A 45,101-nucleotide genomic window follows, 5' to 3' on the forward strand; every position below is an offset into this window, starting at 1 on the left:
GATGGATCGTCGACGGCAATGCGTGGCAAGGATGGCGAGGTGGGTGGCTGGACGCATGCAGGGCAACCGACACAGGACACCCGCATTCCCGACTCGGTGATTCGCGTGATGCGCCACAAGGGCAAGATCGGTCAGGACATCGACCACCCGGCTGTGTTTCCGGTGGCGCTGCCGCAGTTCGTGATCGAGGCCTACACGGACGCGGGCGACATCGTGTTCGACCCCTTCGGTGGCAGCGGCACGACGATGCTCGCTGCTGAGCGCACGGGCCGCATCTGCCGTAGCGTAGAAATCGCGCCGGAGTACGTGGACGTTGCCATCAAGCGCTTCCAGCAGAACTACCCCGGTGTGCCGGTCACCTTGGTCGCCACCGGTCAGTCTTTCGAGCAGGTTGCTGCCGAGCGTGCCATCGCAATTGTTGCCGAGGAGGCAGCATGAGCTGGTTGGCCGATAAGATCGAGCAGTGGCCGACCGCCAAGTTGCTGCCCTATGCCCGCAACGCGCGCACCCACTCTGAGGAGCAGGTGGCGCAGATCGCCGCCAGCATCGCCGAGTTCGGATTCACCAATCCGATCCTGGCGGGCAGCGACGGCATCATCGTCGCTGGCCACGGTCGGCTGGCCGCCGCCCAGAAACTCGGGCTGGAGATCGTGCCGGTGGTTGTTCTCGACCACTTGAGCCAGACGCAGCGCCGGGCCCTGGTCATTGCGGACAACCGCATCGCAGAGAACGCGGGCTGGGACGATGCGATGCTGCGCATTGAGCTTGAAGCCTTGAAGCTGGAAGGCTTCGAGCTGGAACTTACGGGCTTTGATGTCGACGATCTGATCGAACTGGCTTCCGGAGACGAACCCGACAAAGAAGGCTTGACCGATGAGGATGCAGTGCCCGAGGTCAGCGAGACACCAGTCTCACGCCCGGGTGATATCTGGATCATGGGACAGCACCGGCTGCTGTGCGGTGATTCGACCGTGGCCGAGAGCTACGAGAAGCTGATGCAAAGCGAGGTGGCGGACATTGTGTTTACCGACCCGCCGTACAACGTGAACTACGCCAACAGCGCCAAGGACAAGATGCGCGGCAAGGATCGCGCGATCCTGAACGACAACCTGGGAGAAGGCTTCTACGACTTCCTGCTGGCGGCCTTGAAGCCGATGGTGGAGCACTGCAAAGGTGGCATCTACGTGGCGATGTCGTCGAGTGAGTTGGATGTGCTGCAGTCAGCCTTTCGCGCTGCCGGTGGCAAATGGTCGACCTTCATCATCTGGGCCAAGAACACCTTCACGCTGGGTCGCGCCGATTACCAGCGCCAGTACGAGCCGATCCTCTACGGATGGCCCGAGGGGGCGACACGCCACTGGTGTGGCGACCGCGACCAGGGCGACGTGTGGCAGATCAAGAAGCCGCAGAAGAACGACCTGCACCCGACGATGAAGCCGGTGGAGTTGGTCGAGCGCGCGATCCGCAATTCGAGCCGCCCTGGCAACGTGGTGCTTGACCCCTTCGGAGGCTCCGGCACGACGTTGATCGCAGCGGAGAAGTCAGGCCGCGTTGCGCGGCTGATTGAACTAGACCCGAAGTATGTGGATGTGATCGTGCGCCGGTGGGAGGATTTCACCGGCAAGCAGGCAACCCGCGAGGCGTATGACGCGGCGTTCGATCACGCGGCAAGCAACTCGTCGTTGATCTCGCAATGAATCACAAAGCCCGTCAGGTAGGGCAGGCCGCGCGGGATGCCGTACTGCTTGCTGGTCTGGCGGTCAATCGTCCAGCCCATCCAGCGTTGGGTGGCGGCGTTGATCGCATCCGCCAGGGCTTTGCCCTCGTAAAGCCCGTTCTGGACGTCGTCGGCAAAGTGGCGTCCGTGGCGGCTGTCGAGGAAGACCCGTACCGATTCGAGGGGCTGGCTGGTGGCGTCCGAGATGGCGGCCATCGCCAGGGGCCATCCGGCGCTGGCGTGCTCGTTCATCGTGCCCCAAAAGCCCCAGGCTTCGTTCTGGGTGGCGGGGATCGGGTTGCTGGTCATGGTGCTTTCTCCTTCGAGTTGATCGTTGCGACACCCGTAGTAACGCGCTGTTCGATTGAGAAGCCAAGCGCCAATTGACCTCTTTCTCGATCCTTCTGATCAGGCGATGCGGTAGACCCGCTCGCCGCACTGCGGTTTGTCCGAAACGATGGTCAGACCCAGCTTTTTCTTGAAGGCTCCGGCAAATGTGCCGCGCACCGTGTGCGCCTGCCAACCGGTGGCGGTGCAGATCTGGCCGATGGTTGCGCCCTCGGGCCGTTGCAGCATCCGGATCACTTCGGCCTGCTTGCTGTTGGCTCGGGTGCGTGGTGCTTTGGCTGGTGTTTCGAAGGATGCCTCCGCTTGCGCAGCCTCGGCGTTGGCAATGATCGCGTCGAGTTTGGCTTCGAACGTCGTGGACGGCTCAGTGTTGACCTGCGGGCGTGGCATGCCAAGGGCGTCGTAGCCCTCGGCGGCGACAAACCAGTTGGTGCCGTCGGTGGTGATCAGGGCGCGGTTGAACAGTCCGTCGAGCACTTTCTTGCGCGCGCCGCCTTTGATGTGGTGGGGGAACCAGTCGATCTTGCCTGCGCTGGTGTTGATGGCCTTGGCCAGGATGGCGTGCTGGGCCGGGGTGAGTTGGGTGGTGGTCATGGGTTGCTCCTTCGGCGTTGGTTGATGACGATGTCATGAACGCGCTGTTCGCAGGAGAAGCCAAGCTCCATGTGCCCGCCAGTTGCAGGAAGTCAATCCAGTGCCACGTTCTGCTCCCATGCCTTGTCGCCACCCCGGGTGCGCTGCCATCGTTGCTGACGGCAGTGGCTACTGCCCCAAGCATCGTAGCGACGCACGGCAGTGGGACAACACGCAGCGGGCGCAGGAACGTCAGAGGCGACGTGCATTGCCCACCAGCAGTGCAGCGTGGCGTGCCCTGCGCCGCGAGGTGCTGCGAGAGCAACCCTTGTGCGTGCACTGCCTGCGCGCAGGACGGGTGCGAGCCGCGACGGTCGTCGATCACCTGGACGGCAACGCGATGAACAACGAGCGCGGAAACCTGCAACCCCTGTGCTTGTCCTGCCACGCCATCAAGACCGCCCGAGAGGACGGTGGATTCGGTAACCCCCGATGTCGATAAAGGAGACCAGGGGGGGATCAAACTTCAGGACCGGATCGCGCAAATCCGCGCGGTCCGTCATTTTTTTGTGCCCGCGAAATTGGCATAGGGGGGTTATACCAGTCGCGGCGATGAAATGGATGAATCTGGATGCGAGGTCGCAAGCCGAAACCCACAGCGTTGAAAGTGATCGCCGGCAATCCGGGCAAACGGGCGCTCAATGCTCACGAGCCGCAGCCGCGCGCCGATTTGGCAGAGCCACCTGCGTGGCTCACGGAGCGACAGAAGGTGACCTGGCGCGAGGTAATTGAACTGTCGCCGCCGGGGCTGCTGAAGGATGTGGATGCTTCCGTGTTCGCCGTGTGGGTGGTGGCGTTTGATCTGTACCAGGAGGCCAGCGAGAAACTGGCCCGCACCGGAATGCTGATCAAGGCGCCGAACACCGGTGTGCCGATGCAGTCCCCGTTCCTAGCCATCGTCAACCGCCAGGCGCAGATCATGCTCAAGGCAGCGTCTGAGATGGGATTTACTCCGGCCTCACGCTCTCGAGTGGTGGTCAAGGCAGACAAGGCGATCCAGGATGATCCCTGGTCTGCCATCGCAGGAGGTGGTTGATGGCACAACACCGTTATGCCGCTGTGGCCCAACGCTATGCCGAAGCCGTTGTCGAAAGGGAAATCGCTGCCTGCCAGTGGGTGCGCAAGGCCTGTCAGCGGCAACTGGATGATCTGGCACGATTCAAGGGACGCACCTCACCGTATCGTTTCAACCCGCTGCTCACCGATGCGTCCGGACGCAAGTACCGGCCAGCCGACAATCTCTGCGCCTTTGTGGAGTTGCTGCCCCATATCAAGGGGCCGCTGGCGGGCAGTCCGATCACATTGGAGCCATGGCAGGTGTTCGTGCTGACCACTATCTTTGGCTGGGTGAGGCGCGATGGTGGTCGGAGGTTTCGGCGCAGCTACATCGAAGTGCCGCGAGGCAATGCCAAGTCCACGCTGTCCTCCGCTGTGGGCCTGTACATGCTCACGGCCGATGGAGAAGGTGGGGCGGAATGCTACTCGCTGGCGACCACCCGCGACCAGGCACGCATCGTCTTTGGCGATGCGCAGCAGATGGCGCGCAAGTCGGCGGGGTTTCGAGCCCGTTACGGCGTCACGGTCGGCGCGCACAACATGCATGTGCTCTCGACCGCGTCCAAGTTTGAAGCACTCTCGGCCGAAGGCTCGACGCTCGATGGTCTGAACATCCACTTCGGCTGCATCGATGAATTGCATGCGCACAAGACACGCACGGTCTATGACGTGGTGGAGACCGGCACCGGCAAGCGCGACAACTCGCTCTTGTGGGTGATCACCACCGCTGGTTCGGACCGGGCTGGAATTTGCTACGAGGTGCGCAACTTCGTGACTCGGGTGCTCAATGGCCAGATCGAGGACGACAGCCAGTTCGGGATCATCTATGGCCTGGATGATGAGGATGACTGGGGGAGTGAAGACGCACTGATCAAGGCCAATCCCAACTGGGGCATCTCGGTGCGCCCCGAGGTCATCCTGCCGCTGCAGGCCAAGGCCCTGCAGTTGCCGTCGGCCACGAATAACTTTCGCACCAAGCACTGCAATGACTGGGTGAGCACGGACACGACCTGGATGGACATCCGGGCCTGGGAGCGCTGCGCTGACACTGGCTTGTGCTTGGAGGACTTCGAGGGACAGCCTTGCTGGGTCGGCATTGACTTGGCCAGCAAGGTCGATATCGCATCAATGGCGCTGTTGTTCGAGCGTGAGGGCAAGGTCGTGGGCTTTGTGCGCCACTTCCTGCCCGAAGACACCGTCTTCACCGCCAGCAACAGCCAGTATCAGGGCTGGATGCAGGCAGGGCATTTGCAAGTGACACCGGGGAATGTGACCGACTTCGGCCAGATCGAGGCAGAACTGCTGGATGCGGCGTCCCGATACGAGATCAAGGCGGTGGCCTTCGACCCGTTCCAGGCGACGCAATTCTCGACCCGGATGCTGGCTGAAGGTCTGCCGATGCTGGAAGTGCGACCCACGGTACTGAACTTCTCCGAGCCGATGAAGCAGTTGGAAGCCTTGGTCTTGCAGGGAAAGTGGGCGTTTGACGGTGACCCGGTGCTCACCTGGATGGTGAGCAATGTGGTGTGCCACCGGGACGCCAAGGACAACATCTATCCACGCAAGGAGCGACCGGAGAACAAGATCGACGGTGTGGTCGCGGTGCTGATGGCACTGAACCGGTTGCTGCTGGAGAACGGTGACACCGGTTTTGTGGAACAGGGGTTTGTGGCGCTATGAATCTTCGCAGTCTGATCAAGCGCATCCTGGGTGGTCAGCAGGACGCTCCGGAAATCAACAACTCGGGAACACTCGGTCAGGCCGAACTGTACGAGTTGCTGGCCGGCATGCCAGCAGCCTCGGGCGTGACAGTGAACGAAGTGTCTGCCATGCGCGTGACCGCCGTCTATGCCTGCGTGCGCCTGATTGCGGGGGCGATTGCCAGCCTGCCGTTGACGGTCTACCGGCGCGCAGACCAGGGTCGCGAGCGTGTGCGCAATGACCTGTGGTGGCTCTTGAACGAGCAGCCGTGCCCGGCAGTGTCGGCAGCGGTGTTCTGGGAGTACCTGCTGGCGCAGATGCTGCTGTCGGGGGACGCACTTGCAGAAATCGAGCGGGGCAGGGGAGGCGCCATCCGCGCTTTGATCCCGCTGGACAGCCGTGCGGTGGGCATTCGTTCTATCGACGGACGTCTACGCTACGAGTTCTACCGCGATGGCCAGTGGCTTGGGCGTGACCAGGACGACATCCTGCACATTCCGGGTTTTGGCTTCGATGGCGCGCGCGGCATGAGTGTGATCCGCCACGCGGCGCGTGAGGCCATTGGTTTGGCACTGGCAGCTGAAGGCTTCAGTTCACGCTTCTTCGCCAGCGGCGCGCATCCCGATGTGGCGCTCAAGGTGCCCGGCAAGATGACGCAGGAGCAGATCGACAACCTGCGGCGCATCTGGGCCAGCAAGTATGGCGGCGCGCACAACGCCAGCCTGCCCATCGTGCTGACCGAGGGCACGGACTTGAAGGAGGTCACGCTCTCGGCGCAGGACTCACAGCTGATCGAGGCGCGGCGCTTCCAGGTGGCCGACATCGCGCGCGCCTTCGGCGTGCCGCCGCACATGGTGGGCGAGACGGACAAATCCACATCCTGGGGTTCGGGCATCGAACAGCAAGGCATCGGCTTTGTGCAGTACACGCTGGCGCCTCACCTCAATCGCATCGAGCAGGAGATCAACCGCAAGTGTTTCCGCACCGAGCGGCTGTTTGTCGAGTTCAACGTCGAGGGCCTGCTGCGCGGGGACTCCAAGGCCCGGGCCGAGTACTACACGCGGGCGCTGGGCGGCACCCAGAACCCCGCCTGGATGACCCCCAACGAAATCCGCCGACTGGAAAACCTCGCGCCACTGGCCGGTGGTGACCACCTGGCCCAACCCAAGGACTTTAGCGATGCTGCCTCTCACAACAATGCCTCACAACCGCATCCAGCAACTGCTGCGTGACAACGCCCACACGCCCCGGCGCTACGCCTGCCAGGTCGCAGCCGATGCGCCAGAGGGCGCCGCCACAGTCTGGCTGTACGACGTGATCGGCGCCGATGCCTGGGGCGGGGTCGATGCAGCCCGCTTCGCGCAGGACGTGGCAGCCATCCAGGCGCCGGTGATCCATCTGCGCATCAACTCTCCGGGTGGTGACGTGTTCCAGGCCCGGGCGATGGCCACTGCCTTGCAAGAACACCCTGCGCGGATCGTGGCGCATATCGATGGTCTGGCTGCTTCGGCTGCGAGCTATGTGGCGCTGGCCGCTGATGAAGTCGAGATCAGCGAGGGTGCGTTCCTGATGGTGCACAACGCCTGGGGCGTGGTGCTAGGTAATCGACACGATTTGATGGAGATGGCGGTCACGCTCGAGAAGATCGACGCCAGCATCGCCCTGGATTACCAGACAAAAACTGGTCAAGACCTGGCAACCGTCCAAGGCTGGATGGATGCCGAGACTTGGTTTACCGCTCAGGAGGCGTTGGATGCTGGCCTTGTAGATCGCATCGCCAATTCCGACGCACCTGATTTGGTGGTCATGCCGCAGCAGCGCTGGAACCTGTCGGCCTACTCCGATGCGCCAGTGGTCCCGCCATCAGCCGTCTCGGCGGATGCGCAGCGTGAACGCTTGCGACGTGTCGCCGTGATCGAACGCTGCACCTGAAACAGCGACCTGTTCCTTCCCCGCCGCCCGAGTTCGCTCTGGCGGTTTTTTTACGCCCGCTCTACCGGAGAAAAACCATGAGTATTCAATCGCTGCGTGAAGAACGCGCCCAACATGCCAAGACACTGCGCAATCTGGTTGACCAGTACCCTGGTGACCAATGGCAGGAGGCCCAGCAACACCAGTACGACCAGTTGGTCGCCTCGATCGATCGCCTCGACGAGCAGATTGTGCGCCAGCAAAAGGCGTTCGATTTGGAAGCGCAGAACCACGCCGCCGTGGAGAAGCGCAGCCAACAGCAGGGCGTTTCTGTTGTAGAAGCAGCGAACCAGCTGCAGCAGGAGAAGGCCATCTTCGTGGCGTGGCTGCGCGGTGGCATCAATGCGCTAACTTACGAGCAGCAGCAGATGGTGGCGCGCAAGGCCGCCAGCATCCAGGCGAGCATGGGCACTACGGTGCCTGCTGAAGGCGGTTATCTGGTGCCCACCGATGTCGCGCGCCAGCTAATCGAAGCGATGGCAGCGTTCGGTGGGATGCGCGAGGTGGCGACCGTCCTGCCGACCGCCAGCGGCAACCCCATCAACTATCCCACGACCAATGCCACCGCGGAAGAAGGCGAGATCGTCGGCGAAAACCAGCCTGTCGGTGTTCAGGACTTTGGCTTTGGCGTGAAGTCGATCGGCGCGTTCAAGTACAGCTCCAAGTCGGTCGCGGTGCCGTTCGAGTTGCTGCAGGATGCGGTGATCGATCTGGAAGCGCACATCAACCAGCGTCTGGCGCAGCGCATCGCGCGTATCACCAACCACCACTTCACGGTGGGCACTGGAGTGGGCCAGCCGACTGGCATTGTGACGGCGGCATCTGTGGGTGCGAACTCGGCAGCAGCCACGGCCATCACCTTCGATGATCTGATTGATCTGGAGCACAGCGTGGACCCGGCCTATCGCCAATCCGGGCGTTGCCGCTTCATGTTCCACGACAGCACGCTCAAAGAGATCAAGAAGCTCAAGGACGACCAGAAGCGTCCGCTGTGGCTGCCGGGCGTGGCGGTGCGCGAGCCCGATACGGTGCTGGGCTATGCCTACACCATCAACCAGCATATGCCGGCGCTGGCCTCTAGCGCCAAAGCGGTGCTGTTTGGCGACTTCAGCATGTACCTGATCCGCGATGTGATGGCGGTCTCCCTGTTCCGACTGACGGATTCCAAGTACACGGAGAAGGGCCAGGTGGGCTTTCTGGCGTTCTCGCGCCACGACGGAAATTTGATCGACGTGGGTGGAGCTGTCAAGGCGCTGGAACAGGCCGCTTGACGGAGGTAGTGATGAAGCTGACGCGAACCGTTGCTCCTATGGGTGAGCCATTGTCCGTTGAAGAGGTCAAGCTGCACTTGCGCCTGGACACGGACGAGGACGATGCCCTGATTGCAGCGCTTACCTCTGTAGCACGTGAGCAGGCAGAACATCAGACGGGCCTGTTGCTGATGGCGCAGACGTGGGTGCTGGAAGTGACCGCAGGAGAGCAGGTGAGCTTGGCCAAGATGCTGCCGGTACAGGACTTGCAGACCACGGTGCCTTATCTGCTCGATGGAAATTGGCCACCTACGCTCACGGCAGAGCAGGATGCGCAGATCACGGTTCGGTGTGGCTTTGGTACGGCCGAGGATGTCCCGCCGTCGATCAAGCAGTGGATGCTGCTGCAGATCGGTGGTTGGTATGAGCATCGGGAAGCGATCGTGGCGGGCAACCCCGTAGCCCTGCCGCGCACGGCCGTGGATGCCTTGCTGGATGCCTGGACGGTGCCGCGATGCTGAGCATCCCGATTGGACGCATGCGCCACCGCATCACGCTGCAGCGGTTCGAAGAAGGTGAAGACGAGTACGGCGCCACGGTGTCCATGTGGGTGAGCTTGGGCACGTTCTGGGCATCGGTGGAGCCGCTGCGGGGGCAGGAGTTCTTTGCTGCGCAATCCTTACAGTCCCAGACCACGGTGCGCATTCGGATGCGCTACCGGCCTGGGGTGGATGCGTCGATGAAGGTGCTCTTTGATGGCAAGACCTATTCCATCGAATCCGTCATTGAACCCCTGATGCGACACGGCGAGTTGCAGCTGATGTGCAAGACCTTGCTTGGCCAATGAGGCCAAAACAAACAGAGGAGGGAATTTGAATGTACCCACACGATGATGTGTTGGGGGCAGGCGAGGGCGCGTCCCATCCTGCCCCGCTGACTCCTGTTGCGTCGGTTCCGCTGGAGAGCACGCTCCTGCTGCGACGCGAGGACTTCGATGAACTGCTGGACTGTGCTGCCGAACGTGGTGCCGAGCGTGTGCTCACGCACCTTGGCTTGGAGAATGGGCGTGCAGCCAAAGACATCCGTGAACTGCGTGATCTGTTGGAGGCCTGGCGCGATGCCCGGCGCACAGCATGGCAGACCACGGTGAAGGTTGTAACCACGGGCATCCTGGCTGTGCTACTGGTAGGTATGGCCTTCAAGTTGAAGCTCTTGGGAGGAGCGCAATGAGCATTAAGTCAAAGCTCTCGCTCCTGGTCGACTGGCGAAATGTGTTGCGCCGAGCATGGAGCATCCGCTTCTCGCTGCTGGCTGCCGGCTTCTCCGCTGCGGAAGTGGTGGTGCCGCTGTTCGGGGAAGTTCTGCCGCGCGGTGCCTTCGTGCTATTGGCCTTTGTTGCCAGCATTGGTGCGACCTTAGCGCGTATCGTGGCTCAGCCGGAGATGCACCGATGAGCCGGCCACTATCACCTATGGGACGAAGGGCCGTGACGGGCTTGATGCTGTCTGCAGCAGGCTTGGTTGGCATTGTGCTGCACGAGGGCTACACGGATCGTGCGGTAGTGCCGGTCAAGGGCGATGTTCCAACCATTGGCTTTGGCAGCACCACCCGTCCCGATGGTTCGCCCGTGAAAATCGGCGATAAGACGACACCGCCTGCAGCACTGCAGCGTGCCCTGCGGGATGTGCAGAAGTTCGAAGGAGCACTCAAGCAGTGTGTGAAAGTGCCTCTACATCAGCACGAGTACGACGCCTTCGTGAGCTTCTCCTACAACGTCGGCAGCCGGGCGTTCTGCCAGTCCACGCTGGTCAGGAAACTCAACGCCGAGGACTACGCCGGAGCCTGTGCCGAGCTGCTGCGCTGGCGCTTCTTTCAGGGCAAGGACTGTGCGCTGCCTGCCAATGCGCGGCTGTGCGGCGGGCTGGTGACGCGTCGGCAGGCCGAGTACCGGCAGTGCCTCGGGGAAACGCCATGAACCTGATTCCGTGGCCTTACCGCTGGCTGGCCATCGCTGCTCTGGCTGTTGCGCTGATTGGCTTCGGCTGGATCAAGGGCGCGGGCCACGTGCAAGCGCAGTGGGACGCCTCCGCCCAGCAGCAAACCCTGCAGGTCGCCGCCATCCGCGAGCGGCAGGCGCAAGCCACCGTCAAGGTCGTGACCCAGTACGTCGACCGCGTCCGCGTCGTTCGCGAGAAGGGCGAAACCATCATCAAGGAGGTTCCCGTCTATGTGCCCGTTCAAGCCGATGCTGCTTGCACTATCAACCGTGGCTTTGTGCGCCTGCACGACGCTGCCGCCGCCGGTGAGCTGCCCGAGCCCGCCCGAGATGCTGATGCGGCCTCCGCAGACATTGCGCTCTCTGCCGTCGCCGGAACCGTTGCCGCCAACTACCAGACCTGCCACGAAAACGCCGAGCAACTGAGGGCGTTACAGGCGTGGGTCATGACAATGACCGCGAACATCAAATAAGAAGGAGCGATTGCTTTCCACTGGCCTTACTGAGGACAAAAACTGCTGACGACTTCGCATTCAACCTCGGCGTGAGGCTGATCTGGACCAGACACCGACTTGGTTGATCAATCTCAACTAACCCGTCGCAGAGACAGAACTGCCACGCGGGGTCAGTGACGGCCGGGGACAAACCGCTGTGACCTTCAGCGAGACCCGTAGCTCATGAATTTTTCCGCCCCGATAGTGCCTACCACTATTCGCGTCGAACATCAACTGATATGCTGGTGGCTTCTGCTTGTATTCGGTTTGTACGTGAGTGGCACCTGGTGGGTCTGCCTGCATCTAAGAACCGTTTTGGCGTTAATCAATCGAATTTTCAGACAAAACTCAATGAGCTACGGAACGGGACGTATTGGCGAAGTCATCGCTTATTTGAAGAAGAAGCATGGCGCAGATATAAAACAGATTTCAGCAGCCAATAAGCTGCATGCGCTCTGCGAATCACTTCAAATGAAACAAAATACATTTGATCGGATGATCAGTGAAAATTCACCCGTCTTTCGCACTGTTAAGGGTCATGCCTTTGAGAGTTTTTTCGATTCTCTACTTGATGCTAATGGAATAAAGGTAACCGAGGTTGGTGGGGACGATGCGGTCGACCGTATTGTCAATTCGAAATCACTACAGCTCAAAACCTGTACAGAGGCTGGGACCAAAGGCACAATCGTTCAGTATAAGACGCACAAGACTCACGGGGCAAAATCTGAGCAGGAGTCAATGGACTACTACCATAGGGCCGATCACTTCGCAGAGTATTTGATCGGACTGGTTTCATATGACCCCCTCAACGTAGTCGTTATTGAAAACAGAGAACTCCCTAGGCACCCTCTATCCAAGGAGCATATACTTTCGCCGTTCTCCATTGATTGGAGTCGTCACCCAAGCTTGAATGCATTTTCACGCATTGGGGTGACCTTGAAAAATGTTGGTGCAACAAAGCCGGTTCCTGGTCAAGAAGTGTTGCCTCTTACTTCAAAGAAGCTAGGCATTTCTTCTGATGTCATCCTCAACACCATTCTGAATGATGCCAATTTTCGGATTTGGGATATGTCAATTAGAGGATTTTCTCGTGAAGTAGTATTTCAAGAGATGGTTGCGGCAAATGGAATCAAAATGTATAAACCCTCGGATTTGCGTTCGAGTCGCGCAGACAAGGCTGATCACGCCGTAAAAATAGCCGGATCCAATAAGTTCATTCAGATGAAAGGAATTTCAACCAATAACTGTGAGCTTAACAAAAGAGATCCAGTAATTGCGACGGAAACCCAGCTAACAAGGGGGCGCGTCAACGACCACCCAACACAAAGCCGTCTCTACCTGAGGTCTGACTTTGACTATTTGGTTCTCGGCATGGATCCTCCCGTCGTAGATATGTGCCGTAAAGCATCAGGAACTGGGGCGGGGCTTGAGTGGGAGTTTTATCTAATTCCTACGCAAAATCTTGAGGGGCATCACGAAATGCCCCACAGGCTAAAGTCTCTCCAGAAGTTTTCATACTCTTCTATTCAAAAATACAAAATTACGGACTGGACGAGGTCGCTAACCTGATGAGCTAGAGCAAGTCAAGCTGTTCTAAGTGCTCAACGCGGTAGTTTGTAATGAATAGCTCTTTCCCCACCTTTCTGGGGCCAGAGCTATTTGCCGTGTTGTAGAACCAAGTTTGCTCATAAATGTGTGCCCACGAATAGAGCTCTCTAATCTGAGGGCAATCATCATAAGACAGCAAAAATGCGTGATCCAAAGAGCGCAGCATTTCTTCAAGACGCAAATGATCTTGAAGTTTGAAGGACTTAGTGTAGGCGCGTTTTTGATCCGCCAAAAAATAAGGCGGATCCAGGTACATCAGAACCCGTTTACCTTGAGCTGGTGCGGTTAGCACTTCGGAAAAGTCTAAATTCGATAGATGTACTTCGCTAAGTTTTTTGTTCGCGCCACGAATGAATCTATGCCAGTTCTCCGGTGGGGAACTTGCTCCCAACGCATATCCCCACGCGGGCTTGTGAATTATTCCGGAGTAAGAGGTTCTATTTAAATAGTACGTCTTGAAGGCGACGTCATCCTCATTTAATGGTGAGTATGTTTTGATCTCAGCATGCCTTTCTTTGCTCGCTATTTCACCTGACACTCGAGTTATCAGCAGTTCGCTTCTTTCTTTCGACTGCATTGCCCTGTAGGTTTCGATCACATCACCTTCAAGATCGTTAAGCCAGTTAAAGCGAGCTTTGGGCTTGCCAAAAAATACGCTCCCACCGCCAACAAATGGCTCTCGGTACTCATCGTGCGGGTAGGCGTTCAAAAAAGGGATGATGTACTTTAGGGCGTAGAATTTTCCGCCCGGATATCTGAATGGAGACTGCGTATGGTCTGCACCTTTTTGGTATACGCTGCTGGCTTTGTATACCCCATCAAAAATTCTAGGTTTAGATGTGCTCAAGACCTGGCACCTCATAATTTGTGATCACTAGTTCAAATCCCTGTTTTCTTGCGCCATTTTGAGTGGCCGAATTTTCAACTCGATAGAAGAATTTCAAGGGGTATATATATGCCCAGTCATATATTCTCCTAATCTCCTCGGCGTCATCGTATGTTAAGAAGAATTTGTGCTTCGTGGATCTCAATGCGCTTGCAAGACGGACATGGTCCTCATGATCCAGTCCATGCCGATAGTGTTTTCTTTTTGGGGGAAGAAAATATGGGGGATCCACATACATCAGCACTTGGGCTTTCGACCCCTCTTCAATAACCTCCTGAAAATCCAGAGAGGAGAGATTAACTCCCTCCAATTTTTCGCCGCATGGAATGATTCGCTCATGCCATCGCTCCGGCGGCAGGCTGCGTTTTGGCCTATACCCCCATGCCGGAGATATTAATTTTCCACTGAATGAGGTTCTATTTAGATAGAAGTACTTGAACGCAATATCTAAATCGGACTGCGGAGCAAACTCCAAAACCTCTCGCCATCGATCCGGGTTGGCCACTTCATTCTCAAATCTTTGAATAAGTGCGGCTCGATCATGAGCATTGGCTACGCACCTATAAGTGGTGATCAACTCAGAGTCAATGTCATTCAGCCAAGTGTATTGAGCTGGAGATTTGTTAAAGAAAACTGTGGCCCCTCCGGCAAAAGGCTCTCTGTATTCTGAGTGCGGAACTGCTTCCCAAAAGGGCTGCAAAATATCCATTGCGTAATGCTTCCCGCCCGGGTATCGAAACAAAAGGGGGGCTCGCTTTGCTGCCATTTTTATTCCTTGTTGCTGATGCTTTTGTTTTCGTCTGTAGAGTCATCTATTGGCAGTGGCATTTGCCCGGCATGTGCGATGAAGCCCTCGGCTTGGGAGACAAACCATTCTTTCAAGGTCAACCCTTTTGCCGTCAAATTCGAGTACAAGCCGCGCTTAAGATCTGGATCAATCTCAATCACAATTCGCCCGCTGGAACCTATGCTCATGCCCGCCACCTCGTGACAATGTGATGTAATGTATGTAATATAACATCCTTCTCCCTCAGCAGCCAAGCCCGGATCGCGGGTCGGGAGACGTTTCTGGCAAGGATTAATCATGGCCCGCTATTCAGAGCAAGACACGAGCAAGATCTACCAGGCTGCTGATGCCTTCCGGGTCGACTGCCTCCTACGTGACGGATCACTGCTGTTCGCCGACGCGTCTGTCTGGCGTCCTGATTTACTGGATCGCATTCACAAAGCCTTCGTCGCCACCCCGGACGAAGGCGACCGGACGTTCATCGACAAGTTCAAAGACCAAGTCGGAAAGGCCGGACAGGACGTATCACGTCTTGCGGCAGAGATCTTGAGCGTGTACTTCCTGTTCCCATCCAGTGTCGGTGGCGTGCGCAAGCGGCAGGTCGTGAACGAGGTTCTCAGCTGGGGCGGCGACACCCTGCCGGAGTCCCACCTTGTATCCGCCGCTTTCTCTAACGGGATCGGCAGTGGCGGTCAGGGCTACAACACCCGCCGCCCTTTCGAGATCGCCTTTCTGATCGAACTCGCCATCGCATGGAAGAAGTTGCCAAACGATCGGCAGGTAGAGGTGGCGGCCGATCCGTGGCTCTTTCAAGAGGTCGTGGACAGCATTGAGGATGCAGAGTCGAAGCAGCTCCGGCACATGCTTCTTCATCTCCTGTTCCCCGAGCACTTCGAGCGCATAGCAAGTGGCAATCACAAGCGCAGAGTCATCAAGGCTTTCTCGGGACTGGTCACTGCCGAATCAGAGGATGATGACCGGGCGATCTTGGCCATTCGCCAGGAGCTAGAAAAGCTGCTTCCCAACCAGGAGCTGGACTTTTACTGGTCGCCGCTTGTCGAGGCTTGGTACGACGACAGCGAGGGCGCATCTGAAGGCGCGCCGCTGGAGATCATCCAGCACAAGAAGCAGATCGTCCTCTATGGACCGCCGGGTACTGGAAAGACTTTCCGCGCCAAGAAGCTGGCTGAGCGTGTCATCCGATCTGCGGCACTGAGCCAAATGGGCCCGGCTCGCTACTTCCAGTCGCAATCTGCTATCGAATCCGCGATCCGCGACAACGTGCATCGACTGCAGCTGCACCCGGCCTACAGCTACGAGGACTTCATTCGCGCACTCCACATTTCGAATGGCGGTGGCACGGAATATCGATCTGGCTACCTTCCAAAGCTGATTGAGGACATCGAGCAGAAGCCACGCGCTGAACGTCTGCCGCACATCCTGATCCTGGATGAAATGAATCGGACGGACCTGAGTCGGATGCTCGGCGAGTGCTTTTCCTTGCTTGAGGATCGCAATCAGACGATTGAGCTTCCGGCACGCAATGGAGACGGGGCGGCAATGAAGCTGCGCATCCCCGACGATCTGTACGTGATCGGCACCATGAACCTGATCGACCAGTCCATCGAGCAGATCGACTTCGCGCTGCGCCGACGTTTCTTGTGGCTACTTTGCCCGTTTGACGCCGAGGCTCTAGTGGGGGCCGCGGAATCCAAGTGGCAGGATCTGAAATCGGGCCTGGAGTGGGGTCGCATCGAACCGGATTTCCGCAAATTGGCTGCAGCAGCGGCGGCGTTGAACAGGCAGATCCACGACAGCCCGCTGCTTGGCTCACAGTACGAGATCGGGCACACCTACCTGCTAGATGTGGTCGTGTTTCTGCGCAATTTCCTCGGTGCTCGACCTACACGCAAGCAGAACTACCTTTGGAACAAGAGGGGTGAAGCGCTGGAGCCCGTCGTGCAGGTGTGGAATCTGTCCCTTCGCCCGTTGCTCGAGCAGTATCTCGCTGGACTGGACGCGACCGCGCGCAACACTGAGCTCGACCGGCTATCCAAGGTTCTGCTCAAGCCGTCGGTGGCCGAGTGAAACTAGTCGCGCGTGACTGCTCACCGCTCGTCCCGCAACCGACAGCGGCAGAGGTTAACTGGCTCCGGAAGCTCGTAACAAATGTCCGAGCATCGGATTTTGTAGTTCCCATCTCGGGCGAGAGGGACGAGGACGAGCCCATCGTCTACTGTGCATGGGACGGCACTTGGTGGGCTGGCCGGTACGTCGGCTCGATTTCCTTCGAGGGGCACAGCCTGACCATTGAGCCACGTTTTGGCCTGAACGCGCTTCGGAATTGGCTTTTTGAAGCAACGTCGGTCGTGCTGACCGACGCGCCCGGAAAACTCCGGGAGGACGAATCGTTCATTGCCCAACTTCTTGCGTCCGTCTGGGCCCATGGCTTCGTCGAGGCGGCTCGGCATGGGCTGCCTGCGCTTCGCCGAGAAGTGGCGACGAAAGGCGCGACGGTTAGGGGGCGGCTTGATGTCCCCGCATCACTGCGCTTGATCGCATCAGGTGGGGGACAGGTAGTGTCTATCCGTTCGGAGCGGTCGTTGGATCACGCAGCATCCGATGCCATCGTCGCCGCCTACGAGGTTCTGCGACGGTGGCTTGGGGTGCCGGACGAAAAATGGCTGCCCACACGTGCGAAGGAACTACTCCCCCATTTGATGGCTGTTACCGGCGCGAGACCACGTGTCCCAACGAAGGCCGAACTGGACCGCATTCGCTACACGCCGATCACAGCAGGGTTTGCGCCTATCGCTGAGTTGTCTAGGCAGATTGCAAACCGAAGGGGGTTGGCTGCTGATATTGATGCCAGTGGCGAAACAAAGGGTGTGCTGCTCGACGTTGCGGAGCTGTGGGAGATGTACGTCCTCAGCATTTTGCGCAAGGCTGCAGCACCACTGACCGTGACTCACGGTACCCGAGATAAGGCTGCGACCAAGAAGATGCTCCACAGCGATGTCACCGGGCAAGGTTTGGGTACGCTTATTCCTGATGCAATTTTGTCTTCAAGCGCAGAGGTCCTGGGCGTTGCAGATGCGAAGTACAAATCGCTGCACCCATCTGCCAGTGCGCCGAACGGACCCCAGCGTGAGGATCTTTATCAAATGGCCGCTTACCTTGGTCGATTCCGCCACTCGACCAGAGACGATGTCTGTGGCTTCTTGGTGTACCCGCACGATCCAAGTAAGCCGACCGAGACAACGGCAGAGTCATCCAGTCCTTGGAGTCTGGATGGGCACAAGAAGATCGTTTTCACTACTTTGCCTCATGAGGCATCCGACGCGGTGATCAAGCTACGCACTACCCTCAGCATGATGGTTTCTGACCGGGGTGCCTGGCTTGTTCGTGCGTAATCGGGAGTAGATGACTTATGCCCAACCTTTTTAATCTTCACCTGAAAGCGGACGTCCTGGAACGGTACCAGCTCCCCGATATTGCTTATCCGATCAGAAAGAGTGACTTGGCGGTCTGTCTAGAGGGATCGGGGTCTTTACCAGTAGCTACGCTGCTTCATGGTTTGCAGCAGCGTAGCCGGGACGGCGCAGCCGAATGGCAGCAGGCCGAACCCGCAATGGATCGGCTTGCCGAGCTATTGGCACCCGACGATGCCCGCGACGTCATCTCCGCTGCCGGCGACCACTGGTGGCTCGAGGTCGGGCCCGTGGACCTTGCTGGCAAACTGGTCACCATCCAACGTGGTGATTTTCTGATCGCTGCCATCACCGCCCGGGACGATGGACGCTTGCGGGTGGCTGTGTTTCGCCCATTGGACGCCAAGAGCGCGGAGTACCTGATCGGGCTGGGGCAAGTGCCTCACCCTGAGCACGGCGTCTGTATGCGCGAGAACAACTGGGAGTACGCGCTCGACTGCTCTGCCGGAAACGGCAACTACTACGTGAACCGCCCCGGGTTTGGAGGAGGCCCCAACTCTTGAGAAGATGGAGCCATGAACAAGTCCAACAAGTTTTCCCCGGAAGTGCGCGAGCGCGCTGTGCGCATGGTGCAGGAGCATCGAGCCGAGTACCCTTCGTTGTGGGCAGCTATCGAATCGATTGCGCCGAAGATTGGCTGTGTGCCGCAAACCCTGCACGATTGGGTCAAGAGAGCCGAGATCGACGCTGGCCTGCGTGCGGGTACCACGACCTCGGATGCGCGACGCATCAAGGAACTGAAGCGCGAAGTCAAGGAGCTGCGCCGTGCCAATGAGATCCTCAAAACTGCCAGTGCGTTTTTCGCGCAGGCGGAGCTCGACCGCCAGCTCAGGAAGTGAAGGCCTATATCGACCGCCACCGCGATGACTACGGGGTCGAGCCCATCTGCCGGGTGCTGCAGATGGCCCCGTCGTGTTACTGGCGCCATGCGGCCCGGCAACGCAACCCGCAACTGCGCAGCGCACGTGCCCAGCATGACGACCATTTGAAAGCCGACATCCAGCGCGTGTGGCATGCCAACTGGCAGGTCTATGGCGCCGACAAGGTCTGGCTGCAGATGAACCGCGAGGGCATCCGGGTGGCGCGGTGCACAGTCGAGCGGCTGATGCGTACCATGGGCTTGCAAGGGGCACGCAGAGGCAAGACGATGCGCACCACCACGCCGGACACATCAGTGCCGTGCCCGCTGGACCATGTCAACCGGCTGTTTAAGGCCAGCCGGCCCAACGAGCTGTGGGTGTCGGACTTCACGTACGTCAGCACCTGGCAGGGCTGGCTGTACGTGGCCTTCGTGGTGGATGTGTACGCCCGGCGCATCGTGGGCTGGCGTGTCAGCCGCAGCATGCACACGGACTTTGTGCTCGATGCGCTGGAACAGGCCCTGTATGAGCGCCAGCCAGCAGCGCATGCCTTGACGCACCACAGCGACAGGGGCAGCCAGTACGTCAGCATCCGTTACACCGAGCGGCTGGGCCTGGCAGGTATCCAGCCATCAGTGGGAAGCAAAGGCGACAGCTACGACAACGCGCTGGCCGAGACCATCAACGGGCTATACAAGGCCGAACTGATTCATCGCCGGGGCCCCTGGAAGACCAGGGAAGCCGTGGAACTGGCGACCCTGCAATGGGTGCACTGGTTCAACCACGTCCGACTGCTCACGCCGATCGGGGGTATCCCGCCGGCAGAAGCTGAGGCAAACTACTGGAGGCAACTTGCCGACAGCAACACCTTGGCAGAGGTGTCCACTTAAACCAACCAGCCTCCTCGAAACCCGGGGCGGTTCATGGAGCTCGTTGCAGCGCTCTATCTGAACTACTGGACCCTCCAGCTGGATGTAGCGTCAGTAGCCCATGTCGAGTTTTTGCGCCTGCGCGGCCAACTCGTCCAATGCCTTGCGGCGCTCGCCCAAGATGGCCTGCCGATTGGCCTCATCCTGAATGACACGGCACTGCTCGATGATGTCGGCAAAGCTTGGCTGATTGAGCGCCAGCAAGCCATCTTCCAGCATCGCGGCGTAATCCTTTTCGAGCGCCGCCAACGATTCTCCCGTGGGGATGAGTTGTAGCTGGCCTCTGACGGCGACGAAGTAATCGATCTTTGCACCGACAGCATCTTTCTCGACGAAGAACACCGATTTGTGTTCTGCAACTGCCCGAGCCAGCGCCTGGTCGGCGCAGGCCGCAGAAAAGTGCGGCGTTTTTGCGATGGCGGCCAAGTCATACCAATGACGCGAATAACGCTCGCCGCGCAGCCGTCCTTGCAAGCAATACACATGCGCTGCGGTGGCTTTTTCCCAGAAGGTGCGCTCTGCCGCCATCACCAAGGGCTGGGCGACGGGAAAAGTGACGCCTTCAATTTCTGGTGCAATGTCGCAGGCCACGGGTTGAACATGATGCGGCTCGCCCGTGGCGCGGGCACCAAACTCCAGCTGGATCGTGGGCGCTGAATAGCCGGTTCCCGTTTTGACCGCCGGATACGACAAGATCAGCTTGTCCTGATCTTTGCCCGCCAGCGTCAAGCTTGCGTCCAACCCATCTTTCGCCAGCGCCGCAGCAATGACCGGCCTGACCGTCGCCTCGATCCAGTCGGGCAGTCGGTGACGTACCGCGCTGCTGATCTTTTTCTCTTGGCTGGCGGAATCGGGAATGGGGTTGCCTTGCTTCAACAGGTCGGCAGCCAGTTCGCGGATGTCATAGGTGAGATCCACGTCCTCGGAAAACCGATCGATGATGCGATAGACCTTGGACAGTGAGGTGCCGCCCTTGAAGGTGAGTTTGCTGGCCAAGTCGGATTCGTAGATGGCGGACAGCACCCAGACCACCCAGATGTCTTTTTCGAGCAAATGCGCAGGCCGCCCGGTACGAGCCGCAGCAAATTCCAAGGCTTCAACCTGATCTTCCCTGCTGAGCGAAAACCAGGACTCAGCCATGCGCCATTGCCTCGCTGACCACTTTGGCCATCCAGCTCGGCAGTGCGGCCCGCGCGCCACGCACGGCTTCCCATTCGGACTCGGGCAGTTTGGCGCGCAGTTGCTTCAGAGCCGCCGGTGCGCTTTCCGGCCCCAGCCATGACAGCGCACGGATCACCTTGCCTGCGGGGCGCTTGCCCAGCAGCAGTTGCCAGCGGTTGCCGTGCTTGAGCTCTACGCACCGGCTGCCAAGATGCAGGGTGCGGGATGCGCCGGAGGTGAGAAAAACCTCGCGGGTCGGCACCTGCGTGGTCAGCCCCAGCGCATTGGCTTCGGCCGCGCCGTTGGCCACCACCGTTTCACCGCAGCTGGCCTCGATGGCCTGCACCACGGACTCGGTGGACGGCGGGCGGGAGCCAAACCGACCCTCATGGGGTGCGACATAGGCACCGCGACTCACGCGCAGCAGCTTCCCTTCCTGAGCGAGCCGGGACAAGGCTTTGTCGATGGCCGCCCGCGAACCCAGATGCAAGAACTCCTTGGGCGACAGCAAGCCACCCTCGGGCATGGCCCGGGCGGCAGACAAGATGTTCTCGGCAAGATGGCTCATGGTCACGGCTCCTTTGTCAGAAGTATAAATCAGTATCTGACAAACCGCAATTTGCAGCACACGAGGCCAACCAATGGCCACATAGAAGCCTCCATGGCCTCGGCAGCCCGGATCACGCACATGAAAGGGTAAGTCGCCGAAAGCCAACACGGTTTCGGCCAATTCGTCGAATCCACGCCCTCAAGGCCAAGGCGTTACCATCTGGCTCGGATTGCGGACGCGGGTTCGGTTCCGTGTTCCGCCACCATTTCACTGATCAACGCCATCTGTCATTGTTTGACGGGTGGCGTTTTTCTTTGTGGATCAACAGGTTCAATTTCAAATTGGACAGATTCCCCTGACGGTCAGTGCAAGGCAGCGTGGGGCAGTTTGTGGGGCAGTAAGTCTGCGGCGTTGGGCAGAAATCGCAATTGCCCCACTAATGTGTTGCAATGATGATCTGCGACCTATGCATTCATCCTGCCTGCCCGCACCGCCAGCGGCCAGGTAATCCCACGCTTCACGTCCGCATGCCCCCATGCCTGCTCCAGCCGCTGCCCAAACTCCAGCATGGCCGAGGACCCCAACACCCGCTCAGCCGCCTTCACCGCCGACCACGTCCCCACATACCCCAACAGTTCCTGCAGATCCCAGCGGCGCCGTATCGCCATGGCAGGCACTTCTAATTCCCGAAACGGAAAATACAGCTCCCGATACCCATTCTCCACATGCCGCCGTTCCGCCGGCCAGTAGGGGCCAATGACGCGTGTATAGAAACCCTGCACGATGCGATCGATCTCCGGGTCGTCCACATGCAGCACACCATAGGTGATCAGCGCCACTACCGCGCCGGGGCGGGCGACGCGCTGCACTTCGGCGCAGAATGCCGGCATGTCAAACCAGTGCGCCGCCTGCGCTGCCGTGATCAGGTCAACCGATTGGTCTGGCAGGGGGAGCTGTTCGGCCGGGGCGCAGAGGTAGCGGATGTTGGCACGTGACTCGGCGTGATCGATCTGGTCCTGGCTGGGATCGATACCGATGACCTGATCCACATGCTGCGCCAGTTGTACCGTCAGCTGGCCGTTGCCGCAGCCTACATCCAGAGCTACGCGCGGCTGTGCCACCAACTGAGCCAGGGTGGCTGCCAGCTCCGGCGGATAGTCTGGGCGGTGTCGTGCGTAGGCCTGGCCACCTTGTGTGAACCAGTTGGTGCTCATGTCGCCTCCTTACCTGGCGTGTTCTTAGCCTTGAGTGGCATCCTGCAACACCACCCGATCCCGCAGTATCACGGCCCTGAAGGCATCGCTGGTGACGGCCCAATCGACAAGATCTACTTTCCAGGGTAGATCGGAAACAGAAAAGTCATCAGCCAGAGCGGCATGTAAGGATAGGGGAAGCGGGGTGTCGGTGATGATGGCCAGATCCAGATCGGAATAGGGCTTGGCTGTTCCCTTGACGCGTGAGCCAAAGGCCCAGACGGCGTGCCCAGGTACATGCTTGTGCAGAATATGCTGCACGATTTGCCACTGTTCAGGCTGGAGATCCACATCTGGCATGCGTATCTGGTTCACGCCTGCGCCTCTTGCAATTGCAGGAGCAGATGCCTGGCTTCATTCAGAAAAGCAGGGATGCCACCCACCACCAGCAGGGCGACTTCTTCGTCGTAGGTATGGCTGGTTCTGGCTCGCATATCGCGGTAGGTTCGCCATTGTGACCAGTCACCCAACAGCAGTTGGCGCTCATTGCCGCTGCGAACCAGATCCTGGAAGTTCATGGCGTCGAATTCGGCGGGGTTGGCCGAAGTGGCTTCCAGAAAGCGCTTCAGCATCTTGTGGCTGATTTCGTAGGTGAATTCGAAACGCTGGATCAGCCCGTCACGAATTTGCGTGTCGCTGATGTCCTGCTGATAGCGTATCCAGCCTTCATCCAAGCGCTGGATAGCGCGTTCAAGCGGACCAAGATCCAGCCGAGATGCATGCGCCATGGGAATTCCCGAGTAGAAGAAACAGGGTCCTATTGTTGCACCGAAGTACAGATTGGGCGCATCGTAGTTGACCATACGATGCGCCTTGGTAGCTCAATTACACCCGACATTAACCAAGCTGTGCATATTGTTACTCCGGGTGTAAACCCTGAAGTCATGGCATCATCGCCGGTTTTTTCCGTTGTAGATCATGGACATGCTTGGCCGCAACCGGGCATGCCAAGAACAAGAAAGGACTTCCCATGACGAACCCGACGACACAGCCGGGGCAGGATGTGATCGAGCATCCGACCGATGAAATGAACCATACCGGCATCAGCCTGGTCCGCTCCTGGATCATCGTGGCGGTTGCCGTGGCCGCCAGTGTAGGCCTGTATTTCTTGCTGACCGGCTCGGCCGGCATTGAGCCGGTGCCGAGCAAGGGCTTGGCACTGCTGCTGTTCATCGCCATCCTGTGGCTGACCGAAGCGATCCACGTGACCATTACCGCACTGCTGGTGCCAGTGGGCGCGCTGATCCTCGGCTTTCCGGAATTCAACACCAGCAAGGCGCTGTCCACGTTTGCCGATCCGATCATCTTCCTGTTCTTCGGCGGCTTTGCGCTGGCTACCGCACTGCACGTGCAGAACCTGGATCGCAAGATCGCCTTCTGGCTGATGTCGCTGGCAGGCTCCCACCTGGGCGTTGCCGCGCTGCTGCTGTTTGCAGTAACCGCGGCACTGTCGATGTGGATCAGCAACACGGCGACTGCCGCCATGATGCTGCCGCTGGCACTGGGCATCATGAGCCACCTGGACAAGAAGCAGGAGCGCAATACCTTCATCTTTATCCTGCTGGGCATTGCCTATTCCGCATCCATTGGCGGCCTGGGTACGCTGGTCGGTTCGCCGCCCAATGCGATTGCCGCCCGTGCGCTGAACTTGGACTTTGCCGGCTGGATGAAGGTCGGCCTGCCGCTGATGCTGATCCTGATGCCGCTGATGGTGCTGACGCTGTGGCTGGTGTTCCGTCCCAACCTGAATCGCCGTATCCAGATCCCCCATGAAGAGATCCCGTGGACCAGCAAGCGCGTCATGACCATGGTGGTGTTTGCCGTTACCGCCCTGGCCTGGATTTTTGGTGGCGATGTCGCCAAGGCACTGCAAGTGACTGCGCCTGATACCTTTATCGCGCTGACTGCGGCCGTGGTCATTGCCATTCTGGGCCTGGCCACCTGGCGCCAGATTTCCGACAACACCGACTGGGGCGTGCTGTTCCTGTTCGGCGGTGGTCTGACCCTGTCCGGCCTGCTGCGCAGCTCCGGCGCTTCTGCCGTGCTGGGCGACCAGGTCGCGGCTTTCCTGACCGGTGCTGACCCGCTGCTGATCATCTTTGGCGTGACGACCTTCATCATCGTGCTGACCGAGTTCACCAGCAACACGGCATCTGCTGCGCTGCTCGTGCCGGTGTTTGCAGCCATTGCCGAGCGCATGGGCATGCCGCCCACTGTGCTGGTGCTGATGATCGGTATCGGTGCCTCCTGTGCCTTCATGCTGCCGGTGGCCACGCCGCCCAACGCCATCGTGTTCGGTACCGGCCATATCCGCCAGTCCGAGATGGTGCGCGCCGGCGCCGTACTCAACGTGTTCTGCGTGATCGTGCTGACGCTGTGGGGCTACTTCGTGCTGCGTTGATGCAGACCTGAGCCCAGCCGACAACCGGTGCCTTGCGGGGCACCGGTTTTTTTGTTTGACGATGACTCCAGCCCGGTACTTCGCTGGACTACGCCGAAGCTCGATACAGCAGGTTTATCAATAGCTTACCCGGACGAGCGAATTGTCGTATCACTGATACGACAATTGAGCTGGTGGCGCGCGACAGCGGCTGGCTGACCGTGCTGCCCGAGGTGGTGGTGCAGGACGAACTGCGCGCGGGCACCCTGGTGACGGTGGGCCAATCGACGCTGCTGCAGGAAAACTTCTACGCCATCACCACGCCGCGCCGGCACCGCATCGACGCGCTAGAGCAATTGCTGGCGCCGCCAGCAGATTGAACGAGCCGGGACAGGGTTTATTGAAAGCCCAGCAACCCGCCGCTTCGTAGTCCGGCATCATCAGCCACCCTTCGACGCCAAATCAGGCGGGTGTGCTTTGTTCGCTCCGAGCGCCACCGTCAGCGATCCGAGCGCGTCACCGCCACGCCCGCCGCGTACACCACGATGGGTGCGCCCCCCGTGGCGTGGGGCACATCCTTGCGCGGGTTCCACTGCGGGTGGTAGATGCCGATCTTGAAGTAAGGCGGGTTTTTCTGGTCGTAGTTGTTCGCGCCCTCGTAGCTGACCCAGTTCTCGCCATCGTGCGTCAACGCCACCAGGCCGCCCTGGCCGCTGCGCGACCAATGGATGCGGACATCAAAGCGGTGCCACACCCCGGTCTGCAGCGGCGGCAGAGAAAACTCTTTTTTCTCCACCTGATCCGGTGACGCCAGCCGGTTGACCATCAACCGCCAGTGATCGCCCTCGATCGCCAGCGAAATGGGCGGATTGGTGTCCCTGCCACTGTCGAGCTTGTAGCCGTGCCACTGCGGCACAATGGTCGCCTGCGGGTTGGGCCGCCAGTCCTGCGGCACAAAGACCGCAAATTGGTAGCGGTAATGGCCCCAGGGCATGGCGGCAGCGGCCAATTCGGCCCTGTAGGACACGCCATCGTCCGGCACCACGAAGCGGTAAGACGGGCCTCCATCGAGCGTGGGCTGATCCACCTGCGCAATGCTGCCATTGCCATCGATGGAGCGGCGTGCCCACTGAAGAGCGCCGTCGGCACTGACGCCGGGCGCGTTGCGCCGCCCCGCAAAAGACGGCGCCGCGAGGGCCGCGCACAGCCCCAGCAGTACCAGGGCCTTGTAAGGTCTTGCACAAGACATCATTGCATTCATGGATGGCTCCTCAATGAAAAAGGGCGGATCAACACAAAGCCGCCAGGGCCTGCGCCACCCAGCTCCGGCACTGCCTTGGCATCGCGTTGCGGGTGCTGGCGCAGCAGCAGGCCGCGCCGTCAGGGGAATGTCGGCGCAAGCACCGCCCACAACCAACGCTGTCAAAGCATTTCCCGCTTCATATGGAAGATCGTCAACACATTCAACGTCAGTTGCTCAGGTGGGGTGCGCTGCGGTCGCGTCGTTCGCTTTTTATGCCCACACCAATGTATCGCCGGCCATCCAAGCGATGCGCGCAGCCTGAACGCCCGGGTCGCCCGCATGTCCCAACGAGGCAAGCGCGTTTGCATGACAATGAAGCGGTCATAGTTCCCATGGGTACTGCATATGTCTGCTCGTGCATTGGCTCTCTTGCTGGCTCTGGTGCCACCAATGGTGTTGGCCGCATCCCCCACCCCTGCGCCTGCGCAGGTGGCCGCTGTGGCACGTGAACCGGCGGCGTCGGCTTGCCCGGCGCTCTTGAACTACACGTTTCCCAAGCTGCAGGATGAAAGCCCGCAGTCCTTGTGCCAATACAAAGGCAAGGTGGTTTTGGCCGTGAACACGGCCAGCTATTGCGGCTTCACCTACCAATACCAAGGGTTGGAAGCGCTGTTCCAAAAGTACAAGGGCCGCGGCCTGGTGGTGCTGGGCTTTCCGTCCAACGACTTTTTGCAGGAAAAAAGCGACAACAAAGAGATTGCCGAGTTTTGCTACAACACCTATGGCGTGATCTTTCCGATGTTTGCGCGCTCTGCCGTGCGTGGCTCGGATGCCAACCCGTTCTACAAGCAACTGGCGCAAATTACGGGCAAGGTTCCGTCCTGGAACTTCAACAAATACCTGATTGACCGCTCTGGGCGTTCGGTGACCCACTACGCCAGCACGGTCGAGCCTGACAACAAGGCATTTGTGGAGCAGCTGGAAAAGCTGCTTGCCACGCCCTGACGAAGGGCAAGCTGCGGCGCTGGGCGTGCGGTGCCGCTTGAAGTGTGACGTTCTTTCGCTATTTTTTTTGCAGCAGCTGCGCCAGCGCCCCCGATAGCTCGGGGTAGCGCCAGACAAAGCCCGCTGCCTGGGCGCGCTGTGGCACCAGGCGCTGGCCGCCCAGCAGCAGCACCGACATCTCGCCCAGCGCCAGGCGCAGCGCCCAGGCGGGCGCGGGCAGCAGCGCGGGGCGATGCAGGGTGCGCGCCAGGGTGCGGGTGAAGTCGGCATTGCGCACCGCTTCGGGTGCGCAGGCGTTGAAGGGGCCGCTGGCGTCCTGGTGCTGCAGCAGGTAGTCGATCAGCGCCACCTGGTCGTCCAGGTGAATCCAGGGCATCCATTGCTGGCCGCTGCCCAGCCGGCCGCCCAGGCCCAGGCGAAACGGTGGCAGCAACCGCGCCAGCATGCCGCCCTGCGCGGCCAGCACCGGCGCGGTGCGCAGCAGCGCGACGCGCACACCCCATTGGCGCGCCCGCTCGGCCTCTTGTTCCCAGGCCACGCACAGACGGCTGCCAAAGTCGGTGTTGCCGGGGGCGCTGTCTTCGGACAGCCATTGCTCGCCGCCGTCGCCATACCAGCCCACGGCCGAGCCCGAAAGCAGCACGCGCGGCGGCACGGGCTGCCGGCCTATCCAGTCCACCAGGCTGCGCGTCAAGTCCACGCGGCTGCGCCACAGCAGGGCCTGGCGCGCCTGGGTCCAGGGGCGATCGGCTATGGGGGCGCCGGCCAGGTTGACCACAGCGTCCATTGGTGGGCCGGCGTCCAGTTCTTGCAACTGCGCAATGCCACGCGCGCCGCTGCACAGCGCGGGCACCTGCTGGGGGCTGCGGCTCCAGACGCAGAGGGCGTGCCCCTGCCGGCTCCAGTGCTGGCACAGCGCGCGGCCAATCAGGCCCGTGCCGCCGGTAAGTAGGATGCGCATGGTGGGTTCTCCTCTCGTCAGTGTGTTGATGGCGCCGTCACCAGGGTAGGCGCTGGCCGTCGTAGGCCCAGAAGCCGCCGCTGTCCTCAGGCGTCAGGTGGTCGAGCACTGCCAGCAGGTCGCGCGCCGCGTCCTGCGCGGGCCGCCCGATCTGCGCGCCGCGAAACGGGGCCGACAGGGCCGAATCCACCGTGCCTGGGTGCAGCGCCGCCAGCACGCACTGCGGGTGGGTGCGGGCCAACTCGATGGCGGCGGTCTTCACCACCATGTTCAGCGCGGACTTGGACGCGCGGTAGCTGACCCAGCCGCCCAGGCGGTTGTCGCCAATGCTGCCCACCTTGGCCGATAGCACGGCGAAAAGGCTGCGCTCGTCGCGCGCCAGTTGCGGGGCGAAGTGCGCCAGCGCTAGCGCCGGGCCGATGGTGTTGATGGCGAAGCTGGCGGCCATGTGGTCGGCCTGGAGTTCGGCAAGTCGTTTCTCAGGGTTGCCGGTGGGGCCCTGCAGCATGCCGGTGGCCACCAGCACCAGATGCCAGGGCCCTTCGGCGTGCAGGGCCTGGGCTGCGGCAGCGATGCTGCCGGGCGCACCAAAGTCCAGCGCAGGTGTGCTGCCGCGCGCCAGCGTGCGCACCGCGGCGCAGCGCGGGTCGGTGCGCAATTGCGCGGCCATTGCGCCGCCAATGGCGCCGGTGGCGCCCAGCACCAGGGCGCGGTAACCGTCGGGCAGGGATTGCATGGCGGTAGGGCCTTTCGTCAAAGGGTTTCCAGCCGCTGGCGCAGCTGCGTGGCCTGCGCGCGCAGGGCGGTTTGCTGGGGCTCGTCCATCTTCTGCCACTGGCGGTACACCAGGGCCAGGCGCGGGTTGCCTTGCAGCGCCGGGGCGTGGCGCGCAAAAAAGTCCCAGTATAGGGCGTTGAAGGGGCAGGCGCGCGCGCCGGTCTTTTGCTTGGGGTCGTAGGCGCAGCCCCGGCAATAGTCGCCCATGCGCTGCAGGTAGGCGGCGCTGCTCACGTAGGGCTTGGTGGCGATCACGCCGCCATCGGCGCGCTGGCTCATGCCCAGGGTGTTGGGCAGTTCCACCCACTCAAAGGCGTCGATGTAAATGCCCAGGTACCAGCGGTGCAGCGCCTGCGGCTCCAGCCCGGCGAGCAGCGCGAAATTGCCAATCACCATCAGCCGCTGGATATGGTGCGCGTGCGCTGTCTGCAGCGACTGGGTGATGGCCAGGTGCAGGCAGCGCATGCGTGTGTCGTCGCTCCAGAACCAGTGCGGCAGCGGCTGGTGGTGGCCCAGCGCGTTGTGCGCGTCGTAACCCGGTATGTGCGCCCAGTAGATGCCGCGCACGTATTCGCGCCAGCCCAAAATTTGACGGACGAAGCCCTCTACCGCGGCCAACGGGGCCCGGCCCGCGCGCCAGGCGCTCTCGGCGCGCTGCACTACCTCCAGCGGGTGCAGCATCTTCACGTTCAGCGCAAACGACAGCAGCGAGTGGAACAGGCGCGGCGCCTGGGCTGCCAGCGCGTCTTCGTAGTCGCCAAAGTGCGGCAGCGCGGTGGTGATGAAGGCGTCCAGGCAGGCCAGGGCCTCGCCCCGGTTAAGCGGCCAGCGCAGCGCGTCGGCCTGGGGCGCGCCAAAGCTGGCTACGCCCGCGCGCTTGATCATGGCCCACAGGCCGCTGTGGTCGTGCTGCGGCCGCCAGTCGGCGGGCTCGGGCGGGGTGCCGGACCAGGGCTTGCGGTTGTCGTGGTCAAAGTTCCACTGCCCGCCTTCGGGCTGGCCGTGGGCGTCCAGCAGCACCTGGTGGCGGCGGCGCATGTGGCGGTAGAAGTGCTCCATCAGCCACTGGCGGCGCCCGTGCATCAGGGCGGCCAGGTCGCCCCGGGCGGTCAGAAAGTGCTCGCTGTCCACCGCCTTGCAGGCCAGGGGCTGGAGGGCGGTAGCGGCACAGTCCTGCAACTGGGCATCGAGCCGCCATTCGTCGGGCTGCTGCCATTGCACGGCCTGGGCACGATAGTGCGCGGCCAGGGCGGCCAGGTTGTCCGGGATGGACTGGCGGTTGCTGGCGTCGTCCAGCGCCACGTAGCGCACGCGGTGGCCGGCCTCGCGCAGCTGGCGCGCAAAGTCGCGCATGGTGGCAAAGATGGCCAGGATTTTCTGCGCGTGGTGCAGCACGTAGTCGGTCTCCTGGCGCACCTCCATCAATACATAGACCACCTGCGGGTCTACTTGGGCAAACCAGCTGTGGCCGGGGTTGAGCTGGTCGCCCAGCACCAGGCGCAGGGTGTGGCAGGCGCGGGTCATGGGCGGCTCCACAGGTCTTGGTAGGCACCATGAGGGTCGTAGGTCTGGGCCTGCTGCACGGGGTCGAAGCGGCGGCCGCCGCGCGGGTCGGTGCCCCGGCCCGCGATGTACAGCCAGTTGCCCTGGTTGCTGTAGACGTCGTAGTCCAGCAGGTGGTGCTCGAACCAGGCCGCGCCCGCGCGCCAGTCGCACTGCAGGTCGTGGATCAGGTAGCTGGCCGTCACCTGGCGCAGGTGGTTGCTGAGGTAGCCGGTGGCGGCCAGCTCGCGCATGCCGGCGTCCACCAGTGGCTGGCCGGTCTGGCCCGCGCACCAGGCGGCAAAGCGGCCCGCGTCGTGCGGCGTGGCGCGTGCGGGGCCCAGCCCCTGGGCGCGGTAGAGCGCGCGGCCATGCTGCAGGTGCAAAAAGCGAAAGTAGTCGCGCCACAGCAGCTCGAACCACAGCCAGTAGCTGCCGTCGCTCGCGCCCTGGGCGGCTTCGTAAGCGCGCAGCTGCGCCAGCGTCTGCCGCGCCGAGAGCGCGCCGGTGGCCAGCCAGGGCGACCATTTGCTGGAATAGTCCAGCCCCACCAGGCCGTTGCGCGTGCGCTTGTAGCTGTGCGGCAGCCCGCGCGCCAGGTACTGCGCCAGGTGGGCCAGGGCTGCCGTCTCTCCGCCGTGCAGTGGCCCGCGTTGGTAGGGGAAGGCGCTGCGCGCATCGGCCGCAGGGGGCGTGCCGACAAAGGCCGTGAGGGCATCGTCCTGGCTGTACAAGTAGGCAGCGGGCACGCCCTTCGGCCAGGGGGGCAAGCTGGTGGGCGGCGGCAGCGGGGTGGGTGGCTGCAGGCTGGCCTGCTCCACCGCTTGGCGAAAAGGGGTGAACACGGGTGGCAGCTGCTGCACAGGAAAGGGCAGCTGCGCGGGTTCGAGCAGACTGCTTTGCCAGACCGTATGCACCGCCAGGCCGGCCGCGCGCAGCTCGTTCACCTCGGCCTGCTCGTAGGGGGCGGCAATGGCTTCGCACAGAACATCGCTGGCACCCACGGCGCCGGCCAGGGCGGGGAGCACGCTGGCCGCAGGCCCAGGGCAAATCAGCAGCGGGCAGCCGCGCTGCAGCAGCGCCAGGCGCAGGCCATCGATGGCGGACGCCAGCCAGGCACGGCGGTGCGGCCCTATGCGGGCAAATCCCCAGCGGCTGGGAGCCTCGGCGTCCGGCAAGCACAGCACGGGCAGCAGCTGGCGCGCGCCTTGGGCCAGGGCTGCGTGGAGGGCGGGCTGGTCGTGAAGGCGCAGGTCATTGCGAAACCAAAGGATCACTGGGCTCATGAACTTCCCTGCGCATCACCGGGCTTGCCTGCGGAACGCCGGCAGCGTTCGGAGCAATACTTGGCCGCGTCCCAATCGCGCACCCACTTTTTGCGCCATGCAAAAGGCCGGCCGCAGACCAGGCAGGGCTTTTGCGGCAGGTGCGGCTTGCGGTGCATGGCTCAAAACTCCAGGCTTTGTTGTGGGTCGGGCGCGCTGGCGGGGCGGCCCTTGTTGCCTCGGCGCGCCAGGCGCGAGCCGTGTTTTTCCACGATGGCGGCCTTGGCTTCGCGCACAGGCGCCTGGGCGCGCAGTGCATGCACCCTGGCCTTGGCGGCGCGGGTCGCGGAGGCCAGGTCCACCAGTGGTTCGGGCAGGTCGCGGCCCAGCAGCACGCCGCAGCGCGCTTGCACGTCGGCGGGCATGCGCCAGGGCTCCAGCAGCCAGGCGTCCGGCACGTGGCGCAGGTGGGGCTGCCAGCGGCGCACAAAAACGCCTTCGGGGTCGTGGTCCTGGGCTTGCTTGATGGGGTTGTAGACGCGCGTGGTGTTGATGCCCGTGGTGCCGGCTTGCATTTGCATCTGGCTCCAGTGGATGCCGGGCTCGTAGTCCAGAAACTGGCGTGCCAGCCACAGCCCCACGGGGCGCCAGTGCAGCCACAGCGGGTAGGCGGCCACCGACACCAGCATGGCGCGCATGCGAAAGTTGAGCCAGCCGGTGGCGCGCAGCATGGCCACGCAGGCATCGACCATGGGCCAGCCGGTGCGGCCGGTTTGCAGGGCCTCGAAATGGGCGGGGTTCCAGTCGTCTTCGCGCAGGCCGTCGTAGCCGCGGTGCAGGTTGCGCCATTCCAGTTCGGGCTCGGATTCGAGCTTTTGGATGAAGTGGCAGTGCCAGTGCATGCGGCTCATGAAGGCCGCCAGGCCCTGGCGCTGGCGCGGGGCGAGCGGGTCGTCGTCGGCCTTGAGCTGGATTTGCCGCTGCTGCGTGGCCTGCACCACCTCGCGCATGCCCAGGCAGCCCAGGGCCAGGTAGGGCGACAGGCGCGAGCAGGCTGTGGGCGCGGTCAAGGGAGAAGAGATGCCGCCCCGGTACCCGGCGCTGCGTTGCTGCAAAAATTCGTGCAGCACCGCCTGGCCTAGGGTGCGCCCGCCACGCTGGCGCAGGGGTGGGTCGTGCAAATCCAGCAGGCCCACGGTCTCGGGCGCGGGCCAGGCATCGCGCCAGGGCAGGGCCAGGGCCTGCAGGCTGGCGGGCGGCGGGGGCGCCAGGCAGGGGGCCTGCATGAAGGCCTGCCAGCGCGCGTGCCAGCGGTCACGCGAGGGCAGGCGCCGCACCACGCCGTGCTGCGGCCACTCTTGCCAGCCCACGCATTGCTGGCGGCACCAGCGCGCCACGGCCAGGTCGCGGGCGTAGGTGTGGGCGTTGCCGGTTTCTTCGTGCGAGGCCAGGCGCGCAAAGGGCTGCAGCGCATGCAGGTGCGCCAGCACCTCGGGCACCTCGCCCACGGCCAGCTGCAGCGTGGCGCCACAGGTGCGCAATTGCAGGGCCAGGTCGCGCAGGCTTTCGCGCAGAAAACCGTAGTGCTGCAGCGCGCAGTCGGGCTGCGCCCACAGGCTGGGCTCCAGCACGTACAGGCACAGCACCGGGCCCTGGCGCGCGGCGTGGATCAGCGGCGCGTGGTCATGCACGCGCAGGTCGCGTTTGAACCAGACGACGGTGTAGGCCATGGTGCGCTTGCCTGGGGTGGGGGCGATGCATGGGGCGTTCAGTGCGCCGGGTCCTGGCGCTCGTGCGTGACCCAGATGAGCGCGGCGGTATCGACCCCCAGCGCGCGCGCCTGGGCGACGATGGCGTTTTGCTGTGCCGGGGCGATGTGCTTGTCGCGCGCCAGAATCCAGGCGTAACCCGTGTCGGGCCCCACCACCAGGGCCCAGCGGTAGTCCGGGTCCAGCGCGGCGACGTGGTAGCCGCCGTAGAACGGCCCGAAGAACGACACCTTGAGCGAGCCGGTGGTGGGCGCGCCGGTGAACAGGGCTTTGCCCACGGCTTCGCGCCACTGGCCGCTGGCCGGGGCATAGCCGCGGTTGACCACGCGCACGCTGCCGTCGGCCTGCGCGGTATAGGTGGCGGACACATCGGTCATGCCGCGCTCAAAGGCGTGATCCAGGCGCGCCAGCTCATACCAGCGGCCCTGGTAGCGCTGCATGTCAAACGGCGTCACGGCGGTCACGCCCGGCGGCGGGCGGGTGCTGGCGCAGCCCGCCAGCAGCAGGGCTGATCCGGCCAGCAGCAGGGCCAGCAGTGCCAGGCGATGGCGCTGCAGTGGCGAAGGGCGGGTGCTGCTCAGGGTGCGGGCGGCGGTGTGCATACAAAGTCCTCCAGGGGTTCATGGGCCGCGGCGCCACTGCGCCACCAGCGGTTGCAAGGCAGGCAGCTGCGCCACGGCGCTAACGCCTGCCAGCGGCCGCTGGTACAGCGCGGTGCAGGCGCCACCCACCCACAGCGCGGTGGCGGGGGGCAGTTGCGCGCGCAGCTCGCGCAGGCTGGCCTGCACCAGGGCGGGTTTGTGCACGTTGCTGAAGCTCAGGGCCACCACGTCGGCGCGGTGGGCCCGCGCGGCCTGCGCAATGTCGGTCAGCGGCGTTTGCGTGCCCAGCGACACGCAGGTGCAGCCCTCCAGCGCCAACAGGGCTTCCACCATCAGCAGGCCCAGGCTGTGCTGCTCTTGCGGCAGCGTGGTCAGCAGCACCTTGGGGCCCAGCGGCACGGGCTGCGGCGCCAGCGTGGAAATGGCATGGCGCAGCACGCCGGTGATGACCTCGGTGTACAGGTGCTCCTCGTAAATCTCGAAGCGGCCCTGCGCCCAGGCGTCGCCCACCGCAGTCGTCAAAGGCGCGACCAGATCGGTGACAAAAGCCCCCAGGCCCATGCGCAGCTGGGCGTGGCTCAGGCCGTGCCGCAGCGCGCGCGGATCGTGCGTGCCGATGGCGTGGAGCAGTTCCTCCAGCAGGTGCGAGTGGAGAGAGTCTTGTTTGTGTGTCTTGGACAAAAAGGCTGTGGTGGCCGGTTCCTGGCTTTCCAGCAATTGCCCCAACTGGGCGTCATCCAGGCCCACCACCTTGCCTGGCCGCAGGCCGCCATCGAGCAGCCGGCGGATTTGCTTGAGCCGCTGCACCTGGGCTGCGCTGTACAGCCTGTCACCCGCCGAATCCCGCGTGGGCGCAGGGAATCCATAGCGCTTTTCCCACACGCGCAAGGTGTCTTTGCCCAGGCCTGTTTCGCGCTCCACGGCGGCAATCGGCAGGCCTGCATCGCCCGTGGGGGGTGCAGTAAAAGACGGTGCGGGAGTTGGGATGCTCATGGACAAAGGAGGATGGGTTGCGCTAATTGTCTAAGACAAAAATAATTTTGTCTAGTACAATACGCATTATGTGCAGCAGCCAGGGCTGCACTCCACAGTACCGCAGATTGGAATCAGGCTCATGAAAGTCGCAGTCATCGGATCAGGCATCTCGGGTTTGGCGGCCGCGCACCGCCTGCGGCGGCACGCGCAGGTGGTGCTGTTCGAGGCGGGCAGCTACTTTGGCGGCCACACCCACACGGTGGATGTCACGCTGCCCGATGCCCAGGGCCAGCGCGTCACGCACGGCGTGGACACGGGTTTTCTGGTGCTCAACGAGCGCACCTATCCCGGTTTGATTGGCTTGCTGGAAGAACTGGGCGTACCCACGGCGGCGTCGGACATGTCGTTCTCGGTCCAGGTGCCGGGTGCTGGCGCGCTGGGGGCAGGGGCGCTGGAGTGGAGCGGCTCCAGCCTGGCGACGGTATTTGCCCAGCGGCGCAACCTGCTGCGACCGCGCTTTCTGGCCATGTTGGCCGAGCTGCTGCGCTTTAACCGCCTGTGCACCGCCCTGGCCGAGCGCGGTGAAGACCGGGCGCTGGCCCAGCCTTTGGGCGAGTTTCTTGACCAGCACGGCTTTGGCGCTGCGTTTCGTGATTGGTACTTTTTGCCCATGCTGGGCTGCATTTGGAGCTGCCCGACGGACCAGATGCTGCGCTTTCCCGTGGCCACCATGGTGCGCTTTTGCCACAACCATGGCCTGATCCAGGTGCAGAACCGGCCCCAGTGGTACACGGTGGCGGGCGGCGCGCGCCAGTACGTCCATGCCATCGTGCAAGGGCTGGACGCGCGGCTGGCAACGCCAGTAGAACGCATCCAGCGCAACGCCGCCGGCGTGCTCATCCAGACCAGCGCCGGCAGCGAGCATTTCGACGCCGTGGTGCTGGCCGTGCACAGCGACCAGGCCTTGCGCCTGCTGGCCCAGCCCAGCGCTGTTGAACAACAGGTGCTGGGCGCCATCCGCTACCAGCCCAACCGCGCCGTGCTGCACACCGACACCCGCGTGATGCCCCAGCGCCGTGCCGCCTGGGCCGCGTGGAACTACGAGCGCGCGGCCAGCGGCGCACAGGAATCGGCCCGCGTCTGCCTGCACTATTGGCTCAACCGCCTGCAGCCGCTGCCCTTTGCGCAGCCGGTGCTGGTGTCGCTGAACCCCTTGCACGACATTGCCCCGACGCAGGTGCTGGGTGAGTTTGACTATGACCACCCGGTGTTCGACCTGGGGGCCATGGCCGCGCAAAAGCGCGTGCCGCAGCTGCAGGGCGCGCAGCACACCTGGTTTGCCGGTGCCTGGACGGGTTACGGTTTTCATGAAGACGGCCTGCAGTCCGGCTGGCGCGCCGCCGATGCGCTGCTGGCGCAGATGCAGCGCAGGAAGGCCGCATGACCCCCGCTGCCGCCCCCGGCCCTGTGCCGCACATCGGCTTCGGCCATGTGTGGCACACGCGGCTGCGCCCGCGCCAGCACCGCTTCAGCGTGCCTACCTTCTTCCTCATGTTGCCCATGCGCACGCTGCGCGCGCAGCCGCAGGCGGCGGGGGTGCTGGCCCTGAACCGCGCCGGGGTGCTGGCCTTTCGCGATGCGGATCACGGCGACGGCAGCGACGCGAGCCACGGCGGCGCACTGGCCTGGCTGGAGGCGCTGCTGCATGCCGAGGGCATTACCGACGCGCAGGGCGAGATCTGGCTGCAGTGCTACCCGCGCGTGCTGGGCTACAGCTTCAAGCCGGTGAGTTTTTGGTACTGCCACCGCAGCGACGGCAGCCTGCGCGCCATCGTGGCCGAGGTGAACAACACCTTTGGCGAGCGCCACGCCTATCTGCTCGACCAGCCGCGCTACGGCCAGGAGCTGCAGGCGCGCAAGGCCTTTCATGTGTCGCCGTTTTGCGCGGTGGAGGGCGGCTACCGCTTCGAGTTCCGCCGCAGCGGGCCCGAAGGCCTGGGCTCAGCGCGGGTGCGTATCGATTACCACGACGCCGAAGGCCCGGTGCTGCTCACCGGCATGGCCGGGCGGCTCGAACCCCTTACCGCCGCCAGCCGCCGCCGCGCGTTGTGGCGCTACCCCCTGCTGACGCTGGGCGTGATGGCTCGCATTCTCTGGAACGCCTTGCTGCTGTGGCTCAAGCACGTGCCGTTCCACGCCAAGCCCGCCGCGCCGGTGCTGCCCGTTTCCCGTTCATCCTCATCCGAGCACTGACCATGAACACCACCACTACGACCACCACAGCCAGCAACCCGTTCTCGCTGCCCCTGCCCGCCAGTGCGCCCGCCAGCGCGCGCAGCGGACTGCGCCTGCTGCAGCGCCTGCAGCACGGCACGCTGCACCTGGAGCTACCCGACGGCAGCACGCTGCAAGTGGGCCAGGGCGGCTACCCGCACGCCAGCCTGCACCTGCACCACTGGCGCGTGTTTGGCGCAGTGCTGCGCTCGGGCGACATCGGCCTGGCCGAGGGCTATATCGCCCAGGACTGGAGCACGCCCCACCTGGCCGACCTGCTGCGCCTGCTGATGGCCAACCGTGATGCGCTGGAATCCCTGGTCTACGGCGCCTGGTGGGGGCGCCTGGCCTACCGGCTGCGCCACCTGCTCAACCGCAACAGCCGCGCGGGCAGCCGCCGCAACATCCACGCCCATTACGACTTGGGCAACGCCTTCTACCAGCTGTGGCTGGACCCGAGCATGAATTACTCGTCGGCCTGGTTCCAGGGTGACTTGACGGGCGACCTGACCGCTGCGCAGCACGCCAAAGTGCGCCGCGCCCTGCACAGCGCCGGCGTGCAGCCCGGCAGCCGCGTGCTGGAAATTGGCTGCGGCTGGGGCGCGCTGGCCGAAATGGCGGCGGGCGAGTGTCAGGCCCATGTGACGGGCGTGACGCTGTCCACCGAGCAACTGGCGTTTGCCCAGGCGCGCCTGCTGGCAGCGGGCCTTGCGCCGCAGGCCGATCTGCGCCTGCAGGACTACCGCGACATACAGGACGGGCCATTCGACGCCATTTGCTCCATCGAGATGGTGGAAGCCGTGGGCCAGGCCTACTGGCCCAGCTACTTTGGCGCGCTGGCGCGGCTGCTCAAGCCCGGCGGGCGGGCCTGTGTGCAAAGCATCGTCATCGACGACGCGCTGTTCGACCGCTACGTGCAGGGCACGGACTTCATCCAGCAGTACGTCTTCCCTGGCGGCTGCCTGCCCAGCCCGGCGCGCTTTCGCGCCGCCGCGCAGCAGGCCGGCCTGCGCGTGATCGAGGAATTCGCCTTCGGCCCCGACTACGCCGAAACCCTGCGCCGCTGGCACCGCCAGTTCACCGAGCGGCGCGCCCAGGTGCTGGCCCAGGGCTTTGATGCGGCCTTCCTGCGCACCTGGGAGTTTTACCTGGCGTACTGCGAGGCGGCCTTCGACAGCCGCAACATCGACGTGGTGCAGTACACCTTGGTGAAAGATTAAAAACCATAGCTGCTCGCGCTTTCTGCATATGCCTTACAGCCTCATTTCATCGCTAAACCGAATGGCCCGCGTGGGCGTGCTGGCGGTGGCCTTGGGGGCCGCGGTCGCCAGCGCCACCGCTGCGGCCGATGGCGCAGCCGCCCCGCCCAGCTTTGTGCAGCAGGCACTGCCTGCCGCAGCCCTGCTGGGCCAGGGGCAGATGCGCTTTCTGGGGCTGCGCATTTACGACGCCCGCCTGTGGGTGGGCCCGCAATTCAAGGCGGCCGACTTTGGTGACTACCCGCTGGCGCTGGAGCTGAGCTACCACCGCGCCTTCAAGGGCGCGGCCATCGCGCAGCGCTCCATCGACGAGATCAAGCGCCAGGGTGAGTTGCCGCCCGCGCAGGCGCAACGCTGGCTGAAAGTCTTGACCGCCTTGCTGCCCGATGTGCAGTCTGGCGACCGGCTGACCGGCCTGTACCAACCCGGCCGGGGCATGCGTTTTTGGCGCGGCGAGCAGTTGCTGGGCGTCACGGACGATGCCGAGCTGGCGCGCCGCTTTTTCGCCATCTGGCTGTCGCCGCGCACCTCCGAGCCCGGCCTGCGCAGCGCCTTGCTGGCGCGCAGATCAGAAGGCGGGCCATGACCCGCGCCCATCTTCCGTGGACTGCCGCGCAGGTGCTGCCCTGGCGCGCCGGCCTGGCCTACGGGCTGCTGGGCCTGCCACTGGCCTTTGCCGCGCTGCCGTTGTACGTGGTGCTGCCGCATTACTACGCCAGCGACCTGGGCCTGCCGCTGGCCACCGTGGGCGCGCTGCTGATGCTGGTGCGGCTGATGGATGCCGGGGCTGAGCCGCTGCTGGGCCGCCTAAGTGATCGGCTGTACCGCCGCACCTCGCAGGCCGTGCTGTGGGTGGCCGGGGCTGCGGCGCTGCTGCTGGCGCTGGGCCTGGCGGGCCTGTTCTTCCCCCGCGTGCAGGGTAAAGCGGCGCTGGCGGTGTGGATGGTGGCGGGGCTGCTGTTCACCTGCCTGGCGCACAGCCTGCTGGTCATCGCGCACCAGGCCTGGGGCGTGCGCCTGGGGGGCGACGCCTTGCAGCGCAGCCGCATCGTGGCCTGGCGCGAGGGGGCGGGGCTGCTGGGCGTGGTCACGGCCAGCGCGCTGTCGGTGGCCTGGGGCGCGGGCAGTATGTTGGCCGTGTTTGCGTTGGCACTGCTGGCCGGCTGGCTTGTGCTGTGGCGCGCGCCGCGCCCGCCGGTGGCGGTTGCGCTACGCGATAGGGGGCATCAACCCAGTCCTGCGCTGTGGCAGCCACTGGCCGAATCACCATTCCGCCGCCTGTTGACCGTGTTTTTGTGCAACGGCATCGCCAGCGCCATACCGGCCGCGCTGATGCTGTTCTTCGCCCAGGACCGGCTGCTGGCCACGCAGCCGCAGATCGCGCTGTTTCTTGTGCTGTATTTCGTCAGTGGCGCGCTGTCCATGCCGGCTTGGCTGCGCGTGGTGCGCCGCTTCGGGCTGGAGCGCGCGTGGCTGGCCGGCATGTTGCTGGCTGTGGTCTGCTTTGGCTGGGCTGCGGGCCTGGAAGGCGGCCAGGTGCTTGCCTTTGGCGTGATCTGCGTGCTGTCCGGCATGGCGCTGGGGGCCGACCTGGCCGTGCCCGGCGCGCTGCTGGCCCTGCTGATCGAGCGCCACGGTGCCCAGGGCGTGCACGACGGCGCCTACCTGGGCTGGTGGAACCTGGCCGCCAAGCTCAACCTGGCGCTGGCCGCAGGCGCCACGCTGCCGCTCTTGCAATGGCTGGGCTACACGCCCGGCAGCCAGGATTTTTATGCGCTGCAGCACCTGGCTTGGGTCTACGCGCTGCTGCCCTGCGCGCTCAAGCTGGTGGCCGCGTCGTTGCTGCACTGGCTGCTGATCGATTCTCCAGACCACCCCCAGGAGTGACACCATGAACACACGCCGCCATGTTTTGTTGACCCTGCTTGCGGGCTCGGCCGTCCTCGCGGGCTGCGCCGGGCCGCAGGTCAGCGACTACGCCCAGCAGCGCCCCGCGCTGCAGCTCGATCGCTATTTCAATGGCCGCATCCGTGCCCACGGCATTTTCCAGAAGCGCGGCGGCGAGGTGGTACGCCGCTTCACCGTGGTCATGGACTGCCATTGGGAGGGCAACCAGGGCGTGCTGGACGAAGCCTTCAGCTATTCCGACGGCAGCACCTCCCGCCGCGTCTGGCGCCTGACCAAGCACGAGGGCGGGCGCTACACCGGGCGCGCCGACGACGTGGTGGGCGAGGCCGCGGGGCAGGAGTCCGGCAACGCCTTCCGCTGGAACTACACCCTGCGCCTGCCGGTGGACGGCAAGGAGTACGAGGTGCAGTTCGACGACTGGATGTTCCTGGTCGATGAGCGCGTGATGCTCAACCGCGCCACCATGAGCAAGTTCGGCATCACGCTGGGCGAAGTGCTGCTGTCCTTCAGCAAGGAATGAGCCCATGCCTCTGAACCCCCGCATCACCGACTGGCACGGCAAGCGCGTATGGCTGGTGGGCGCGTCCACCGGCATTGGGCGTGCCGTGGCCGCGCTGCTGCACGCACGCGGGGCGCAGGTGTGCGTGTCGGCGCGTCAGCAGGGCCTGCTGGACGCCTTCGTGCGCGAGCACCCCGGCAGCCAGGCGTTGGCGCTGGACGTGACCGACGCCCAGGCCACGGCCAGCGCTGCGCAGCAGCTGCTGCAGGGCGGGCCGCTGGATCTGGTTCTTTATTGCGCCGGCTACTACCGCCCCATGGTGGCCGACGCGCTGGACTTGCCCGAGCTGCTGCAGCACCAGCGCGTGAACGTCGCTGGCGCGCTGCATGTGCTGGCCGCGGTGGTGCCCGCGCTCTTGCAGTCCGCCAGCGCCGGGCGCGCGCCGCACCTGAGTTTGGTGGCCAGCGTGGCTGGCTGGCGCGGCCTGCCGCAAAGCCTGGCCTACGGGCCCACCAAGGCGGCGCTGATCAACCTGGCCGAAAACCTGTTCCTCGACCTGCGGCCCAAGGGCGTGGGCGTCAGCCTGGTGAACCCGGGCTTTGTCGATACACCACTCACGGCGCAAAACCAGTTCACCATGCCTTCCCTCATCACACCCGAACAGGCGGCGCTGGCCATCGTGCGCGGCTGGGAGCGGGGGGCGTTTGAATCGCATTTCCCTAAGCGCTTCACGGGTGTGCTCAGGTTCATGCGCTGCCTGCCGTACCGCTGGTATTTCCCGCTGGTGCACCGCTTCACCGGCCTTTGACCCATGCAGACCTCTCCCGCCGCTTCGTGCCCCGACACCCCCGCCGCCGTGCAAAGACTGATTGCGCTGTACGAGCAGCTTAGCCCCGCGCAACTGGCGCGGCTGGGCGACTACTACGCGCCCGACGCGCAGTTCAAAGACCCCTTCAACGACGTGCGCGGCGTACCCGCCATTGCGCAGGTGTTTGCGCACATGTTTGACACGCTGGAGCAGCCGCGTTTCGTCGTCACGCAGCACCTCGTGCAGGGCAAGCAGGCGTTTCTGGCCTGGGAATTTCACTTTCGCATGCGGCGCTGGCGGCCTCAGGTGGCGCAATGCATCCGCGGCGCCACCCTGGTGCGCTTTGACACCCAGGGACGCGTAACGCTGCACCGCGACTATTGGGATGCCGCCGAAGAGCTGTACGAAAAACTGCCACTGCTCGGCACTCTGATGCGCTGGCTGCGCAAGGCAGCTTCCGCCACCCACAAGGCCGCACCATGATCACCGTTCACCATCTTGAAATGTCGCGCTCCCAGCGCATCCTCTGGCTGCTGGAGGAGCTGGGCGTGCCCTATGACATCCGCCTCTACCGGCGCGACCCGGCAAGCCGGTTGGCGCCTGTCGAACTCAAGCGTATCCACACCCTGGGCAAATCGCCCGTGGTGACCGATGGCGACACCGTGGTGGCCGAGTCCGGCGCCATCATCGAATACCTGGCCGAGCGCTTTGGCGCCCAGGCGCCGGCAGAGCTTGCCCACCTGGAGCCCGCGCGCGGCACCGCAGAGCATCGCCAGTGCCGCTTTTGGATGCACTACGCCGAGGGCTCGCTGATGAACTGGCTGGTGATGAAGCTGGTGTTCGACTCCATTCCGCGCCAGCCCATGCCGTTCTTGGTGCGGCCCGTGGCCCGCGCCCTGTGTGCCAAGGTGCAGCAAAAGCTCATCACGCCGAACGTGCAGACCGCGCTGGCCTTCATGGAGGCGCACCTGGCGCAGCACCCCTGGTTTGCGGGCGAGCACCTCACCATGGCGGACTTTCAGATGAGCTTTGCCGTGGAGGCAGCTCTGGCCCGGGGCGGCAACGAAGCGGCTTGGCCGCATCTGGCCGCCTACCGCCAGCGCCTGCAGGCACGGCCTGCCTACCAGCGTGCGCTGCAAAAGGGCGGGCCGGTGTTGATGTCCTCGTGAACGGACCATGACGATAAAAAAAATACCTGCGGGCAGCAACGGCGTGGCGGCTACGGCCCCCAGCGCCATGGTGTGGCTGCGCCGCGACCTGCGTTGCCACGACCACGCCGCGCTCTACCACGCGCTGCGCCGCCATGAGCGCGTGTACTGCGCCTTCGTGTTCGACACCGACATCCTGGATGCGCTGCCCACGCGCTGCGACCGGCGCGTGGAGTTCATCCACGCCAGCGTGCTGGAGCTGCACGACGGCCTGCAGCAGCTGGCCGCACGCAGCGGCGCGCCCGGCGGCGGGCTCATCGTGCGCCACGGCCCGTCGCTGACGTGCATCGTGCAACTGGCGCAGGCGCTGGGCGTGCAGGAGGTGCTGGCCAACCGCGACTACGAGCCCCAGGCCCTGGAACGTGACCAGCGCGTGGCCCAGGCCTTGGGCGAGTTGGGCATCGCTTTTAGCGACTACAAAGACCAGGTGCTGCTGGAGCGTGACGAGGTGCTGACCCAGCAGGGCCGGCCCTACAGCGTGTTTACCCCCTACAAGCGCGCCTGGCTGCAGCGGCTGGATGCCTTCCAGCTCAAGCCCTATTCCGTTGAACGCTACGCCCGCCACCTGGCGCCGCCCCCCGCGGGCGAGCGCCTGCCCACGTTGGCAGACCTGGGCTTTACCCCCACCAACCTGCACGCGCTGCCTCTACCCACCGGGATGCGCGGTGCGCAGCAGCTGCTGCACGACTTTGCGCCACGCATGGCGGCGTATCACGAGGCGCGCGACTACCCCGGGCGCAAGGGCGTGTCCTACCTGTCGGTGCACCTGCGCTTCGGCACCGTGTCCATCCGTCAGCTGGCGGCGCTGGCGGCGCAGCAGGCATGCGAAGGCAGCGCGGGCGCGCAGACCTGGCTGTCCGAGCTGGCCTGGCGCGACTTTTATTTCATGATCCTGTGGCATCACCCGCAGGTGGTCACGCAGTCCTTCAAGCCCGAATACGACCGCGTGCAGTGGGACGAGGCGCCCGCGCTGTGGCAAGCCTGGTGCGAGGCGCGCACCGGCTACCCGCTGGTGGATGCCGCCATGCGCCAGATCTTACAGACGGGCTATATGCACAACCGCTTGCGCATGGTGGTGGCGAGCTTCTTGACCAAGGATCTGGGCATTGACTGGCGCCGCGGCGAGCGGTTTTTTGCCCAGCACCTGAACGACTACGACCTGGCCGCCAACAACGGCGGCTGGCAGTGGGCCGCGTCTACCGGTTGCGACGCGCAGCCCTACTTCCGCATCTTCAACCCCATCACGCAGTCCGAACGCTTCGATCCGGACGGGCAGTTCATCCGCCGCTACCTGCCCGAACTGGCCCGAGTGCCGGATGCGCACATCCACTTTCCCGCCGCCATGAAGCCGGTCGAACTCGCGGCCTGCGGTCTGCGGCTGGGGGTGGACTACCCGCAGCCTGTCGTCGATCACGCCAGGGCACGCGAGCGCACACTGATGCGTTTTTCGCCTATTTCATAAAGTGGAGTTGACCCGGTTCCGTGGACACATCATTCTTTGTGTTCAAGGAGTCGCAGATGTCCAAAGTACGACCGCCGTACCCGGCGGAATTCCGTCGGCAGATGGTCGAGCTGGTTCGAGCCGGCCGCTCACCCACACAGCTCTCGCGTGAGTTCGGTGTCACTGCCCAGTCCATCACCAACTGGGTCGGTCAGGCCGCCATCGACGAGGGCAAGCCCTTACCTGGCAAAGAAGGCCTGACCACCGCCGAGCGAGAAGAATTGGTGCGGCTGCGCCGCCAGTTGCGTCAGGTCCAGATGGAGCGCGACATCCTGGCAAAGGCTACGGCCTGGTTCGCCGGTCGCAGCGATGCGACATCCACGAAGTCTTCGGACTCGTGATGGCGAACCAGGCCGACCTTCCTGTGCGCGCCATGTGCCGCGTGCTCGGTGTCTCCGCCAGCGGCTTCTATGCCTGGCGAGAGCGTGCTCCAT

The 45,101-nt window shown here is 63.2% G+C and carries 50 protein-coding genes, 2 pseudogenes and 1 other annotated feature (1 of these 53 running past the window's edge); of the genes and pseudogenes, 33 read left to right on the forward strand and 19 right to left on the reverse strand.

All coding sequences use genetic code 11. The features are described 5' to 3' along the window. Positions 1-438, forward strand: the 3' end of a protein-coding gene (locus V1261_RS06725) for a site-specific DNA-methyltransferase (RefSeq protein WP_329770860.1). The gene continues 978 nt to the left of window position 1, outside the view; the window shows 438 of its 1,416 coding nt (coding positions 979-1,416); the start codon falls outside the window, past its left edge; its stop codon occupies positions 436-438. Next, entirely contained in the window at positions 435-1,697 is a 1,263-nt protein-coding gene (locus V1261_RS06730; RefSeq protein WP_329770861.1) for a site-specific DNA-methyltransferase, read from the forward strand. The genes V1261_RS06725 and V1261_RS06730 overlap by 4 nt, the downstream gene beginning before the upstream one ends. Here the strand turns inward: V1261_RS06730 and V1261_RS06735 are convergent. After that, positions 1,661-2,026: a hypothetical protein gene (locus V1261_RS06735; RefSeq protein ID WP_329770862.1), complete on the reverse strand. Its 366-nt coding sequence runs from the start codon at positions 2,024-2,026 to the stop codon at positions 1,661-1,663. The genes V1261_RS06730 and V1261_RS06735 overlap by 37 nt on opposite strands. Before the next feature lie 99 nt (positions 2,027-2,125). Then, complete coding sequence (locus V1261_RS06740; protein ID WP_329770863.1) at positions 2,126-2,659, reverse strand: DUF3489 domain-containing protein; 534 nt, start codon at positions 2,657-2,659, stop codon at positions 2,126-2,128. A 118-nt stretch (positions 2,660-2,777) separates the two neighbouring features. Between V1261_RS06740 and V1261_RS11995 the strand changes: the two genes are divergently transcribed. The 13 genes from V1261_RS11995 (at position 2,778) to V1261_RS06800 (ending at position 12,735) form a co-directional block, all read left to right on the forward strand. After that, the gene (locus tag V1261_RS11995; protein WP_436231803.1) at positions 2,778-3,140 is read left to right on the forward strand and encodes an HNH endonuclease; all 363 of its coding nucleotides are present in this window, start codon (positions 2,778-2,780) and stop codon (positions 3,138-3,140) included. Between the two features lie 165 nt (positions 3,141-3,305). Next, positions 3,306-3,734: a phage terminase small subunit P27 family gene (locus V1261_RS06745; protein WP_329770909.1), complete on the forward strand. Its 429-nt coding sequence runs from the start codon at positions 3,306-3,308 to the stop codon at positions 3,732-3,734. Continuing rightward, positions 3,734-5,434 (forward strand): terminase large subunit, encoded by a 1,701-nt coding sequence (locus tag V1261_RS06750; RefSeq protein WP_329770864.1) that lies wholly within the window; start codon positions 3,734-3,736, stop codon positions 5,432-5,434. The genes V1261_RS06745 and V1261_RS06750 overlap by 1 nt, the downstream gene beginning before the upstream one ends. Continuing rightward, complete coding sequence (locus V1261_RS06755) at positions 5,431-6,687, forward strand: phage portal protein (RefSeq protein ID WP_329770865.1); 1,257 nt, start codon at positions 5,431-5,433, stop codon at positions 6,685-6,687. The genes V1261_RS06750 and V1261_RS06755 overlap by 4 nt, the downstream gene beginning before the upstream one ends. After that, positions 6,635-7,387 carry a head maturation protease, ClpP-related gene (locus V1261_RS06760; RefSeq protein ID WP_329770866.1) on the forward strand — a complete coding sequence of 251 codons (753 nt, stop codon included), beginning with the start codon at positions 6,635-6,637 and terminating at the stop codon, positions 7,385-7,387. Before V1261_RS06755 ends, V1261_RS06760 begins: the two co-directional genes overlap by 53 nt. Before the next feature lie 77 nt (positions 7,388-7,464). Further along, entirely contained in the window at positions 7,465-8,697 is a 1,233-nt protein-coding gene (locus V1261_RS06765) for a phage major capsid protein (RefSeq protein WP_329770867.1), read from the forward strand. 11 nt (positions 8,698-8,708) lie between these two features. Beyond that, positions 8,709-9,197, forward strand: coding sequence for a head-tail connector protein (locus V1261_RS06770; RefSeq protein ID WP_329770868.1), 489 nt, complete (start codon positions 8,709-8,711; stop codon positions 9,195-9,197). Continuing rightward, a complete protein-coding gene (locus tag V1261_RS06775; RefSeq protein ID WP_436231802.1) occupies positions 9,191-9,523 on the forward strand; it encodes a phage head closure protein in 333 nt (110 codons plus the stop codon). Before V1261_RS06770 ends, V1261_RS06775 begins: the two co-directional genes overlap by 7 nt. A 29-nt stretch (positions 9,524-9,552) precedes the next feature. After that, positions 9,553-9,906: a DUF6127 family protein gene (locus V1261_RS06780; protein WP_329770870.1), complete on the forward strand. Its 354-nt coding sequence runs from the start codon at positions 9,553-9,555 to the stop codon at positions 9,904-9,906. Further along, on the forward strand, positions 9,903-10,130 hold the full coding sequence (locus V1261_RS06785; RefSeq protein ID WP_329770871.1) for a DUF7940 domain-containing protein: 228 nt from the start codon (positions 9,903-9,905) through the stop codon (positions 10,128-10,130). Before V1261_RS06780 ends, V1261_RS06785 begins: the two co-directional genes overlap by 4 nt. Then, a complete protein-coding gene (locus V1261_RS06790; RefSeq protein WP_442877949.1) occupies positions 10,127-10,651 on the forward strand; it encodes a lysozyme in 525 nt (174 codons plus the stop codon). Before V1261_RS06785 ends, V1261_RS06790 begins: the two co-directional genes overlap by 4 nt. Then, entirely contained in the window at positions 10,648-11,145 is a 498-nt protein-coding gene (locus tag V1261_RS06795) for a hypothetical protein (protein WP_329770873.1), read from the forward strand. Before V1261_RS06790 ends, V1261_RS06795 begins: the two co-directional genes overlap by 4 nt. Positions 11,146-11,349: 204 nt before the next feature. Continuing rightward, positions 11,350-12,735, forward strand: a complete 1,386-nt coding sequence (locus V1261_RS06800; protein ID WP_329770874.1) for a hypothetical protein — start codon at positions 11,350-11,352, stop codon at positions 12,733-12,735. Between the two features lie 4 nt (positions 12,736-12,739). On the opposite strand, the gene V1261_RS06805 is transcribed toward V1261_RS06800, so the two are convergent. The 3 genes from V1261_RS06805 to V1261_RS06815 are packed head-to-tail and all read right to left on the reverse strand — an operon-like array spanning position 12,740 to position 14,635. Further along, a complete protein-coding gene (locus V1261_RS06805; protein ID WP_329770875.1) occupies positions 12,740-13,621 on the reverse strand; it encodes a DNA adenine methylase in 882 nt (293 codons plus the stop codon). Further along, positions 13,608-14,426, reverse strand: a complete 819-nt coding sequence (locus V1261_RS06810) for a DNA adenine methylase (RefSeq protein ID WP_329770876.1) — start codon at positions 14,424-14,426, stop codon at positions 13,608-13,610. The genes V1261_RS06805 and V1261_RS06810 overlap by 14 nt, the downstream gene beginning before the upstream one ends. 2 nt (positions 14,427-14,428) lie before the next feature. After that, entirely contained in the window at positions 14,429-14,635 is a 207-nt protein-coding gene (locus tag V1261_RS06815; protein WP_329770877.1) for a hypothetical protein, read from the reverse strand. Between the two features lie 109 nt (positions 14,636-14,744). Between V1261_RS06815 and V1261_RS06820 the strand changes: the two genes are divergently transcribed. The 4 genes from V1261_RS06820 (at position 14,745) to V1261_RS06835 (ending at position 19,688) form a co-directional block, all read left to right on the forward strand. Beyond that, positions 14,745-16,535, forward strand: a complete 1,791-nt coding sequence (locus V1261_RS06820; protein ID WP_329770878.1) for an AAA family ATPase — start codon at positions 14,745-14,747, stop codon at positions 16,533-16,535. Beyond that, positions 16,532-17,860: a 5-methylcytosine restriction system specificity protein McrC gene (locus V1261_RS06825; protein ID WP_329770879.1), complete on the forward strand. Its 1,329-nt coding sequence runs from the start codon at positions 16,532-16,534 to the stop codon at positions 17,858-17,860. The genes V1261_RS06820 and V1261_RS06825 overlap by 4 nt, the downstream gene beginning before the upstream one ends. A gap of 17 nt (positions 17,861-17,877) precedes the next feature. After that, the gene (locus V1261_RS06830) at positions 17,878-18,441 is read left to right on the forward strand and encodes a hypothetical protein (protein ID WP_329770880.1); all 564 of its coding nucleotides are present in this window, start codon (positions 17,878-17,880) and stop codon (positions 18,439-18,441) included. A gap of 12 nt (positions 18,442-18,453) precedes the next feature. Next, positions 18,454-19,688, forward strand: a protein-coding gene (locus V1261_RS06835; protein ID WP_329770881.1) for an IS3 family transposase whose coding sequence is annotated in 2 segments (ribosomal slippage) — positions 18,454-18,742 and positions 18,742-19,688 — 1,236 coding nt in all. Because the reading frame shifts where the segments join, the coding sequence is not laid out codon by codon here. Then, positions 18,732-18,848 (forward strand) — a sequence feature (AL1L pseudoknot). It overlaps the preceding gene by 117 nt. A gap of 90 nt (positions 19,689-19,778) precedes the next feature. Here the strand turns inward: V1261_RS06835 and V1261_RS06840 are convergent. The 5 genes from V1261_RS06840 to V1261_RS06860 form a co-directional block, all read right to left on the reverse strand. Further along, positions 19,779-20,867, reverse strand: coding sequence for a nucleotidyl transferase AbiEii/AbiGii toxin family protein (locus V1261_RS06840; RefSeq protein WP_329770882.1), 1,089 nt, complete (start codon positions 20,865-20,867; stop codon positions 19,779-19,781). Continuing rightward, positions 20,860-21,456 carry a DUF6088 family protein gene (locus V1261_RS06845; RefSeq protein ID WP_018714188.1) on the reverse strand — a complete coding sequence of 199 codons (597 nt, stop codon included), beginning with the start codon at positions 21,454-21,456 and terminating at the stop codon, positions 20,860-20,862. Before V1261_RS06845 ends, V1261_RS06840 begins: the two co-directional genes overlap by 8 nt. Before the next feature lie 446 nt (positions 21,457-21,902). Continuing rightward, positions 21,903-22,652 carry a class I SAM-dependent methyltransferase gene (locus V1261_RS06850; RefSeq protein ID WP_329770883.1) on the reverse strand — a complete coding sequence of 250 codons (750 nt, stop codon included), beginning with the start codon at positions 22,650-22,652 and terminating at the stop codon, positions 21,903-21,905. Between the two features lie 24 nt (positions 22,653-22,676). After that, positions 22,677-23,006: a nucleotidyltransferase family protein gene (locus V1261_RS06855; RefSeq protein ID WP_329770884.1), complete on the reverse strand. Its 330-nt coding sequence runs from the start codon at positions 23,004-23,006 to the stop codon at positions 22,677-22,679. Then, complete coding sequence (locus tag V1261_RS06860) at positions 23,003-23,494, reverse strand: nucleotidyltransferase substrate binding protein (RefSeq protein WP_329770885.1); 492 nt, start codon at positions 23,492-23,494, stop codon at positions 23,003-23,005. Before V1261_RS06860 ends, V1261_RS06855 begins: the two co-directional genes overlap by 4 nt. A 167-nt stretch (positions 23,495-23,661) precedes the next feature. Here V1261_RS06860 and V1261_RS06865 point away from each other — a divergent pair, with 167 nt between their 5' ends. Both V1261_RS06865 and V1261_RS06870 read left to right on the forward strand, forming a co-directional pair. After that, positions 23,662-25,092, forward strand: coding sequence for an SLC13 family permease (locus V1261_RS06865; protein WP_329770886.1), 1,431 nt, complete (start codon positions 23,662-23,664; stop codon positions 25,090-25,092). 164 nt (positions 25,093-25,256) lie between these two features. Then, positions 25,257-25,451 (forward strand): annotated as a pseudogene (locus V1261_RS06870) (LysR family transcriptional regulator); the annotation flags it as partial. A 119-nt stretch (positions 25,452-25,570) separates the two neighbouring features. Here the strand turns inward: V1261_RS06870 and V1261_RS06875 are convergent. Then, positions 25,571-26,332, reverse strand: a complete 762-nt coding sequence (locus tag V1261_RS06875) for a polysaccharide lyase (protein ID WP_329770887.1) — start codon at positions 26,330-26,332, stop codon at positions 25,571-25,573. Between the two features lie 387 nt (positions 26,333-26,719). Between V1261_RS06875 and V1261_RS06880 the strand changes: the two genes are divergently transcribed. Further along, positions 26,720-27,319, forward strand: coding sequence for a glutathione peroxidase (locus V1261_RS06880; RefSeq protein ID WP_436231818.1), 600 nt, complete (start codon positions 26,720-26,722; stop codon positions 27,317-27,319). Positions 27,320-27,377: 58 nt separating this feature from the next. Here V1261_RS06880 and V1261_RS06885 read toward each other — a convergent pair whose 3' ends face one another. Genes V1261_RS06885 through V1261_RS06920 form a run of 8 tightly spaced genes read right to left on the reverse strand, consistent with a single transcriptional unit; the run spans position 27,378 to position 35,228 of the window. Continuing rightward, on the reverse strand, positions 27,378-28,280 hold the full coding sequence (locus V1261_RS06885; RefSeq protein ID WP_329770888.1) for a TIGR01777 family oxidoreductase: 903 nt from the start codon (positions 28,278-28,280) through the stop codon (positions 27,378-27,380). Positions 28,281-28,317: 37 nt separating this feature from the next. Continuing rightward, the gene (locus tag V1261_RS06890; protein WP_329770889.1) at positions 28,318-29,016 is read right to left on the reverse strand and encodes an SDR family NAD(P)-dependent oxidoreductase; all 699 of its coding nucleotides are present in this window, start codon (positions 29,014-29,016) and stop codon (positions 28,318-28,320) included. A gap of 17 nt (positions 29,017-29,033) precedes the next feature. Further along, positions 29,034-30,581: a cryptochrome/photolyase family protein gene (locus V1261_RS06895; protein WP_329770890.1), complete on the reverse strand. Its 1,548-nt coding sequence runs from the start codon at positions 30,579-30,581 to the stop codon at positions 29,034-29,036. Next, positions 30,578-31,885 carry a DASH family cryptochrome gene (locus V1261_RS06900; protein WP_329770891.1) on the reverse strand — a complete coding sequence of 436 codons (1,308 nt, stop codon included), beginning with the start codon at positions 31,883-31,885 and terminating at the stop codon, positions 30,578-30,580. Before V1261_RS06900 ends, V1261_RS06895 begins: the two co-directional genes overlap by 4 nt. Continuing rightward, on the reverse strand, positions 31,882-32,043 hold the full coding sequence (locus V1261_RS06905; protein WP_329770892.1) for a DUF2256 domain-containing protein: 162 nt from the start codon (positions 32,041-32,043) through the stop codon (positions 31,882-31,884). The genes V1261_RS06900 and V1261_RS06905 overlap by 4 nt, the downstream gene beginning before the upstream one ends. A gap of 3 nt (positions 32,044-32,046) precedes the next feature. Then, a complete protein-coding gene (locus tag V1261_RS06910) occupies positions 32,047-33,594 on the reverse strand; it encodes a cryptochrome/deoxyribodipyrimidine photo-lyase family protein (RefSeq protein WP_329770893.1) in 1,548 nt (515 codons plus the stop codon). 38 nt (positions 33,595-33,632) lie between these two features. Beyond that, a complete protein-coding gene (locus tag V1261_RS06915) occupies positions 33,633-34,235 on the reverse strand; it encodes a lipocalin family protein (RefSeq protein WP_329770894.1) in 603 nt (200 codons plus the stop codon). Between the two features lie 18 nt (positions 34,236-34,253). Next, positions 34,254-35,228 (reverse strand): MerR family transcriptional regulator, encoded by a 975-nt coding sequence (locus V1261_RS06920; RefSeq protein ID WP_329770895.1) that lies wholly within the window; start codon positions 35,226-35,228, stop codon positions 34,254-34,256. Between the two features lie 121 nt (positions 35,229-35,349). On the opposite strand from V1261_RS06920, the gene V1261_RS06925 reads away from it, so the two are divergent. From V1261_RS06925 to V1261_RS06975, 11 genes and pseudogenes are all read left to right on the forward strand, one after another. After that, a complete protein-coding gene (locus V1261_RS06925) occupies positions 35,350-36,654 on the forward strand; it encodes an NAD(P)/FAD-dependent oxidoreductase (RefSeq protein ID WP_329770896.1) in 1,305 nt (434 codons plus the stop codon). Continuing rightward, positions 36,651-37,463, forward strand: a complete 813-nt coding sequence (locus V1261_RS06930) for a DUF1365 domain-containing protein (RefSeq protein WP_213359565.1) — start codon at positions 36,651-36,653, stop codon at positions 37,461-37,463. Before V1261_RS06925 ends, V1261_RS06930 begins: the two co-directional genes overlap by 4 nt. A gap of 2 nt (positions 37,464-37,465) precedes the next feature. Then, a complete protein-coding gene (locus V1261_RS06935; RefSeq protein ID WP_329770897.1) occupies positions 37,466-38,704 on the forward strand; it encodes a cyclopropane-fatty-acyl-phospholipid synthase family protein in 1,239 nt (412 codons plus the stop codon). Positions 38,705-38,765: 61 nt separating this feature from the next. Further along, a complete protein-coding gene (locus V1261_RS06940) occupies positions 38,766-39,329 on the forward strand; it encodes a chalcone isomerase family protein (protein ID WP_329770898.1) in 564 nt (187 codons plus the stop codon). Further along, on the forward strand, positions 39,326-40,630 hold the full coding sequence (locus V1261_RS06945) for an MFS transporter (protein WP_329770899.1): 1,305 nt from the start codon (positions 39,326-39,328) through the stop codon (positions 40,628-40,630). The genes V1261_RS06940 and V1261_RS06945 overlap by 4 nt, the downstream gene beginning before the upstream one ends. A gap of 4 nt (positions 40,631-40,634) precedes the next feature. Next, complete coding sequence (locus V1261_RS06950) at positions 40,635-41,171, forward strand: DUF3833 domain-containing protein (RefSeq protein ID WP_329770900.1); 537 nt, start codon at positions 40,635-40,637, stop codon at positions 41,169-41,171. A 4-nt stretch (positions 41,172-41,175) separates the two neighbouring features. Beyond that, positions 41,176-41,958: an SDR family NAD(P)-dependent oxidoreductase gene (locus V1261_RS06955; protein WP_329770901.1), complete on the forward strand. Its 783-nt coding sequence runs from the start codon at positions 41,176-41,178 to the stop codon at positions 41,956-41,958. Between the two features lie 3 nt (positions 41,959-41,961). Beyond that, the gene (locus tag V1261_RS06960; protein WP_329770902.1) at positions 41,962-42,441 is read left to right on the forward strand and encodes a nuclear transport factor 2 family protein; all 480 of its coding nucleotides are present in this window, start codon (positions 41,962-41,964) and stop codon (positions 42,439-42,441) included. Further along, the gene (locus V1261_RS06965; protein WP_329770903.1) at positions 42,438-43,127 is read left to right on the forward strand and encodes a glutathione S-transferase family protein; all 690 of its coding nucleotides are present in this window, start codon (positions 42,438-42,440) and stop codon (positions 43,125-43,127) included. Before V1261_RS06960 ends, V1261_RS06965 begins: the two co-directional genes overlap by 4 nt. Positions 43,128-43,134: 7 nt before the next feature. Then, positions 43,135-44,628 (forward strand): cryptochrome/photolyase family protein, encoded by a 1,494-nt coding sequence (locus V1261_RS06970; protein ID WP_329770904.1) that lies wholly within the window; start codon positions 43,135-43,137, stop codon positions 44,626-44,628. Between the two features lie 56 nt (positions 44,629-44,684). Further along, a pseudogene (locus V1261_RS06975) lies at positions 44,685-45,101 on the forward strand (transposase); the annotation flags it as partial.

The sequence above is a fragment of the Brachymonas sp. J145 genome, assembly GCF_036312245.1.
GTDB classification, from domain to species: domain Bacteria; phylum Pseudomonadota; class Gammaproteobacteria; order Burkholderiales; family Burkholderiaceae_C; genus Brachymonas; species Brachymonas wangyanguii.

Bases quoted from the DNA above. Each gene is read 5' to 3' on its own strand.
- V1261_RS06730 (WP_329770861.1), top strand. From the start codon at position 435: ATGAGCTGGTTGGCCGATAAGATCGAGCAGTGGCCGACCGCCAAGTTG.
- V1261_RS06735 (WP_329770862.1), bottom strand. From the start codon at position 2,026: ATGACCAGCAACCCGATCCCCGCCACCCAGAACGAAGCCTGGGGCTTT.
- V1261_RS06740 (WP_329770863.1), bottom strand. From the start codon at position 2,659: ATGACCACCACCCAACTCACCCCGGCCCAGCACGCCATCCTGGCCAAG.
- V1261_RS11995 (WP_436231803.1), top strand. From the start codon at position 2,778: ATGCCTTGTCGCCACCCCGGGTGCGCTGCCATCGTTGCTGACGGCAGT.
- V1261_RS06750 (WP_329770864.1), top strand. From the start codon at position 3,734: ATGGCACAACACCGTTATGCCGCTGTGGCCCAACGCTATGCCGAAGCC.
- V1261_RS06755 (WP_329770865.1), top strand. From the start codon at position 5,431: ATGAATCTTCGCAGTCTGATCAAGCGCATCCTGGGTGGTCAGCAGGAC.
- V1261_RS06760 (WP_329770866.1), top strand. From the start codon at position 6,635: ATGCTGCCTCTCACAACAATGCCTCACAACCGCATCCAGCAACTGCTG.
- V1261_RS06765 (WP_329770867.1), top strand. From the start codon at position 7,465: ATGAGTATTCAATCGCTGCGTGAAGAACGCGCCCAACATGCCAAGACA.
- V1261_RS06770 (WP_329770868.1), top strand. From the start codon at position 8,709: ATGAAGCTGACGCGAACCGTTGCTCCTATGGGTGAGCCATTGTCCGTT.
- V1261_RS06775 (WP_436231802.1), top strand. From the start codon at position 9,191: ATGCTGAGCATCCCGATTGGACGCATGCGCCACCGCATCACGCTGCAG.
- V1261_RS06780 (WP_329770870.1), top strand. From the start codon at position 9,553: ATGTACCCACACGATGATGTGTTGGGGGCAGGCGAGGGCGCGTCCCAT.
- V1261_RS06785 (WP_329770871.1), top strand. From the start codon at position 9,903: ATGAGCATTAAGTCAAAGCTCTCGCTCCTGGTCGACTGGCGAAATGTG.
- V1261_RS06790 (WP_442877949.1), top strand. From the start codon at position 10,127: ATGAGCCGGCCACTATCACCTATGGGACGAAGGGCCGTGACGGGCTTG.
- V1261_RS06795 (WP_329770873.1), top strand. From the start codon at position 10,648: ATGAACCTGATTCCGTGGCCTTACCGCTGGCTGGCCATCGCTGCTCTG.
- V1261_RS06800 (WP_329770874.1), top strand. From the start codon at position 11,350: ATGAATTTTTCCGCCCCGATAGTGCCTACCACTATTCGCGTCGAACAT.
- V1261_RS06810 (WP_329770876.1), bottom strand. From the start codon at position 14,426: ATGGCAGCAAAGCGAGCCCCCCTTTTGTTTCGATACCCGGGCGGGAAG.
- V1261_RS06815 (WP_329770877.1), bottom strand. From the start codon at position 14,635: ATGAGCATAGGTTCCAGCGGGCGAATTGTGATTGAGATTGATCCAGAT.
- V1261_RS06820 (WP_329770878.1), top strand. From the start codon at position 14,745: ATGGCCCGCTATTCAGAGCAAGACACGAGCAAGATCTACCAGGCTGCT.
- V1261_RS06830 (WP_329770880.1), top strand. From the start codon at position 17,878: ATGCCCAACCTTTTTAATCTTCACCTGAAAGCGGACGTCCTGGAACGG.
- V1261_RS06840 (WP_329770882.1), bottom strand. From the start codon at position 20,867: ATGGCTGAGTCCTGGTTTTCGCTCAGCAGGGAAGATCAGGTTGAAGCC.
- V1261_RS06845 (WP_018714188.1), bottom strand. From the start codon at position 21,456: ATGAGCCATCTTGCCGAGAACATCTTGTCTGCCGCCCGGGCCATGCCC.
- V1261_RS06850 (WP_329770883.1), bottom strand. From the start codon at position 22,652: ATGAGCACCAACTGGTTCACACAAGGTGGCCAGGCCTACGCACGACAC.
- V1261_RS06860 (WP_329770885.1), bottom strand. From the start codon at position 23,494: ATGGTCAACTACGATGCGCCCAATCTGTACTTCGGTGCAACAATAGGA.
- V1261_RS06865 (WP_329770886.1), top strand. From the start codon at position 23,662: ATGACGAACCCGACGACACAGCCGGGGCAGGATGTGATCGAGCATCCG.
- V1261_RS06875 (WP_329770887.1), bottom strand. From the start codon at position 26,332: ATGAATGCAATGATGTCTTGTGCAAGACCTTACAAGGCCCTGGTACTG.
- V1261_RS06880 (WP_436231818.1), top strand. From the start codon at position 26,720: ATGTCTGCTCGTGCATTGGCTCTCTTGCTGGCTCTGGTGCCACCAATG.
- V1261_RS06885 (WP_329770888.1), bottom strand. From the start codon at position 28,280: ATGCGCATCCTACTTACCGGCGGCACGGGCCTGATTGGCCGCGCGCTG.
- V1261_RS06890 (WP_329770889.1), bottom strand. From the start codon at position 29,016: ATGCAATCCCTGCCCGACGGTTACCGCGCCCTGGTGCTGGGCGCCACC.
- V1261_RS06895 (WP_329770890.1), bottom strand. From the start codon at position 30,581: ATGACCCGCGCCTGCCACACCCTGCGCCTGGTGCTGGGCGACCAGCTC.
- V1261_RS06900 (WP_329770891.1), bottom strand. From the start codon at position 31,885: ATGAGCCCAGTGATCCTTTGGTTTCGCAATGACCTGCGCCTTCACGAC.
- V1261_RS06905 (WP_329770892.1), bottom strand. From the start codon at position 32,043: ATGCACCGCAAGCCGCACCTGCCGCAAAAGCCCTGCCTGGTCTGCGGC.
- V1261_RS06910 (WP_329770893.1), bottom strand. From the start codon at position 33,594: ATGGCCTACACCGTCGTCTGGTTCAAACGCGACCTGCGCGTGCATGAC.
- V1261_RS06915 (WP_329770894.1), bottom strand. From the start codon at position 34,235: ATGCACACCGCCGCCCGCACCCTGAGCAGCACCCGCCCTTCGCCACTG.
- V1261_RS06920 (WP_329770895.1), bottom strand. From the start codon at position 35,228: ATGAGCATCCCAACTCCCGCACCGTCTTTTACTGCACCCCCCACGGGC.
- V1261_RS06925 (WP_329770896.1), top strand. From the start codon at position 35,350: ATGAAAGTCGCAGTCATCGGATCAGGCATCTCGGGTTTGGCGGCCGCG.
- V1261_RS06930 (WP_213359565.1), top strand. From the start codon at position 36,651: ATGACCCCCGCTGCCGCCCCCGGCCCTGTGCCGCACATCGGCTTCGGC.
- V1261_RS06935 (WP_329770897.1), top strand. From the start codon at position 37,466: ATGAACACCACCACTACGACCACCACAGCCAGCAACCCGTTCTCGCTG.
- V1261_RS06940 (WP_329770898.1), top strand. From the start codon at position 38,766: ATGGCCCGCGTGGGCGTGCTGGCGGTGGCCTTGGGGGCCGCGGTCGCC.
- V1261_RS06945 (WP_329770899.1), top strand. From the start codon at position 39,326: ATGACCCGCGCCCATCTTCCGTGGACTGCCGCGCAGGTGCTGCCCTGG.
- V1261_RS06950 (WP_329770900.1), top strand. From the start codon at position 40,635: ATGAACACACGCCGCCATGTTTTGTTGACCCTGCTTGCGGGCTCGGCC.
- V1261_RS06955 (WP_329770901.1), top strand. From the start codon at position 41,176: ATGCCTCTGAACCCCCGCATCACCGACTGGCACGGCAAGCGCGTATGG.
- V1261_RS06960 (WP_329770902.1), top strand. From the start codon at position 41,962: ATGCAGACCTCTCCCGCCGCTTCGTGCCCCGACACCCCCGCCGCCGTG.
- V1261_RS06965 (WP_329770903.1), top strand. From the start codon at position 42,438: ATGATCACCGTTCACCATCTTGAAATGTCGCGCTCCCAGCGCATCCTC.
- V1261_RS06970 (WP_329770904.1), top strand. From the start codon at position 43,135: ATGACGATAAAAAAAATACCTGCGGGCAGCAACGGCGTGGCGGCTACG.